The sequence below is a fragment of the Desulfobacter sp. genome (assembly GCA_028768525.1).
GTDB lineage: Bacteria > Desulfobacterota > Desulfobacteria > Desulfobacterales > Desulfobacteraceae > Desulfobacter.
This window is the reverse complement of the sequence record CP054837.1, coordinates 2,553,358-2,611,028: the sequence shown is the minus strand read 5'-3', so window position 1 is coordinate 2,611,028 and position 57,671 is coordinate 2,553,358. Positions and strand designations below refer to the sequence as shown.

53 protein-coding genes and 1 riboswitch (2 of these 54 only partly in view) are annotated in these 57,671 nt (G+C 55.4%); of the genes, 19 read left to right on the top strand and 34 right to left on the bottom strand.

The window, feature by feature from the left end; translation table 11 throughout:
• Together HUN04_11975 and HUN04_11970 are read right to left on the bottom strand one after the other, a co-directional pair.
• A protein-coding gene (locus HUN04_11975) for a hypothetical protein (protein ID WDP90376.1) crosses the window boundary here: on the bottom strand, positions 1-175 show its beginning. 716 nt of this gene lie to the left of the window's left edge; 175 of the gene's 891 nt are visible here — the first part of the coding sequence; the start codon lies at positions 173-175; the stop codon falls past the left edge of the window.
• A gap of 89 nt (positions 176-264) precedes the next feature.
• Positions 265-1,086, bottom strand: a complete 822-nt coding sequence (locus tag HUN04_11970; GenBank protein WDP90375.1) for a nitroreductase family protein — start codon at positions 1,084-1,086, stop codon at positions 265-267.
• Between the two features lie 360 nt (positions 1,087-1,446).
• Between HUN04_11970 and HUN04_11965 the strand changes: the two genes are divergently transcribed.
• From HUN04_11965 to HUN04_11950, 4 genes are all read left to right on the top strand, one after another.
• On the top strand, positions 1,447-5,067 hold the full coding sequence (locus tag HUN04_11965; protein WDP90374.1) for a PAS domain S-box protein: 3,621 nt from the start codon (positions 1,447-1,449) through the stop codon (positions 5,065-5,067).
• Complete coding sequence (locus HUN04_11960) at positions 5,064-5,675, top strand: response regulator transcription factor (protein ID WDP90373.1); 612 nt, start codon at positions 5,064-5,066, stop codon at positions 5,673-5,675. The genes HUN04_11965 and HUN04_11960 overlap by 4 nt, the downstream gene beginning before the upstream one ends.
• A gap of 196 nt (positions 5,676-5,871) precedes the next feature.
• Positions 5,872-7,797: an FAD-dependent oxidoreductase gene (locus HUN04_11955; GenBank protein ID WDP90372.1), complete on the top strand. Its 1,926-nt coding sequence runs from the start codon at positions 5,872-5,874 to the stop codon at positions 7,795-7,797.
• Positions 7,798-7,827: 30 nt separating this feature from the next.
• A complete protein-coding gene (locus HUN04_11950) occupies positions 7,828-8,841 on the top strand; it encodes an alpha-hydroxy-acid oxidizing protein (GenBank protein WDP90371.1) in 1,014 nt (337 codons plus the stop codon).
• Here HUN04_11950 and HUN04_11945 read toward each other — a convergent pair.
• Positions 8,838-9,647: a MerR family transcriptional regulator gene (locus HUN04_11945; protein ID WDP90370.1), complete on the bottom strand. Its 810-nt coding sequence runs from the start codon at positions 9,645-9,647 to the stop codon at positions 8,838-8,840. The genes HUN04_11950 and HUN04_11945 overlap by 4 nt on opposite strands.
• Positions 9,648-9,863: 216 nt before the next feature.
• On the opposite strand from HUN04_11945, the gene HUN04_11940 reads away from it, so the two are divergent.
• The 4 genes from HUN04_11940 (at position 9,864) to HUN04_11925 (ending at position 16,844) form a co-directional block, all read left to right on the top strand.
• Complete coding sequence (locus tag HUN04_11940; protein ID WDP90369.1) at positions 9,864-11,033, top strand: efflux RND transporter periplasmic adaptor subunit; 1,170 nt, start codon at positions 9,864-9,866, stop codon at positions 11,031-11,033.
• A gap of 12 nt (positions 11,034-11,045) precedes the next feature.
• A complete protein-coding gene (locus HUN04_11935; protein ID WDP90368.1) occupies positions 11,046-14,171 on the top strand; it encodes a multidrug efflux RND transporter permease subunit in 3,126 nt (1,041 codons plus the stop codon).
• An 86-nt stretch (positions 14,172-14,257) separates the two neighbouring features.
• The gene (locus HUN04_11930; GenBank protein ID WDP90367.1) at positions 14,258-15,550 is read left to right on the top strand and encodes an NCS2 family permease; all 1,293 of its coding nucleotides are present in this window, start codon (positions 14,258-14,260) and stop codon (positions 15,548-15,550) included.
• An 88-nt stretch (positions 15,551-15,638) separates the two neighbouring features.
• Positions 15,639-16,844 (top strand): multidrug effflux MFS transporter, encoded by a 1,206-nt coding sequence (locus HUN04_11925; GenBank protein WDP90366.1) that lies wholly within the window; start codon positions 15,639-15,641, stop codon positions 16,842-16,844.
• Here HUN04_11925 and HUN04_11920 read toward each other — a convergent pair whose 3' ends face one another.
• Together HUN04_11920 and HUN04_11915 are read right to left on the bottom strand one after the other, a co-directional pair.
• The gene (locus tag HUN04_11920; protein ID WDP90365.1) at positions 16,845-17,282 is read right to left on the bottom strand and encodes a PACE efflux transporter; all 438 of its coding nucleotides are present in this window, start codon (positions 17,280-17,282) and stop codon (positions 16,845-16,847) included.
• 147 nt (positions 17,283-17,429) lie between these two features.
• On the bottom strand, positions 17,430-18,632 hold the full coding sequence (locus tag HUN04_11915; protein ID WDP90364.1) for a 4Fe-4S dicluster domain-containing protein: 1,203 nt from the start codon (positions 18,630-18,632) through the stop codon (positions 17,430-17,432).
• Positions 18,633-18,696: 64 nt separating this feature from the next.
• On the opposite strand from HUN04_11915, the gene HUN04_11910 reads away from it, so the two are divergent.
• Positions 18,697-19,401 carry an aspartate/glutamate racemase family protein gene (locus HUN04_11910; protein ID WDP90363.1) on the top strand — a complete coding sequence of 235 codons (705 nt, stop codon included), beginning with the start codon at positions 18,697-18,699 and terminating at the stop codon, positions 19,399-19,401.
• On the opposite strand, the gene HUN04_11905 is transcribed toward HUN04_11910, so the two are convergent.
• The 6 genes from HUN04_11905 to HUN04_11880 form a co-directional block, all read right to left on the bottom strand.
• Positions 19,398-20,003: a PEP-CTERM sorting domain-containing protein gene (locus HUN04_11905; protein ID WDP90362.1), complete on the bottom strand. Its 606-nt coding sequence runs from the start codon at positions 20,001-20,003 to the stop codon at positions 19,398-19,400. The genes HUN04_11910 and HUN04_11905 overlap by 4 nt on opposite strands.
• 27 nt (positions 20,004-20,030) lie before the next feature.
• Positions 20,031-22,166: a VWA domain-containing protein gene (locus HUN04_11900; protein ID WDP90361.1), complete on the bottom strand. Its 2,136-nt coding sequence runs from the start codon at positions 22,164-22,166 to the stop codon at positions 20,031-20,033.
• A gap of 234 nt (positions 22,167-22,400) precedes the next feature.
• Positions 22,401-23,246 (bottom strand): DUF3380 domain-containing protein, encoded by an 846-nt coding sequence (locus HUN04_11895; protein ID WDP90360.1) that lies wholly within the window; start codon positions 23,244-23,246, stop codon positions 22,401-22,403.
• Positions 23,247-23,282: 36 nt separating this feature from the next.
• Positions 23,283-23,498 carry a hypothetical protein gene (locus HUN04_11890; GenBank protein ID WDP90359.1) on the bottom strand — a complete coding sequence of 72 codons (216 nt, stop codon included), beginning with the start codon at positions 23,496-23,498 and terminating at the stop codon, positions 23,283-23,285.
• A 13-nt stretch (positions 23,499-23,511) separates the two neighbouring features.
• Entirely contained in the window at positions 23,512-24,582 is a 1,071-nt protein-coding gene (locus tag HUN04_11885; protein ID WDP90358.1) for a hypothetical protein, read from the bottom strand.
• On the bottom strand, positions 24,555-24,941 hold the full coding sequence (locus tag HUN04_11880; protein WDP90357.1) for a hypothetical protein: 387 nt from the start codon (positions 24,939-24,941) through the stop codon (positions 24,555-24,557). The genes HUN04_11885 and HUN04_11880 overlap by 28 nt, the downstream gene beginning before the upstream one ends.
• 214 nt (positions 24,942-25,155) lie before the next feature.
• Positions 25,156-25,343: riboswitch (cobalamin riboswitch) on the top strand.
• A 116-nt stretch (positions 25,344-25,459) separates the two neighbouring features.
• On the opposite strand from HUN04_11880, the gene cobO reads away from it, so the two are divergent.
• Complete coding sequence (gene cobO / locus HUN04_11875) at positions 25,460-25,984, top strand: cob(I)yrinic acid a,c-diamide adenosyltransferase (GenBank protein ID WDP90356.1); 525 nt, start codon at positions 25,460-25,462, stop codon at positions 25,982-25,984.
• A 17-nt stretch (positions 25,985-26,001) separates the two neighbouring features.
• On the opposite strand, the gene HUN04_11870 is transcribed toward cobO, so the two are convergent.
• Positions 26,002-27,933 (bottom strand): hypothetical protein, encoded by a 1,932-nt coding sequence (locus HUN04_11870; GenBank protein ID WDP90355.1) that lies wholly within the window; start codon positions 27,931-27,933, stop codon positions 26,002-26,004.
• A gap of 152 nt (positions 27,934-28,085) precedes the next feature.
• On the opposite strand from HUN04_11870, the gene HUN04_11865 reads away from it, so the two are divergent.
• Positions 28,086-28,718 (top strand): LysE family translocator, encoded by a 633-nt coding sequence (locus tag HUN04_11865; GenBank protein ID WDP90354.1) that lies wholly within the window; start codon positions 28,086-28,088, stop codon positions 28,716-28,718.
• Here the strand turns inward: HUN04_11865 and HUN04_11860 are convergent.
• Positions 28,671-29,366: an HAD family hydrolase gene (locus HUN04_11860; protein ID WDP90353.1), complete on the bottom strand. Its 696-nt coding sequence runs from the start codon at positions 29,364-29,366 to the stop codon at positions 28,671-28,673. The genes HUN04_11865 and HUN04_11860 overlap by 48 nt on opposite strands.
• 71 nt (positions 29,367-29,437) lie before the next feature.
• A complete protein-coding gene (locus HUN04_11855; protein WDP90352.1) occupies positions 29,438-30,265 on the bottom strand; it encodes a MerR family transcriptional regulator in 828 nt (275 codons plus the stop codon).
• A gap of 188 nt (positions 30,266-30,453) precedes the next feature.
• On the opposite strand from HUN04_11855, the gene HUN04_11850 reads away from it, so the two are divergent.
• Together HUN04_11850 and HUN04_11845 are read left to right on the top strand one after the other, a co-directional pair.
• Complete coding sequence (locus tag HUN04_11850) at positions 30,454-31,392, top strand: glycyl-radical enzyme activating protein (GenBank protein ID WDP90351.1); 939 nt, start codon at positions 30,454-30,456, stop codon at positions 31,390-31,392.
• Between the two features lie 18 nt (positions 31,393-31,410).
• Entirely contained in the window at positions 31,411-34,359 is a 2,949-nt protein-coding gene (locus HUN04_11845; protein WDP90350.1) for a formate acetyltransferase, read from the top strand.
• 9 nt (positions 34,360-34,368) lie between these two features.
• On the opposite strand, the gene HUN04_11840 is transcribed toward HUN04_11845, so the two are convergent.
• A complete protein-coding gene (locus HUN04_11840; GenBank protein ID WDP90349.1) occupies positions 34,369-35,547 on the bottom strand; it encodes a M20 family metallopeptidase in 1,179 nt (392 codons plus the stop codon).
• 285 nt (positions 35,548-35,832) lie between these two features.
• Between HUN04_11840 and HUN04_11835 the strand changes: the two genes are divergently transcribed.
• Positions 35,833-36,384: a hypothetical protein gene (locus HUN04_11835; protein WDP90348.1), complete on the top strand. Its 552-nt coding sequence runs from the start codon at positions 35,833-35,835 to the stop codon at positions 36,382-36,384.
• Positions 36,385-37,232: 848 nt separating this feature from the next.
• Here the strand turns inward: HUN04_11835 and HUN04_11830 are convergent.
• From HUN04_11830 to HUN04_11820, 3 genes are all read right to left on the bottom strand, one after another.
• Positions 37,233-37,646: a hypothetical protein gene (locus HUN04_11830; GenBank protein ID WDP90347.1), complete on the bottom strand. Its 414-nt coding sequence runs from the start codon at positions 37,644-37,646 to the stop codon at positions 37,233-37,235.
• Between the two features lie 363 nt (positions 37,647-38,009).
• The gene (locus tag HUN04_11825; GenBank protein ID WDP90346.1) at positions 38,010-38,405 is read right to left on the bottom strand and encodes a hypothetical protein; all 396 of its coding nucleotides are present in this window, start codon (positions 38,403-38,405) and stop codon (positions 38,010-38,012) included.
• 314 nt (positions 38,406-38,719) lie between these two features.
• Positions 38,720-39,766 (bottom strand): zinc-dependent alcohol dehydrogenase family protein, encoded by a 1,047-nt coding sequence (locus HUN04_11820; GenBank protein ID WDP93265.1) that lies wholly within the window; start codon positions 39,764-39,766, stop codon positions 38,720-38,722.
• 144 nt (positions 39,767-39,910) lie between these two features.
• Between HUN04_11820 and HUN04_11815 the strand changes: the two genes are divergently transcribed.
• From HUN04_11815 to HUN04_11795, 5 genes are all read left to right on the top strand, one after another.
• Positions 39,911-40,372 carry an Lrp/AsnC family transcriptional regulator gene (locus HUN04_11815; GenBank protein WDP90345.1) on the top strand — a complete coding sequence of 154 codons (462 nt, stop codon included), beginning with the start codon at positions 39,911-39,913 and terminating at the stop codon, positions 40,370-40,372.
• 724 nt (positions 40,373-41,096) lie between these two features.
• The gene (locus HUN04_11810) at positions 41,097-41,519 is read left to right on the top strand and encodes a hypothetical protein (protein WDP90344.1); all 423 of its coding nucleotides are present in this window, start codon (positions 41,097-41,099) and stop codon (positions 41,517-41,519) included.
• A gap of 45 nt (positions 41,520-41,564) precedes the next feature.
• Positions 41,565-44,060 (top strand): hypothetical protein, encoded by a 2,496-nt coding sequence (locus HUN04_11805; protein WDP90343.1) that lies wholly within the window; start codon positions 41,565-41,567, stop codon positions 44,058-44,060.
• A gap of 10 nt (positions 44,061-44,070) precedes the next feature.
• Positions 44,071-44,478 (top strand): hypothetical protein, encoded by a 408-nt coding sequence (locus HUN04_11800; GenBank protein ID WDP90342.1) that lies wholly within the window; start codon positions 44,071-44,073, stop codon positions 44,476-44,478.
• A 20-nt stretch (positions 44,479-44,498) separates the two neighbouring features.
• Entirely contained in the window at positions 44,499-45,593 is a 1,095-nt protein-coding gene (locus HUN04_11795; protein ID WDP90341.1) for a hypothetical protein, read from the top strand.
• Positions 45,594-45,956: 363 nt separating this feature from the next.
• On the opposite strand, the gene HUN04_11790 is transcribed toward HUN04_11795, so the two are convergent.
• The 16 genes from HUN04_11790 to eutC all read right to left on the bottom strand — a co-directional run.
• Positions 45,957-48,023 carry a methyl-accepting chemotaxis protein gene (locus tag HUN04_11790; GenBank protein WDP90340.1) on the bottom strand — a complete coding sequence of 689 codons (2,067 nt, stop codon included), beginning with the start codon at positions 48,021-48,023 and terminating at the stop codon, positions 45,957-45,959.
• Between the two features lie 84 nt (positions 48,024-48,107).
• Positions 48,108-48,533 (bottom strand): EutP/PduV family microcompartment system protein, encoded by a 426-nt coding sequence (gene eutP / locus HUN04_11785; GenBank protein ID WDP90339.1) that lies wholly within the window; start codon positions 48,531-48,533, stop codon positions 48,108-48,110.
• The gene (locus HUN04_11780) at positions 48,533-49,087 is read right to left on the bottom strand and encodes a BMC domain-containing protein (protein ID WDP90338.1); all 555 of its coding nucleotides are present in this window, start codon (positions 49,085-49,087) and stop codon (positions 48,533-48,535) included. Before HUN04_11780 ends, eutP begins: the two co-directional genes overlap by 1 nt.
• A gap of 82 nt (positions 49,088-49,169) precedes the next feature.
• The gene (locus HUN04_11775; protein ID WDP90337.1) at positions 49,170-50,477 is read right to left on the bottom strand and encodes a 4Fe-4S dicluster domain-containing protein; all 1,308 of its coding nucleotides are present in this window, start codon (positions 50,475-50,477) and stop codon (positions 49,170-49,172) included.
• Positions 50,478-50,490: 13 nt separating this feature from the next.
• Entirely contained in the window at positions 50,491-50,952 is a 462-nt protein-coding gene (locus HUN04_11770; GenBank protein WDP90336.1) for a DUF861 domain-containing protein, read from the bottom strand.
• Between the two features lie 59 nt (positions 50,953-51,011).
• Positions 51,012-51,362, bottom strand: a complete 351-nt coding sequence (locus HUN04_11765) for a hypothetical protein (protein WDP90335.1) — start codon at positions 51,360-51,362, stop codon at positions 51,012-51,014.
• 22 nt (positions 51,363-51,384) lie between these two features.
• The gene (locus tag HUN04_11760) at positions 51,385-51,939 is read right to left on the bottom strand and encodes a BMC domain-containing protein (GenBank protein WDP90334.1); all 555 of its coding nucleotides are present in this window, start codon (positions 51,937-51,939) and stop codon (positions 51,385-51,387) included.
• Between the two features lie 7 nt (positions 51,940-51,946).
• On the bottom strand, positions 51,947-52,240 hold the full coding sequence (locus HUN04_11755) for a EutN/CcmL family microcompartment protein (GenBank protein ID WDP90333.1): 294 nt from the start codon (positions 52,238-52,240) through the stop codon (positions 51,947-51,949).
• A 14-nt stretch (positions 52,241-52,254) separates the two neighbouring features.
• On the bottom strand, positions 52,255-52,887 hold the full coding sequence (locus tag HUN04_11750) for a hypothetical protein (GenBank protein ID WDP90332.1): 633 nt from the start codon (positions 52,885-52,887) through the stop codon (positions 52,255-52,257).
• On the bottom strand, positions 52,865-53,560 hold the full coding sequence (locus tag HUN04_11745) for a phosphate propanoyltransferase (GenBank protein ID WDP90331.1): 696 nt from the start codon (positions 53,558-53,560) through the stop codon (positions 52,865-52,867). The genes HUN04_11750 and HUN04_11745 overlap by 23 nt, the downstream gene beginning before the upstream one ends.
• Positions 53,553-54,368, bottom strand: a complete 816-nt coding sequence (locus HUN04_11740; protein WDP90330.1) for an ATP-binding protein — start codon at positions 54,366-54,368, stop codon at positions 53,553-53,555. Before HUN04_11740 ends, HUN04_11745 begins: the two co-directional genes overlap by 8 nt.
• 6 nt (positions 54,369-54,374) lie before the next feature.
• Positions 54,375-54,659, bottom strand: a complete 285-nt coding sequence (locus HUN04_11735) for a BMC domain-containing protein (GenBank protein WDP90329.1) — start codon at positions 54,657-54,659, stop codon at positions 54,375-54,377.
• Positions 54,660-54,742: 83 nt separating this feature from the next.
• Positions 54,743-56,200 (bottom strand): acetaldehyde dehydrogenase (acetylating), encoded by a 1,458-nt coding sequence (locus HUN04_11730; GenBank protein ID WDP90328.1) that lies wholly within the window; start codon positions 56,198-56,200, stop codon positions 54,743-54,745.
• Between the two features lie 40 nt (positions 56,201-56,240).
• Entirely contained in the window at positions 56,241-56,771 is a 531-nt protein-coding gene (locus tag HUN04_11725) for a BMC domain-containing protein (GenBank protein ID WDP90327.1), read from the bottom strand.
• The gene (eutL, locus tag HUN04_11720; GenBank protein WDP90326.1) at positions 56,771-57,424 is read right to left on the bottom strand and encodes an ethanolamine utilization microcompartment protein EutL; all 654 of its coding nucleotides are present in this window, start codon (positions 57,422-57,424) and stop codon (positions 56,771-56,773) included. Before eutL ends, HUN04_11725 begins: the two co-directional genes overlap by 1 nt.
• Before the next feature lie 10 nt (positions 57,425-57,434).
• On the bottom strand, positions 57,435-57,671 hold the 3' end of the coding sequence (eutC, locus tag HUN04_11715) for an ethanolamine ammonia-lyase subunit EutC (protein ID WDP90325.1). It continues 669 nt past the right edge of the window; only the last 237 of its 906 coding nucleotides appear in the window; its start codon lies beyond the right edge, outside the window; it ends in the stop codon at positions 57,435-57,437.

Genomic DNA, 57,671 nt, shown 5'->3' with positions numbered 1-57,671 from the left:
GGATGACAATCCCATCCTTATACGCTTCTTTCACTATACTGTTGTCATGGTCTGACCGGCCTGAATCCAGAGGGGCGGCATTTAAATTCTGTAATGGCAGCAGGAGGAGGAAGGCCGATGCGGCAAGGTGTTTAATTCTTCGATAATGGTTGTGATCTGGCAATGTTTTGTTCATTTTTCCGGCTGGTATTTTTTAATTTGGCGGACAAAAATACCGGTTTCGGGATGGGATTGCAAATGATTTTAGCATTTGAACCTCATGGGTCAACGCCAGATGATTCTGGGCGGCCGGCGTAAAGGCAGACGGTGGTAATTGAATTTGGGGTAGCCCACCATAACGGCCCCGAAGCTTGTGTGTCCCTCAGGCAGCGCCAGGGCCTCCATCATGGGCGGAAAGGCGTTGGCCGCCCTGTTGAAGTAGCCTGCCCAGCAGGATCCGAGTCCCATGCCGGTGGCGGCCAGTTCAAGATAGGCCAGGGCAAGGTTGCAGGAAGTGGGGGCCCTGTGATTATCCTTTTCCGCGTGGGTGACGATGAGCGCCGGCGCATCCCGGAAAATGATATCGATCCCGTTTTCCCACCGCTGTATGGCTCTTCCCAGGTGCATGGACGATGCGAGGTCCGGCTGGTTGGCGATCACCCAGCGCATCCAGTCGACAGCAATCCCGGCCAGTTTGCGCAGCCCATCCCTGTTCTCCAGAACCAACCATTCCGCATCCTGGGAATTTCGACCGGAGGGCGCATACCGGGCCATCTCGATTAATCTCTGGAGGTCATTCCTGGGAACGGCCTTGTTTTTGTATACCCGTATGGAACGGCGGCTTCTTAAAAAATGCTCGCAATGGCCGGCCGACAGATGGAGGTCCTTTTGTACGGGCGGGCAGTGTTCCACCGGTATCTCCCGGTGGGTCAGGCTGGCAGTGGGGCAGACGGCCACGCAATGGCCGCATTTTATGCACGCCTTCTCTGCCCCGGCAATGGGGACGGGTAACCGGCCTTTCCGGAAATCTATGATTTTGGCAGGGCAGACAGCCGCGCATATGCCGTCTTTGTTGCAGGTCTGCTGGTCGATTTCAAATAAGTTCATTTTCAGCGTCTCGATTAAGTTCGTTGATGTATCGGCAAACATAACACAGGCCCTCCCAGGGCAACAGGTTTTTCCCAAGGAGGGCCCCTTTCGTCCCTGACTATTGCGGTGACTGCCGCTGAATATTTACTGCGCCTTGCATATCCAGTGGGCGTGCCGGCGGAGTTGGCCCCCCCTATGGCCCCTGGGTAACAATCTGTTGACGTAACCGGTGCGCTTGACGTATCATTCTCCGTAATGTCCCTGGGTGGTTGGTGCGCCATATAAATTCCACAACAGGCCGCTCCAATATCCCCCCCGACGATACCCCTTAGGGCAGAGTTTTTTTATAAGCCATTTTTGTAAAAACAGGATGTTGCAATGACGAAACAGGTCTCCACAACGGAGAATAATCCTTCGGATTTCGCACGGTATCTTTCCGCTGCCAGGGTGGTTATCGTTGCCATTGATGACAAGGGGCTTATTTCATATATCAATCCATACGGGTTGGATATCCTGGGATACAGTGAAGAAGAATTAATGGGCAAAAACTGGTTTGAGACCTGCCTGCCCAAGGCCGACATCGAGGATGGCCTTAAGGGGTATCACCAATTGATGGCAGGCACCATTGCCCCGGCGGAATATTATGAAAGCCGGGTGATCACCAAGTCGGGGGAGGAACGCGCCATTGAATGGCGGAATGCCATTTTGAGGGATTCCAATGGCCGAATTACAGGCTCATTGAGTTCAGGTAGCGATATCCCCCCGCTTAAGAAATCCCAGGCCCGGCTGGGACAGGTCCGGGATATCAGCAAGTATAAAAGATCCGAAAAAATTCTGGCCCAGAGTGAAAGCCGTTTTCGCGATATTTCCATGAGCATGGCCGACTGGATCTGGGAGATGGACCACCTGGGACGGTATACCTTTACGGCCGGGAATCTGAAACAGGTGCTTGGATACGATGATGAAGAGGTGCTGGGGAAAACCCCCTTTGATTTCATGCCCGCAGATAGGGTCCGGGACGTTCGAGATGCCTTTGCCCGGATCATGGACAAAAAAGCCCCCATCGTCGATTTGAAAAACTGGAACCTGAGAAAGGACGGCACCCGGGTCTGCCTGCTGACCAACGGGGTGCCGGTTCTTGATGCCTCGGGCAATCTGCTGGGCTACCGCGGCGTGGATAAGGACATTACCCGGACCCTTGAAATAGAAGATAAGCTTAAAAAGGCCCTTGAGACCACAGAAAAAATAATTGAAAACATCCCCATCGGTATGATGATCGTGGATGATAAAAAAGTCATCCGCCGGGTCAACAAGGCGGCCTTGGCCATGACCGGTTTTGGTGAAAAATCAGACCTGGTGGGCCATATCTGTCATGACAGCATCTGTCCGGCCCAGAGGGGGAAATGCCCCATCACCGATCTGCGGCAGAAGGTGGACCAGTCTGAAAAGGAGGTGATCCGCCGGGATGGAGAAAAAATCCCGGTATACAAAACCGCCCTATCCATTGAACTCGAGGATGAAAAGGTGATTATCGAGGCCTTCATGGATATCAGCCGGCTGAAAGCGGCCGAGGCAGCCCTGCACGAAAGTGAAGACAGCCGGCACACCGTCATGGAAACCATTGTGGATCCCCTGGTGGTTTACGATGTCAACGGGCGGGTAACCTACCTCAACCCCGGCTTCACAAGGGTTTTTGGCTGGACACTGGCGGAATTGAAAGGGCAGAAGATTGATTTTGTTCCTCCCGAGGACCGCCCCGACACCATAGAGGCAGTCAAACGGGTATTGAACGGAGAAAAGGTGTCCGGGTTTGAAACCCGGCGATATACCAAGGATCATACCATCATCGATGTGCGTATCGGTGCCGGCCTTCTTTTGAGTGCCAAGGGACGGCCCATGGGCATGGTGACCAACTTCCAGGATATCACAAGGGAAAAAAAGTCCCGGCATGAGTTGAACATGATCAACCGGGAACTTGAAAAAGCCATTGCCACGGCCAACCAGATGGCCCTGCAGGCAGAAATTGCCAATATGGCCAAAAGCGAATTCCTTGCCAATATGAGCCATGAGATCAGAACCCCGCTCAACGGTGTCATCGGGATGACAGGACTGCTGCTCGACACCGGACTGACCCGGGAACAGCGGCATTACGCCGGCAACATCCAAAGCTGCGGCGAATCCCTGCTGAGCATTATTAGCGATGTCCTTGATTTTTCGAAAATTGAGGCCGGCATGCTGGAAATCGAGACCATCGATTTTGATTTAAGGGTATTGCTGGACGATGTGGGGACCATGATGTCCCATCGCGTCCAGGAAAAAGATCTGGAATTTATCTGCGCGGCGGCCCCTGAAGTGCCGGCCCTATTACAGGGAGACCCGGCCCGTCTTCGCCAGATCCTGGTGAATCTGGTGGGCAATGCCGTAAAATTCACCCAGAAGGGGGAAATCAGTGTGTTGGCCCATCTGGAAAAAGAGACGGAAACCCAGGTGGAGTTATTGTTTTCTGTAAAAGATACCGGGATTGGCATTTCCCCGGAAAAACACCTGATGTTGTTCGACAGCTTTACCCAGGCAGACAGTTCCACTACGAGGGAATTCGGCGGGACAGGGCTTGGGTTGAGTATTTCAAAAAAGCTGTGCGAGATGATGGGGGGTAAAATCGGTGTAAAGAGCCAGGAAGGTGACGGGGCGGAATTCTGGTTCACCGTCTGTTTCAAAAAGCAGGATGAGGCCTTTTCCGGTTTAAAACGGCGGACCTTGGCCGACCTGAAGGGAACCCATATCCTGATCGTGGATGACAATAAAACCAACCGGGAAATTCTTCAGGGCCAGCTGGCTTCATGGGGGTGCCGGGTCTCGGAAGCGGCGGGCGGTCCCGAGGCACTGCACCTTCTCCATGGGGCGTTGGCGGATGGGGACCCCTTTAAAATAGCCATCCTGGATATGCAGATGCCGGTGATGGACGGCCTTTCTTTGGGTAAGATTATCAAGTCGGATGATAAAACGAAGTCTCTGCAGTTGATCATGATGACCTCCATGGGCCAGGCCGGCGATGCCAAACGGTTTGAAGCGGTCGGCTTCTCGGCCTATCTGATAAAACCTGTGGGCTTCTCGGAGCTGTATAGCTGCCTGTCTGCTATCTTGGCCGGCCCGTTTAATACCGGAAAAAAACAGTCCATCGTGACCCGCCATACTGTACCGTCGCTTTACCGCAAAAATACCCGGATATTGATCGCAGAGGATAATGAGGTGAATCGCCAGGTGGCCATCGGTATTCTTAAAAAGCTGGATCTTACCAATGTGGATACGGCGGTAAATGGGGTCAAAGCGGTGGAAGCCTTTAAGGCGGGCCGATATGACCTTGTCCTCATGGATGTGCAGATGCCCGAAATGGACGGGCTGTCCGCCACCCGTGCCATCCGGGAGTTCGAAGAAACGGATCAACGGCGCAGAACCCCGGTGATTGCCATGACCGCCCATGCCATGAAAAAGGATAAGGACAGATGCCTCTTGGCCGGTATGGATGATTACATCAGCAAACCGGTAACTGCGGATGTCATGGTAACCGCCTTTGAACGGTGGCTCCCTGAAACGGGTGACATCGTCTCCAAGGGCCAACCGGATGTGGAAGAAAAAAACGGTGAAAAACCGGAGCATTGCGATTTGCCCGTGTTTTGCATGGACGAATTGTCCGATCGCCTGATGGGGGATCCGGACCTGGTAAAAACAGTGATTGACAGTTTTTTGGCCGATATGCCCCGGCAGATAAGCCGGCTTGAAGAACTGATCCAACAGCAGGCGGTTGAGGAGGCCGGCAATCAGGGCCATCAGATCAAAGGCGCTGCCGGAAACCTCAGCGCCATGGCCCTCAGCGATATTGGCGCCCGCATCGAAGAAGCGGGGAAAAAGGGGGACCTGGACCGGATTCAATCTATCCTGCCCATGCTGGACCGGGCATTTTCCATATTAAAAAAAGAACTGGAGCATTTATTTATATGAAAATATTAATTGCCGAAGATGATATGACGACCCTCCTGATTCTTGAAGGCTGCTTTAAAAAATGGGGATTTGACACCCTGAGCGCAAGGGACGGCAACGCCGCGTTGAGTATTCTGGAAAAAGAGGATTCGCCTAAAATCGCACTTTTGGACTGGATGATGCCCGGAATGGACGGGATAGAGGTCTGCCGCAGGATTAAACAAAGAACGGTGCAGCATGTCCAGGCGTATATCATCATGGTGACCGCCCGCAACAGTAAGGACGATATTGTCAAAGGCTTTGACGCCGGTGCCGACGATTACATCACCAAGCCCTTTGATCAAAATGAACTCCAGGCCCGTATCTTTGTCGCCAAACGGCTGGTGAATACACAAATGCTGCTGGCACAGAAGGTGGCGGAACTCAAGGAGGCGCTTTTGCATGTGAAAACCCTCCAGGGCATTATCCCCATCTGCATGTACTGCCACAAGATTCGAAATGACGCCGATGCCTGGGATCGCCTGGAAACCTATATGACAAAATATTCCAATGCGGAATTCAGCCACGGCATATGCCCCGATTGTGCCCGGGAACGATTTCCGGAATTGGACATTGGCGATGTGGATTGAGCCCGGTTGCCTGTTGTAATAATGCCGGCCTCTGCCCTTGTCCCGGCGAAGATTCCCCTGCCAACGCCGGCCTGCCTGTATTGTTGAGGCCCTTCGCGGGTGCCGTCCTGAGAAAAAACTTGTAACTCCCTACCAAGTCTGGTTATAACTTTTGGGTCAGGTCAATTCAACCATTGCTGAAAAGGGGAGTCCGCTTATGCTGTCTGAGCTCTTCAGTCCCATCCGGGTCGGAAATATGGATGTCAAAAACCGTCTGCTCATGTCTGCCATGAGTATTAATTTTGGTGTGGATGACCAATGCCATGTCACGGATCAGCTCATTGAGTATTTTGTGGCAAGGGCCAGGGGGGGCATCGGCATGATGCTGGTGGGGGGCGGCTCGGTCCACCCCGGCGGCCAGGAGCTTCCCGATCTGCCCCAGATGTATGATGATTCCTGTATTCCCTCCCTCAGGGGAATGGTGGATCGGGTGAAAAAATACGATGTGAAATTCGGTGTCCAGCTCATGCACGGCGGCCGCCAGTCCTACCTGCCGGAAAAGGTGGCGCCCTCGGCCATCCCGGCCCCGGCCGTGGTCAAGGGGGAGGTGAGGGCCCTTGAAAAAGAGGAAATCAAGGAATTGGTGGACTGTTTTGCCCAGTCGGCCCGGCGGTGCCGGGAGGCAGGGTTCGACTTTATTGAAATCCACGGGGCCCACGGCTATCTCATCAACCAGTTTCTGGCCCCCAATTCCAATATCCGCACCGACGAATACGGGGGAAGCTTTGAAAACCGGACCCGGTTCCTGTTTGAGATTATGGCGGCCATTAGAAAAACGGCCGGGGAAGACTATCCCGTGGGCATCCGGATCAACGGCAACGATTATATCGAAAACGGCTGGGAGCTGAAGGACACCCTGCGCATCGCGCCGCTGCTCCAGGCGGCGGGCGCTGCATATCTGCATATTTCCGGCGGGGTCTACGGGTCCACCGAGCTGACCATTCCGTCCATGTATACCCCCCACGGCTGTTTCGTCCACCTGGCCGAGGCGGTGAAAAAGGTGGTGGATATCCCGGTGATTACCGTGGGAAGGATCAAGGATCCGGTCATGGCCGATGCCATTGTCAAGGAGGGCCGTGCCGATATGGTGGCACTGGGCCGGTCTGTTATTGCCGACCCCGAATATCCCAATAAGGCGGAATCCGGCCGGATTTCCAATATCCGGCCCTGTGTGGGCTGCTGCCTGGGTTGCATCCATGCGGTGCTGGCAAAGGAGCCCGGCTCCTGCGTGGTCAACCCCGATGTGGGGCGGGAGTACAAGTTGGCCGGGGAAGAGGCCCCTAAAGAAAAATTAAAAATCCTGGTAGCCGGGGCCGGCCCCTCGGGGCTGGCGGCCGCCCGGATGTTCGCCATGCGGGGCCATGAGGTCATGGTCTGTGAAAAGGGGGAAGGTCAGGGCGGGCTGCTGGCCCTGGCCGCCAACGCCCCGGGCCGGGGGGAACTGGGGGATATCTTAAGGTTTTTCCGGGAGGAACTGGTCCGTCTGAGTGTGGATATCCAGTATAACACCCCCCTGTCCAAATCGGTGCTGGACGAGTTCGGGCCGGACCATGTGATCCTGGCCACAGGGTCCATGCCGGATATGCCCGTGATCAAGGGCCTGTTCAAAAGCAGGATGGAACTGCTCACCAATGTGGATGTGTTCAGCGGGGAAGAAATAGACGGAAAAAGGGTCATTGTACTGGGCGGGGGCATGACCGGGCTCATCACCGCCGACACCCTGGCTGAACAGGGGCATGAGGTGGTGGTGCTCAACCGCAAAAAGAGTTTTGCCGAGGAAATGTCATCCAATGACCGGTACTATCTGCGGGAGCGCTTGAAAAAAGGAAAGGTTCTGCTTTATAAAAATGTGGCTGTACAGGCATTCACCGATGACGGGGCCGAATTCACGGCCAATGGGGAGGCCGTTCGCCTGACCGGATTTGACGCCGTTGTCATATCTGAAAAACACCAACCGGTGCGGGAGGCCAAAGCGCTTGAAAAACAGACCAAAGCCGCCTTCCACATCATCGGGGATGCCAAACTCCCCCGCCACCTCATGTTCTGCATAGCAGAGGCGGAAGAGGCCGGACGGGAGGCCTGAAACCAGTAAAATGAACAGGAGAGAATAAGGATGCAAGAGGTTTACGATAATGCAAAAAAACTGATGAAGGGCTATTGCCGGGTCTGCCCGGAGTGCGACGGAAAGGCCTGCCGGGGAGAGGTTCCGGGAATGGGCGGTCTTGGCACGGCCTCGGCGTTCAAGGACAATCTGAACGCACTCAAGGAGTACCGGTTCAATATGCGCCTGGTACACGATGTGGTTGAGCCGGATACTTCGGTGACCATCCTGGGCCAGGACCTGGACCTGCCGGTGCTGGCAGCACCCATCGGCGGGGTCTCCTTTAATATGGGCGGGAAGATCAGCGAAGACGCCTATGTCAATGCCATCATCCAGGGGTGCCTGGAAAAGGGGATACTGGGCTGCACAGGGGACGGGGTGCCCGATTTTATCCATGAAACCGCCCTGGCTGAAATCAAGTCTGCCGGGGGGCAGGGGATTCCCTTTATCAAGCCCTGGGAGGACAAGGAACTCTTTGAAAAATTCGACAAGGTCCGGGCCGCGGGTGCCGCCGTCATCGGCATGGACATCGATGCCGCAGGCCTTGTGACCCTGAGGCAGATGGGACGGCCGGTTTCCCCCAAGGGCGTGGACAAGCTGGGGGAGATTATTAAAAAGGCAGACATGCCATTTATCCTCAAAGGGGTGATGACCGTTGAGGATGCTGTGGCCGCCGCCGATGCCGGGGCCGATGCCATTGTGGTCTCCAACCACGGGGGGAGAGTCCTGGACTTCACGCCGGGTGCCGCCCGGGTACTGCCGGCGATCGCAGCGGCCGTGGGGGACCGCATCACCGTGCTGGCCGACGGCGGGGTGCGGACCGGCGGAGATGTGTTAAAACTCCTGGCGCTGGGGGCGGATGCCGTGATGATCGGCCGGCCCTTTTCCGTGGCGGCCGTGGGCGGCCTTAAAGAGGGGGTGGCAGCCTACATTGACAAGATAAAAATGGAGTTGATCCAGGCCATGGTGCTTACCGGCACTGAGCGGGCCGATGATGTGCCGGATGCCATCATATTCAAGCCCTAACCCGTCTTTTGTCTTTGTTCAACGGGTATCTGGATCTCCACCAAAAAATCCTTTTCGTGGAGGACGGCCAGTTTGGAGAGCAGTACCCGTTCCAGGGCCGGGCCGGTGGCCCGGTGCCCCGAGTCCCTTATAAAGTCCCTCAGCTCCGCCCGGGATGCTGCCAGGGCCTCATAGGGCCCTTTGTGGAAAAAATAGGCATAATGTCCCGGGGGCAACTCATCATTGGCCCTGTCCTTTGACGGCAGGGCCACTTTTTTAAAAATCTCCCGGCCGCCGGGCCCCTGTTCCACTTCGACCAGGAAATCATGGATATCGACATCAAAGGCCTCCCTGGCCGCTCTGAACATCTTTTTAAAACAGAGTTCCATGGCATATAGGTCTCCGGGCGGGGGCACTTCCATGCTGGACAGGGGCCGTTTTTCCATCCACTTGATTCCTTTCTCGTAGGGAGTGACGGCAAGACTGGCCTTGAGGGACTGGACCATGGTATCCAGCTGCCGCCTGGCCCTGAGGATCTGGTCCAGTTTTTTTTCTATGGTACGGCCCTGGGATTCCAGCAGCCTGATCCGGTCCCGGATGGAATCCTGGTTCCGGTAGGTTTTGATTTCCCGGAGTGTCATGCCCAGGCTTTTGAGAAATAAAATAATGTCCAGGTCCTCGCACTGGTCCGGATGGTAATACCGGTAACCGGTGGCAGAATCCACCTCCCTGGGCCTGAACAGGCCGATTTTATCGTAATAGATCAGGGTCTGCTTAGAGATTTGGTGCATCTGGGCCATTTCGCCGGCCTGAAACCTTATTTTCATCTTTTTTCCTCTTACCCGTATTGCGCAACGGTTTCATTTTGTAACAAAAATATACAACCCAGGGGTTGACTCTATAGTTACTATATACCTTATCTTCCCCTCTTTCGAAAGGATCTGAACACCGGAGCATTCATAAAGGGGGGATTTCACCCCAACTACTGGAAAATGATTCGGCCCTCAACCGGTGTTGAACTTTTATATTCAAGGAGTGAATTGATGAAAATGAAACAGATCGCGGCTATGATGCTGCTGTTATGCCTGACGGCAATGGGCTGCCTGGAACAGAAAGAACCGGCCGGGGCGGCCCAGGCCGCGGAATCCAAGGCGGCTCCCCCGCCGGCCGTGGATATCCTCACCGTGGAAACCCGGCCCTTTACGGAAACCGCGGACCTGCCCGGCCGCATCGCTGCGGTTCGGTCCGCCAAGGTCTGCGCCCGGGTGGCCGGCATTGTCCTGGCCCGGGAGTTTGAGGAAGGCAGCGATGTGGAAAAGGGGCAGATTCTTTTCCGCATTGATCCCGCCCCGTTTCAGGCCGCCCTGGCCGGTGCCGAGGCTCAACTTGCCCGGGCCCAGGCGGACCTTTTTGATGCCGCCGCCACATTTGACAGGTACAGGGCATTGATCAAAACCGGGGCCGTGTCAAAACAGGCCTTTGATTCCGCCCAGGCCAATATGAAAAAGGGGAAAGCCGCTGTACAGGCCGCCAAGGCAGAGATCAAAACCGCCCGCCTCAACCTGGGATATGCCACGGTGCGTGCCCCCATCTCCGGCCGCATCGGCCGGGCCATGGTCACCGAGGGGGCCCTGGTGGGCCAGGGCCAGGCAACCGTCATGGCCGAGATCCGGCAGCTGGATCCCATTTACGCCGATTTTAACCAGCCGGTGTCTGCCTATCTGCGGCTGAAAACCAGCCTGACTGAAAACGCCGCCATTACCAAAGAAGGGGGGCAGGTCACCCTGACCCTGGAAGAGGTGGGCAGCACCCGCAACGGCCGCCTGCTTTTTGCCGATGCCCGGGTCGACCAGCGGACCGGGCAGGTTTCATTAAGGGCGGAATTCCCCAACAAAGACGGCCTGCTGCTGCCGGGGATGTTTGTCCGGATCAGGACCCCCCAGGCAAAAATGCCTGAGGCTGTTTTTGTGCCCCAGCGGGCCATACTCCGGGGAACGGACGGAAAGGCCCGGGTCATGGTGATCAATGAAAAAGGGGAAGCCCAGCTAAGAGAGGTCGCCACCGGTGCCATGGTGGACGGAAACTGGCTGATCACCCGGGGGCTTGTCCCGGGAGAGAAAATTGTTACCACCGGAGCGGACAAGGTCCGTCCGGGCATGGCATTGGCCATGGCTGATGCCGAAGCCTCCGCCGCAAAAACAGCGGTGAATTAACAAGGAGTACCCATGTCGGAGTTTTTTATCAACCGCCCTAATTTTGCCTGGGTGGTGGCCATATTCATATGCCTGGCCGGGGCCCTGGCCATCCCCTCCCTGCCTGTGGAGAAATACCCCCAGGTGGCCCCGCCCCAGATCACGATCCAGGCCGTCTATCCCGGCGCCTCGGCCACGGTGCTCAACGATTCGGTGATCAGCCTCATTGAAGAGGAACTCAACGGTGCCAAAGGGCTGCTTTACTATGAGTCAACCTCCAGTTCCAACGGCCTGGGGGACATCACCGTGACCTTCCAGCCCGGTACGGACCCGGCCCTGGCCCAGGTGGACGTACAGAACCGGATCAAAAAAGCCGAATCCCGTCTGCCGGAGGCCGTAAAGCAGCAGGGCCTCCAGGTGGAACAGGCCAATGCCGGATTTCTTGTCATCTACTGCATATCCTACAAGGATAAAAATACAGATAAGGATCCCCAGGCCCTGGCCGATTTCATGGCCCGGAATATTAACAATGAGATCCGCCGGGTGCCCGGGGTGGGGAAGGTTCAGTTTTTTGCCTCGGAAAGCGCCATGCGGGTCTGGGTGAATCCAGAAAAGCTGTTGAAGTACGACCTTTCCCTGGCCGATGTAAATGCCGCCATTTCCACCCAGAATGTCCAGGTGCCGGCCGGCAGTTTCGGAGACCGCCCCGGTACGGGCACCCAGGAAATCATGGCCTCCTTTGCCCTCCAGGGCACCCTCACCACCCCTGAGGAATTCGGACGTATTGTTCTGCGGGCCGATGAAAACGGCGCCATCGTCAGGCTTTCCGATGTTTCCCGCATTGAAATCGGTTCCCAGTCCTATAATTTTGATTCCCGGATCAACGGGGTGCCGGGATCCTGTGCCGCAGTGCAGCTGGCCCCCGGGGCCAATGCCCTGGATACGGTGAAAGGGGTGAAACAGCGCCTTGAAGAACTCTCCGCCACCCTGCCGGCGGATATGGAAATCTCAGTGCCCTACGACACCTCCAAGTTTGTGGCCGTGGCCATTGAAAAAGTGCTTCATACCCTGGCCGAGGCCGTGGTGCTGGTCTTTATTGTGATCCTGCTCTTCCTCCAGAATTTCAGGTATACCCTCATTCCCACCATTGTGGTGCCGGTCTGCCTGCTGGGCACCTTTGCCATGATGTGGGCCCTGGGGTTTTCCGTGAACATGATGACCATGTTTGCCATGGTGCTTGCCATCGGCATTCTGGTGGACGACGCCATCGTTGTGGTGGAAAATGTGGAGCGGACCATGGCCGAAGAGGGGCTTTCCCCCAAAGCGGCCACCCGGAAAAGCATGAAGCAGATTTCCGGCGCCGTTGTGGGCATCACCCTGGTATTGTCCGCGGTGTTTTTCCCCCTGGCGTTCATGGACGGGTCCGTGGGCATCATTTACCGTCAGTTTTCCATGGTTATGGCCATTTCCATCATCATATCCGGCTTCCTGGCCCTGACCATGACCCCGGCTCTCTGTGCCACCATGCTCAAGCCTGTCTCCCGGGGACAAAGCCATACCAAAAGCGGTTTTTTCGGCGTTTTCAACCGGGTTTTCAACACACTTACCGGCCGATATGCCAAACTGGCCACAGGCCTTGTGGGCCGGAGCTGGCGGGTGATGTTCATTTATGCCGCCCTGGCCGGCTTCCTGGGATATACCTACCTTGGCCTTCCCCAGTCCTTTGTGCCGGCCGAGGACCAGGGCACCCTGCTGGTCAATGTGCAGCTGCCCCCCAATGCCGCCTACGGCCGGACCCTTGAGGTCACCCAAAAGATGGAAGACTATCTTATGTCCCGGCCGGCCATGGAATCGGTGATATCGGTGATCGGGTTCAGTTTTTCCGGCATGGGCCAGAACGCGGCCCTGGCGTTTCCCTCCCTTAAAGACTGGTCCCAGCGGGGCCAGGGGCAGTCCGCCGCGGATGAGGCCCTGGCCGCCAACATATTTCTTCACGGCAACAAGGACGGGGTGGCCTTTGCCGTGAATCCGCCCCCGGTGGACGGGCTGGGCAATGCCGGCGGTTTTTCCCTGCGGCTACAGGACAGGATCGGCCTGGGCCGGGAAAAATTGTCCCAGGCCCTGAACCAGGTCCTGGGACAGGCCAACCAGAACCCGGCCATTGCCTATGCCATGGTGGAGGGGCTGCCCGATGCGCCCCAGTTGAGGCTGGCGGTTGACCGCCAGAAAGCCGAGGCCCTGGGAGTCAGTTTCTCCGCCGTCAGCACCGTGGTGTCCACGGCCTTCGGCTCCGCCATGATCAATGATTATGTGAACCGCGGCCGGGTTCAGAAGGTGGTGGTCCAGGCCGATGCAGACAGCCGGCTGACACCGGAGAGTGTGGACCAGATCTATGTACCCAACACCAGGGGCGAGCAGGTTCCCCTGTCAGCCTTTACAAGGGTTTCCTGGGAACGCGGCCCGGTTCAGGTGGTCCGGTACAACGGATTTCCCTGTTTCAGGATTGCCGGCGACGCCGCCCCGGGCTATAGCACGGGCCAGGCCATGGCCGAGATGGAAAAGATCGTTTCAAATCTGCCCGCCGGCATCGGGTATGAGTGGACCGGGCTCTCCTTTCAGGAGAAATTTGCCGGTGCCCAGGCCCCCAAACTTTTCGGCCTGGCACTGCTGGTGGTATTTCTCCTGCTGGTGGCCCTGTACGAGTCCTGGTCCATTCCTTTTTCCGTCATGCTCATCGTGCCCATCGGGGCCCTGGGCGCGGTCCTGGCCACAAAGCACATGGGCATGGCCAATGATGTCTACTTCAAGGTGGGCCTGATCACCATCATCGGGCTTTCCGCCAAGAACGCCATCCTGATAGCAGAATTTGCAAAGGAATTGGTTGAACAGGGCCATAGCCTGGCCCAGGCTGCCGTTATGAGCGCAAAGACCCGGTTCCGCCCCATTATCATGACCTCCATGGCCTTTGTCCTGGGCGTGGTACCCCTGGCCACGGCCACAGGGGCCGGGGCTGCCAGCCAGCGGGCCATCGGCACCGGGGTCATCGGCGGCATGCTGGCGGCCACCCTGCTGGGTGTTCTTTTTGCACCGGTGTTTTTTGTCTGGGTGCTCTCCTTTTTCCGGCGCCGCAGTGAAAAGAAAATTTCCATAACCACCTAATATGTGCTATAAAAAGCGCGCTGCCGATGGGGTGAAAACCGTGTCGGCAGCCGTTTTTTTAATAACCTTCGAAAAGGCTGATACATATGCTGGACAAATTTTTTAAACTCAAAGAATACAACACCGATACCAGGACGGAGATCATTGCCGGCCTGACCACCTTTATGACCATGGCCTATATCCTGGCCGTGAATCCGGATATCATGAGCGCCACAGGCATGGACAAGGCAGCCCTGTTCACGGCAACGGCCCTTTCAGCCCTGGTGGCCACCCTGGTCATGGCCCTGGTGGCCCGGCTGCCCTTTGCCCTGGCCCCGGGCATGGGCCTCAACGCCTTTTTTGCCTTTACCGTGGTCCTGGGCATGGGATACCCCTGGGAAATGGCCCTGACCGCCGTTTTTCTGGAAGGCCTGATATTTATTGCCCTCACCTTTCTCAATGTTCGGGAGGCCATCATCAACGCCATTCCCCTGTCCATTAAAAATGCCGTTTCCGTAGGCATCGGCCTTTTTATCGCCTTCATCGGCCTCAAGGGGGCGGGGGTGATCGTTAAAAGCGAGGCCACCCTGGTCACCCTGGGGAACATGGGAAACCATTCGGTCTGGGTGGCCTTTATCGGCATCATTGTTTCCGCGGTGATGCTGGCACTGAACAAAAAAGGGGCCCTGCTGGCCGGCATTCTTGCCGCCACCCTGGCGGGCATTCCCCTGGGGGTCACCCATGTGGAGAACCTGAAGTTCTTTTCAGCACCGCCGTCGCTGTCCCCCATTCTTTTTCAGTTTGATTTTTCAAAAATTTTTACGGCGGACATGGCCGTGGTGCTGTTCACCTTTTTGTTCATCGATATGTTTGACACCGTGGGGACCCTTGTGGGGGTCGGTGCCAAGGCCGGCCTCCTGGATAACAAAGGCCGGCTGCCCCGGGCCAAGCAGGCCCTGCTGGCCGATGCCGTGGGCACCACCTTCGGGGCCATGATCGGTACCTCCACCGTGACCACCTTTGTGGAAAGCGCCGCCGGCGTGGCCGAAGGGGGCCGTACCGGTCTGACCTCCCTCACCGTTGCGGGATTGTTTTTTCTTTCCCTGTTTCTGTCACCCCTGTTTTTGATGATTCCTTCGGCGGCCACGGCCCCGGCCCTGGTCATGGTGGGCTTTTTCATGCTCTCCCCCATCCGGAATATCGACCTGGAAGACACCACCGAGGCCCTGCCGGCATTTGTCACTTTTCTGATGATGCCCCTGACTTACAGCATTTCCGAAGGCATCGTCTTCGGTATGCTTACCTATGTGGTGGTGAAGGTCCTTTCCGGGAAACCTAAGGATGTCTCCCCGGTCATGGCCGTCATCTCAATTATTTTTGTTTTGAAGTTTATCATCTAACCACGGGTTCCCTTCCTTCCCCCTCTGTTTAATGGGGAAAAGAAGGGAACCCTTTATCACTAAAATAAGAAATGAAAAGAAACGATTGATGAAAACCGGCCCGGGATACAGAGAATTTATCACCCTGATGGCGGTCATTATCTCCATCACCGCCCTGGCCATCGATGTGATGCTGCCGGCCCTGCCGGACATCGGCAGGGATCTCGGGGTGGGCCATGCCAACGATGTTCAGCTGGTGATTTCCGTGCTCATACTGGGCCTGGGAGTCGGGCAACTCTTCTGGGGGCCGCTGTCGGACCGGTTTGGACGGAAGCCCATTATTCTGATTGGATTTATTATTTTTGTAGCCGGCTGTCTTCTGTCTATATTTGCTTCCCGGTTTGACACCATGCTGGCCGGACGGTTCGTTCAGGGGGTGGGGGCTGCAGGCCCCCGTACGGCCATTGTCGCCCTGATCCGGGACCAGTATGACGGCCGGGCCATGGCCCGGATCATGTCGGCCATCATGGCGATTTTCATCTTTGTTCCCGCCATTGCCCCGGCACTGGGCCAGGTGGTGATGCTGACGGCGGGCTGGCGTACTATTTTCTTTGTATTGATGCTCCAGGGGATGGTTGCCGCCACATGGTTCTGCCTGCGCCAGCCCGAAACCCTGCCCGCCGGACACCGGGTGCTTTTTTCGGCCAGGCGTATTCTCAGGGGCCTTGTTGAGGTCTGTACCACCCGCATCTCCCTGGGCTACACCCTGGCCGCCGGATTTATGTCCGGAGCGCTGCTTTCGTATCTGAACTGCGCCCAGCCAATTTTCCAGGATATCTACAAGCTGGGGCGGCTATTCCCCCTTTACATGGCCTGTATCGCGCTGTCCCTGGGCGGCGCCTCTTTTTTGAATTCCCGCATCGTCATGCGGTTCGGCATGCGGGTCCTCTCCTACCGGGCGGTTTTCTTTTTTACCCTTTTGATGGCTGCTTACCTGGGCCTCAGCCTTTACATGGACGGCCAGCCCCCCCTGGGGGTAATGGTGGGTTTTTTCGCCCTGTCCTTTTTCTGTCTGGGGATTCTGTTCGGTAATCTCAATGCCGTCGCCATGGATCCCCTGGGGCATATTGCAGGGATAGGCGCCTCGGTCATCGGCTCCCTGACCAGCCTGATTTCATCTCCCTTATCCGCTTTTATCGGCGGTTATTACGATGGCACGACAATTCCCCTGGCGCTGGGATTTGTTACTCTCGGGGGGCTTACCTACCTGGCCATGCGATGGGGAGATGGGTTTGCCGACAAAAAGGAGCAATGACTATCCTTCGGCGCGGCACGCCATGGCTTTGGGGGGAAATACAATGTCAAACAGCCAGTTGAACCCCAGGGCGTAGAGGGGAACAAAGCAGGCCATGGAAACATCCAGGGCCAGGGCCCGGTAAAAGGAAAGGTCCAGCCACCACATGATCAGCGGCAGGCTGAAGAAGAGCAGGAAGACTTCGAAGAGTATCGAATGAAAGGATCTCAATGCCAGGGACCTGGGGTAGAGGGGGCGTTTCAGAAGCAGCAGCACCCGGTCAAAAACATAATTATACACCCCGTTGCAGACCATGGCGGTGAGGCTCAGTCCCAGGCTCATCATCCCGGCATGGGACATGCTTTTATTGAAAAGAATTGAAATCAGAGGCATGCAGATGCCCAGCAGTACCAGTTCAAACAGCAGCGTGTGCATCACTCTTTCCCTAAAATTCCTCATTTATTCTTCCTGGGCCGTGGCATTTTATCCATTGTTTACCGGCAATCTTGCCGGATTCAGGATGATATTTATACACCTGTATCGGATATAAGACAAATGGGAATCCGTCTGATGAATTGACTCTCCGCCTTATTCCGTTGCAGGCGGTCAGTTCCCCGGTTTCAGCAGGCGCAAGTCTCTTTTGGAAACCATGCCCTTGGCAAGCTTCCCAATCACTTTCACCTGGGCCAGGGGATGCTTTTTGTTTTCCAGCAGGAGCCGGTTCAGGGTATGCCGGTCCTCCGGGGGAGGGGCCTGCCCCGGCCGGGGTATAAGTGTGATGGCATTGGGCTTGCAAACAGCGGCGCAATGGCCGCAGCCAATGCACCGGCCGGGGTCGATGACCGGTAGCTTTTGTTTTTTGCCGCCGGCCGGGGCCATGGAAAGGGCATCTGTACAGCATGTATCGGCGCACTTGCCGCAACCGGCGCATTTTTCCTTATCCAACACTGCCGTAAACCCGCTTTCCCAGAAATCCAGGGGCCTGGGCAGTTCTTTATGCAGGCCCAGCATGGAACAGCAGCAGCCGCAGCAGGAACACAAAAAGTCGATTTTCCGGGTATTGGAGGGCTGGAGCACCAGGCCTTCCTCCTGGTTCTGCCGGATAATCTTAATGGCATCGGCCCTGGGGATTTCACGGCCCACCTCCATTTTGATCAGGGTGTGGGCCATGGGCCCCATGGCCATGCAGGTGTCAACCCGTTGGGTCTGCCGGCAGGGTTCCCCCTGGCTGTCTTTTTTTTTCCTGCAGATACAGGGCAGTACCACAAAGGGGGCTTCGGCGGTTTCCAGAAGACGAAGTATCTGGTCGTAGTCCGCGGCCGGAAGATCCGGAGTGATGCTTTTATGAATGGGCACGGTGCGCATCTGTGACCGTTTGGTGGAAAGAAAGGAGATGCCGTAGCGCTTCTCCGAGGTATAGGCCTTGAAATCCCGGATGAATCCGGGGGTGAGGCGGTTGACCTGGAGTTCGTATATGCCCACCACCAGGGGGGCATTGGCGTAAAGATCCCGCCCTCTTTCCCGGCGCAGTTCCAGCCCGCCTTTTTTTACCATGGCCGTGAGATGGTCCTCCAGTATCGATTCCGAGGCAACGAGGCCGTCGGCCCGGCTGAAAATTTCCTCCAAAGACCGGGGTTCATGGCTGAGACAGGTGGCGATTTTAGCCTCCAGGGGGGTGAAAATATGTTTGAGCAGCCGAATGTCAGCACCGCTGGCCGACGGCGGAAAGCCTACGGGTTGGCGGTTCAGGTGCTGCTGCAGCTTTCTGTAGGGGACATGGGTATGGGAGCTGCGGGCTGTATTTTTCATTCTTATGTGATAGGGTAATTCGGGTGTACCGTCAATTGCAAAGAGGAAAAACAGCGGAGGAAGAATGCGGACCATCGGACTATTGGGGGGGATGAGCTGGGAAAGCACCCTGGAATACTACAGGCTTATCAACCAGGGAATAAAGGAAAAGCTGGGCGGGCTCCACTCGGCCAAGATCGTCATGGTCAGCGTGGATTTCGATCCCATTGAAAAACTCCAGCATGCCGGGGACTGGGCGGGCACGGCTGACATCCTTTCCAGGGCGGCCCGGGACATTGAGTCGGCCGAGGCGGATTTTTTCCTGATCTGCACCAATACCATGCACAAGGTCGCCCCCCAGGTGCAGTCCCGGGTGAACATCCCCCTGGTCCACATTGCCGATGCCACGGCCGAGGCCGTCCGGAAAAGGGGAATGAAAACCGTTGGCCTGCTGGGCACGGCCTTTACCATGGAGCAGGACTTTTACAAGGGCCGGCTGGAGAGCAATTTCGGCCTAAAGGTATTAACCCCCGAAAAACCGGACAGAGACATTGTCCACAATGTGATTTATAGGGAACTTTGCTTGGGGAAGATCAATCCGGACTCAAAGGCCGAATATATCCGGATCATCGACGGCCTGGCGGCCCGGGGAGCAGAAGCCGTTATCCTGGGCTGCACCGAGATCGGCCTGCTGGTGGGGAAAAAAGATACCGCAGTGCCACTGCTGGACACCACGGCCATCCATGCAGCCAGGGCGGTTGCCCTGGCTGTTGAGTCGTGTATTGATTAAGTAAGAGATCTTTTTCTTCTAAGGCCCAATAGTCCGATCAGGCCGGTGCCCAGAAGGATAAACGCTGTGGGTACCGGCACGGGGGTGGCACCCTGAACACCGGCGAGCATTGCTTCTTTGAACAGCTTATAACCAGTTTCTGTGGGGCCTTCCAGATTATATTCATGATAAAAGGCTGTACTAATTCCTAAATTACCTCCGAAATAAAATCCCCATACAAGGCTGGACCCCAGGCCCAGATCCTTTGTTAGTGTATTTTCTCCCTCTTGATACGTGTAGGTTGCTGTCCAATTACCCGATACAAATGCAAACGTGAGTGTACCGGAATCAATGGAACCATTTAAGAGAGACATATAAGAATTCGGTTCATTACTCCCGTTCATATCCCCCAGTTTAAAAATCCCGAATTCTTCATTACCTGTGATTTCATCGTTGATAATTGCAGTGTTTAGCCCTTCATCCCAGATTCTTACTTCGCCCCCCTCTTCAATTAATGTCCAGGCCTGTTCATAAGGGGTTAGAACCAAGGCCGCTGAAACCTGGTAGACTCCTGTCAGAAGGCAGCAGAGGGTTAAGCCGATGGTGATGGCAAGTTTTTTCATTGTATATCTCCCCGATTAATTAAACGGTTATATTTCATTTCCGGTTGCATCAAATGTTTTAATCGTGCCGTCTCCAATGTCAACGCTCATGTTAACTGCAATCACGGTGGCATCTCCGGAGGTGAAAGTGTTTCCGGTCTGGTTCCATGCCCCACCTTCAAGTGTCACGGTGTCTCCATCACCGCCGCCTGAAATCATCAATGTGTCCGCGTCCGGTGTCATTCCTAAGACTTCGTTCACCGTTAATGAGATGGTCTGGCTTTCGCCATCAGAACTTAACTGAATGCTTTCCATGTTGTCAATGGACAGTCCTGTAAAATCCAGTGATGCATCATCCACAAGAAGGGTGTCGAACCCCTCGCCGCCGTCAATGGTATCGTTTCCGGTGCCGCCGTTAATTGTATCATCCCCAGCCCCGCCGTTAATTATATCATTCCCAGAGCCGCCGTTGATGGTATCATCTCCTGCCCCGCCGTCAATGATATCGATGCCTTCCTGGCCGTAGATGGTATCATTCCCGTCACCGCCGTCAATGATATCGTTGCCGCCTTCACGCCCCTCGCCCCCCCGGGTGGTTTCGGCAGCAAGTTCTTCATGGTTGTCACGGATATAGTTCAGTGTATCGTCCCTGTCCCAGTTGTCGCCGGCTTCCAGTCTTTCAAATACTTCCCAGCCGGATCCGTCGGGCAGATCTATCCCTTGGGCATCAGCCAGGGCATCTGTATTTAAAACATCTCCAAAGATGATATCGTCGCCGTCACCGCCATTGATCGCATCATTACCGGCGGGATATATCCTGGCCTGGGAGATGATATCGGGGACGGTGGCACTCAGATCCCCTGAATCACTGTTAACGGCATCTCCTGTTGAATCGATATAATTTAAGTAGGTCTGCCGGAAAGACGTGTCCCCTTCAGGTACGTCTACCCCTACCGCACGGAGGCTGCCGCCGTAGATGGCCAGGTTATATTGTATCTGGGGGACCATGCCAATAAAGCCCAGGTGGTTGAAGTCAAATTCTCCGTCAGAAATAAACAGAACCTGAGTCTCTCTGCCTTCCAGCACCCCATTGATTTCAGAGAAGGCTGCTGTATAATTTGTCATGGCGCTATCTGAAGCCGTTAGGTTTTCGATTTCCTGGATAATGGTTTGCCAGCTTTGTTCTGAACTTAATGTCCATGAGGCAGTGTCAGTGCCGTCTGCAAACGTTATCAGCGTGATATCCACAGCACTGCCGGGATTGGCAAGGACCTGCTCATAAAGATCATTAACGGCTGCCTTGGCAGCGTTTTGTAGATCGGTAAATTTTTGCTGTTCATCCATGGAGCCGGAGATATCCATCACCAGGACATAATGAACGTCCATACTGTTGCCGCCGACATCCCCCACAAGGATATCCGCACCTTCACCCCCGTTAATGGCCCCTTGGACCACTCCGGCGGGATTCTCAGTATGGGAAGGCTGCTGGTCAGCGGGGAGCGGCAGCGGGGTCATGTCATTATCATAGCTGTACAGACCGGTTTCACTTGGCGGTATGGGGCCGTCATATCCCTCCCTCTCGTATTCGTATTGGTATTCGTCATAGGGCTCTACTTGGAACGGGATCGGATCGGACCCGAGGATGAACACGGATTCCGGTTCCGAGGTTTCCGGGGTTTCGACGGGTTCGGTTTCCACGGTGCTGCTCCGGGCAAGGATGATGTCTTCGGATTCCGGGGGGGCATCAATGCCCAGTCCCCTGGGATCGACATCGCCGGCGCTCTGGTCGCCGCCGTAATAATCGGGGTTTTCTCCCTGGAAGGGGTCCAAGCCGGCTTCGGTGGGATCTTCGGGGAGTTCATCCCCTGTCGCCGTGGGGTCTTCGGGCACTGGTTCACCCTGTTCAAGGGCGGCCTGCATGGCGGCGGCTTCCCTCACCGTTGCATCTTCTGGATCGGTGATGCCGGCGACGGTTTCGTCCACAAGGAGGCTGGCATCCGGGCCAAGGGCGGCAAGTTCATGGCCCTGGGCATCAACAAGGGTGCAGCTGACATCGCCTTCGGTCAAAAGGGTTTCATTGACATATACTTCGTCCCCTTCCTTGAGCGTCCGCTGTCCGCCGGGGCCGATTGCAATGATGGTTCCGCTTCCTTTAACGGATTGGATGATTCCTGCTGTGGCCATGTTTTTCTCCTTTATCTCACACTGTCCGGTCTGTCGGTTTGGTTACCTTCTATTTATATGGTTATATGAATAGCCCTTATTTTTCAAAAAAACATCGTACCAAGGTACAATTTTTCATAATTTGAGTGTTTTTTGGAATGGCAATCCGACCCTTTGGCGGTTCCGGGCATAATTTATCGGGGGCGGACATCTTTGTCCCCCGGGCACCATCAGTGCCGCTGCGGCATTGCAATCTTATCCGTTTGGAGACAGCAGTTTTCTGCGCATATGGTACGCGGCCTGGACCGCTGCCCTGACCGGGGCGTCAAAGGCACCCGTTACGGGCAGGCGGGCAAACCGCTGGAAGGCTTCAATGGCTGACCGGGTGTCCGGGCCCATCTTGTTGTCGATAATACCCGGGGAGATGCCCAGATCGTCCAATGCCGTCTGCAGGTCCCCCACGGATGATATCCTGAATTCAGAGGGCGTTTCCGGGACCGGACTGCCGGGATCGGCCGGGGCCTGGCTGGCGTATTTTTCATATGCCTGGGCTATTTTGACATGATAGTTGTTTTTTCGGTAGGCGGGACCATTGTATCCCCTGGCGAATCTGGCCCAGTCCAGGGCACGCAGGTGCCGGTCCAGATGATTGGCTTCCACAAATCCCACAAATGCTTCAAGGTGGCTGTTTTCGGATTCGACCATGGCCGCGACAAAGGCCTCGATATCATTGAATCCGCAGACCTGGTGGTTGAATCCCATGATCTGGAATTTCCCCCAAGAAGCGGAGAGCAGGGCTGCTTCACGGTCAAGCGCCATGGCCTGCTCAAGCCGCTCGTACTCTTTTGCCCCCCCGCTGTAGTTGCCCGGAGGACCGCTGATTTCCGGGTGGCTGCCGTTGTACCTGCCCCGTGTGATGTTCCGGAATTTATGCCGTTCGAACAATATTTTGGGGCGGCCGTCATCCAGAAAACCGTCTCCCCTGGATTCCACTTCTGCTACAGCCTTGATGGCGGCAATGTCGCAGGCCAGGTCCTCTGCGGCATGGGCAAATGCATCTTCCGTGATGGGCTGATCCGCTTTTTTGCTTTTGAAATCCATGGATAATTCTCCTGTTCGAAAATTGGGGTGGCAACTCTATTTGACTGCCATGACGATGTATTCCAGGCCGGCATCAAAATCGATATCAAGCAGTCTTTTGTTGGACTCCAGCAGGTACTCCCGGGTATGAATTACCGAAATCCGGGAATAGCCCTGGGCGATTTTTTCTCCTGCGTATTCCCCGGCAGCGTCTAAATTGTCAAATAGCGCAATCCGTGTCTTTCGCGCCTGCACATGCTGAATATCAGACATGATAACCTCCCTATTATTCTTTGCTTAAGATGTCCAGATGGCCGGCCAGATCCTGGGCTGTAAATGATGAGCCAAGCAGGTAGCTGCGCAGGTTTGCGCTGCCGGCAAAAATTTTATCGTATAGATCCGTATTGGTTTCATCCGGATCGAGGATTTTTCTGTATTCCGTTTCTTTAGCCGTATCCTTTTCATTGCCAGGAAAGATGATGGCCATGATGCTATCTGCGAGTTCCCCTTTCCGGGGGGCATTTTTAATGCCCTGGTCCAGACTATGGTCGAATTCGGAGATGAGCCTGAACTCTTTGGGCGTGCCGCCGGTGATGCCTGCTCCCTGGGCGGCCCAGATCTGGGCGGCCACCCCTGTGGCAAAGGACTGCATCACCCCGCCTTTGAAAGAGGCCTTTGCATTGGGGCTGTCCTGGCCGGCGGCGGTTGCCGTGCCCGTATTGATGGTGGCGTCGGAACTGGCCCCTGTCTGGCCGCTGAATGTCCCGAATACGGAATATGCATCTGTTTTTTCAATGCCTTTTTCCCTGGCAACATACTTGGCATCCTTGGTGAACCGGGCAATTAACGCGGTCTTTTGGGACTCCACCCGGATGAAATCCTTTATCAATGCCCTTTTTTCCGCTTTTTTGCCCGGGTCACTCTCTTTAACCAGAAGGGCTAACTCCTTGTCCATGCTGAGGAGAACGGGAGAGGGCGCGTCCCCATCCCTGTAGAAATTGAGGGCGCTTTTAACCAGGCTTGCCGCATTTTTATCGCCGGCATCACTGGCCTGTCCGAGGCTTTTGTCTGCCCGCTCAAGAATGCCTGCAATAAAGGGATCCTTATTGCTGACATATTTTTCGGCATTGGCAATATACAGGGGGACCACGGCACCCTCCTGGCGGTTGTATCCCACTTCAACGGTCGGGCGCTGGTAGGCGTCCGCACCGATCTTCACCCCCACCTGGGTATTGGTCACAAAAAAGATGGCATCATGGTGCTTGGGGGCTGCGCAGCCCGTTGCCAGGCACAGGGCCGCCACCGCCGCCGAAAAAAACAGGGCCGGTTTCAGTCTGAAACGCTTTTGATCACCCATAGGTTTGCCTCCTTTTGTCTGGTGATGAATTCATATAATCGGTCAAATTGTTCCTGGGTTGCCACCTGGATATAAAATGCATTATCCGGCGGGAGTTTCACCTGCTTATGCGCTGAATAGCCGAGGGCCAGTCCGTTCGGACCTCCGGATATCCCCCAGTTTTCAATCTCTTTGACTTCAAAGGTCTGTCCGCCGGGGGCGATTGTTCTGGGCAGGCTTATCCGGGTATAGCCGATACAATGCCGGGTCTGGCTGCTGTCTCCATTTTCAGTGGTCCAGCTCAGGCAGCCGGCCAGCCACAGGCATGAAAAAAGTATCAGGCTAAGCGCCGGGGAGATTTTCCTGGTCACGGATAACATGGCATCACTCCCTTGGTCTGACTGGGGCGGATGAGGTTTTTAATGGGCCGGCGGCTAAGCTGGATTGGAATAGAAAGAATATGAAAATTCGCCGGGTCAAATACCTAGGTGAAAATAATTGTCCAGAGTGTCACATACTCCGGACAAGGGTGTCAATAATGAATCCGTTTTTGTCTGTACAATAATATCTTGACATTCCCTCCGGGTTTAATAAGCTGCGGATAAGCGTCCAGGTGCCGGAAGGCATAAAGGGAACCCTGTGCAATTCAGGGACGGGCCCGCCGCTGTAAGTGGGGACGAAGGCTTTAATCGGCCACTGCAGGGGGAAGACCCCTGTGGGAAGGCAAAGCCTTTTTGGAAGATCCACAAGTCAGAAGACCTGCCTGGAACGGACGGATTCCCCTGCGAGGCGCCTGGGGCTGCCGGGTAGTTCGGGATGAAGAAAAGGGATACCCCGGATCGATGAACGCATCGGTCCGGGGTTTTTGTTTATATGGAGCAGAGACGGGAAGAATGGAATGAAAAAAGGTCTATTGATGGTATATACGGGAAACGGCAAGGGAAAAACCACCTCCGCCCTGGGCATGGCCATGCGCAGTGCCGGCCACGGGCTGAAGGTTTGCATTGTCCAGTTCATAAAGGCAGAAGGGCGTTACGGGGAGCTTGAGGCCTGCAAACGCTTTGCAGATGAAATCGACCTGCACGTCATGGGGCGGGGCTTTACCTTTAAGTCCGATGACCTTGAGAAAGACAGGGCAAAGGCCAGGGAGGCCTGGGAATACGCCCAGGGGGCCATGGCCGGGGGGGACTACCATCTGGTTATACTGGATGAGTTTACCTATCTGCTCAACTACGGAATGATTGATATGGACAATGTATTGAGCGTGTTCTCCCATAAACCAGATGACCTCCACGTGGCCATCACCGGGCGGGACGCCCCTCGCCCCATCATCGACGCCGCAGATCTGGTCACGGAAATGCGGGAGGTCAAGCATCCCTATAAAGATGCAGGGGTCATGGGCCAGAAAGGAATTGAATTTTAGATGATGGGATCAGCGCGTCAGATTATCTGACCCTTGAACACGGAACCGATCTCCTGGTAGATCCGGCCGGGGGCGGATTCGTATCGTTTGGAAAAATGAAAGGGCAGGAGCCTGCCGACATTGGCTGCCCGGGCAATTTCTCCGCAGGCCGCTGCGGTGAGGTGGCCGGAACTGCCCGCCTTGTCCCGGTGTGATTGGGTAAATGAGGCTTCGCAGCACAGGGTGTGGGCCTTTCTGGCGAACCGGACCAGGCGGTTCCGGTTACCGGGGGTGTCGGCAAAATCCGTTGCATAGACCAGGGCCCGGGCCGGGCTGACCCGGATGAGGTCCCGGGCCAGGCTGCCGGCGGATACAGGACTGCCGAGGGGGAGATGAACCGGGGTCTGCGGCATCCCCTTGGCCACTGCCTGTTTGAGCTGCCCCAGCCAGGGACCAGGGGGGAGGCCTTTGCGGGTCAGGGCCTGTCTTTTTATATTCAGAACCGGCTGCAGTTCTATTTTGTAGGCCATGACCGGGGTGCCGTGATCCAGCTGGATCGCCCGGACATTGAATGCGGCGGACTGCAGGATGATCTGGTTTCTGAGCCTTTGCCCGCCGGCCGGGGTGGGGGTACTGCTGCCTGCATGGATATCTGAAGCGTGCATCTCATCCCCGTGAATTTCGTACACCCGGAACCGGGTATTGATCCGTTCGGCCCGGTCCCAGAGCACGCCGTTGACCATGCCCTGGATATGGGAGACCATGCCGGGCGGGCCGAAGATATTTAATTGGGGGAGATTGCCGATTCTTGCACGCAGCAGAGGGAAAAATCCGCTGATATGGTCCATGTGGGCATGGGTGATAAATACATCGGTCAATTGATGGGCCAGTTTTGCGGGCAGCCGTTCACCGCCGCCCAGGTCGAAGAGCATGCTCTGTTTCAGGTTCATGATGCGCAGGTGGATCAGGGGATCGCCGAAAACCCCGTTCATGAGGTGGGCGGAAAGGCCGCCCATCCGTATGGTGATTCCGGGTGATGGATCGTTTTCTGGGGCCTTGGCCTTGGCCCGGGAAGGGGAACCCTGGGGGCCGGCGGCTGCCTGGAGGGGAACGGCCGTTTCAAGTTCGCCGGATTTGCCGCGCAGGGCATCCCTGATTAACAGGCCGTCACAGGGGGGCAGGCCCGGCGGTGCCAGTAGCCGGAGCCATCCCTTATCCAGGCCCAGCACTTCCCCCATGGCCAGAAAGGTTTTCCCATTCATGAGGGCAACCTGCCGCCCTTTCCAGGCCCAGGGGGCGTCAACGGGCGGAGGCGTCCCGGTGAAAGACAGGGATTCGGTTTTCAGTTCCAAGGGGCGGGCCCCGTGCAGGCTGGTATCCCAGAGCCGGGTCCTAAGTTGCCGTCTCCGGCGGTTCCCCGGCCGCCGGGCCAGGGGCGAGGGGGCCACCCGAAAGATTCTGGCAGGTGTGGCAGCCAGTTCATGGGAATACGGGATTTTCCTTTTTTCGCCGCAGAGCAGGAGGATGGCCTCTATGGACAACTCCGTGACCAGGCCGGTGAGGAGTTCCGCCCCGGCCACCCCCCTGGTGATCCCCGGGGTGTCCACCAGAAGGGTGGCATTGTCCGCCAGGGCTGCAAGGCGCCTTGCCGCCGAGACCAGTGGGAGGCGGAATCGTCCCGCATTTAGGCTGCAAAGGGGAAACATGGATACGGGCTGCCAGCCGCAGCCCTGCCACCTGGCCAGGTTGACGGCCCCCGGCACCCCGAATGCGGGTGAGCCGGGGTCGGTTCCCAGGCAGAAGACCGGGGATCCGGATGTGTCAATTATCCGGCCCAGCGCTTCTGCCAGGGTGGATTTCCCTTTACCGGTTTCCCCGAACAGGAGAATGCGGCTGCTGCCCTTGACAGCCTCCTGTGCAACGGATGCGGGTGCTGCGGCACTGAGGACCGGATCGTCAAATATACCCACGCGTTCACCTTTCTTGGGTTGCAAAACTCACTTTGGTGTACTCTTTTTTCTCCGCGCCTGCAACCGTGACATCCGTCGGATGTCCTGACAAACCACTTTCAATTTTCCCAGCGGTTCTATATACTCTCCCCTTATTTTTATATTCAATGGCGGTGTTTGAGATGATAGATACTTCTGTTTTAACCCTGTTTATACCCACATTCTTCTTTGTATCCCTGACCCCCGGCCTGTGCATGACCCTTGCCATGACCATGGGCATGACCATCGGGGTGAGAAGAACCTTTTATATGATGTGGGGCGAATTGGCCGGCGTGGCCGTGGTCTCCGTGGCCTCGGTGACAGGGGTGGCCGCAGTGATGCTGAATCACCCGGCCATGTTTACCCTGCTCAAATATGCCGGGGGCAGTTATCTGGTCTATCTGGGCGTACAGATGATCCGGGCAAGGGGGAAAATGCCCTCACAGGCCGGCCGGGGCGGGCGTATCAATGCGGGCAGAAAAGCCCTGGCGGCCCAGGGATTTGTCACGGCCATCGCCAACCCCAAGGGCTGGGCCTTTATGATTTCCCTGCTGCCCCCATTCATCAACCCGGATAAGGCCATGGCCCCCCAGCTTTTTGTCCTGGTGGGGATTATCCTGTCCACGGAATTTATCTGCATGGTGCTCTATTCCAACGGCGGGCGGAGCCTGAGCCGTTTTCTCGACAAAAAGGGAAACCTGACCCTGCTCAATTGTATTTCAGGGTTGCTGATGGTTGGGGTGGGCTGCTGGCTGGCTTTGGGCTGAGGGCCGGGTAAGGGCCTCGGCCAGGTCTGCCGGACGGTCAAAGACCATGTCCGGATGTGCTGACTGGATTTCATCGGCACTGCCGTATCCGTAGGTCACTGCCGCCGTGGCCACCCCATTCTTTTTCCCGCCCAGGATATCATAGATCCGGTCCCCGACCATGAGGGTTTCCCCGGGATCCAGGGATTCCGATGCCAGAATATGGGCGATGAGCTCTCCTTTATCCACCAGGCTGCCGTCCAGGCCGGCCCCGTATATCCCGGTGAAAAAATGGGCCAGCCCGAAATGTTCCAGAATTTTTTCTGCAAAGACCCGGGGCTTTGAGGTGGCCAGCAATAGCTTCAAGCCCGCCGCCCTGATCTGTTCCAGGCATGGGGGGATCTGGGGATAGACATGGTTTTCGTACATGCCTTTTTCCGAGAACCGTTTTCGGTAAAGGGCCAAAGCCCGGTCAAGGGTGGGGCCGTCCTCCGTATCCAGCAGTTTTGCAAAGGAGTCCCTCAGGGGCGGGCCGATGCACCATGTCAGTTCATCGGCACCGGGGAGGGCGGCACCTGAGTGCTCAAGGGAAAAGCGGATGCACCGGGTGATGCCTGTTTTGGGGTCGGTGAGGGTGCCGTCCAGGTCAAATAGGATGTTTTTTATCATTTTTTCAATTCCGGTTTCAACGTTGGGGGCCGCGATCCGCCGGGGCCGCAGAACACGGGGGGAGACCACCTCTATCCCCTTGAGGCGCTGAGCATGACTTCGGTGACATATTTACCGCTGTCCCGGGTGGTCCAGTAATCTGTGACGTAGCGTTCGTAGGAGGCCTCGCCCAGCACATAGCTGTGGCCGTCTGCCCAGCGCCGGATTTTTTCATATGTCTCCGCCAGGTTTTCATGGGCGCCGATGTGGTAGCAGGAGGCCATCATTTCCCCGCCAAATACCATTTTTTCACGGGATTTACAGGGGATGATGGTTTTCTGCATGATTTTCATGGGCTGGGAGGTGTTTTTCATCCGGTCCCTGTATGAGGAGAATTTGATCATCACCGGGCCGGTTATTTCGTTGTTCACCGCTTCCACATAATTGGTGAATTCTATATTGATGATGGAGTCCCAGAGGTCGTTGTCAAACACCTGGTCGAGGAAAAGATAATCCGAGGCTTCAATATATTTGATGGAGACTTCGCAGCTATTGTTGTCGATGACGGTTTCCGCCTCATTTATCAGGTCCCGCCAGTCTTTTACGGATACGAATTTCCTGCGGGTGGCCTCCTGGGTTTCCTGAAGCTCGTCGATTTTTGATTCAAAGGACCGCTTGATGGCCCGGTAGGAATTGCCTTCGATGTGATCCCTCATTTCGTCCAGGGTGAATCCCATCTGTTTGTAGTACTTGATAACCGGCACCGCTAGAAGTGAATCCTTGGTGTAATACCTGTAATTATTGGTGTATGCCCGTTCAGAGTGGATCAGGCCGATTTTATCGTAATAGCGAAGGGCCTTGGTTGAAATGTTGCAGATTTTACTGACCTCGCCGATGGTATATCTTTCTTTATACTTCATAACCCTTTTCCCCGCAGTATCAATCCTTTTTTTCGTCGGGAATGGTACGATAAAAGGCGGTTTCAGTCAACTCCCGGCCATTTTAAACCAAATGAAAGGGGTTTGTATTTTTCGCGGGGATTGATATAAGGAAAACAGTCGGCATTTGTTCATGTGGATAACCATTACCGAGGCGGGTCGGAGACCAGATGGCGAATACACCCCTCATCCTCGATATCAAAGGCAATAGCCTGGATGACGGACCGGGCATCCGTTCCGTGGTCTTTTTCAAGGGCTGCCCCCTTTCCTGCGCCTGGTGCCATAACCCTGAGAGCAAAATTGCTGGGCCCCAGATTTCCTTTGATCCGGAGCGTTGCGTGGGGTGCGGCACCTGCATGAAGGTCTGCGGTGAAAATGCCCTGGCCAGTGACAATCCTTTTTTCGTGGACCGGGAAAAATGCACGCTCTGCTTTGATTGCGCCGGGGCCTGCCCCGCCAGGGCCCTGGAACGGGTGGGGCGGCCCATGACGGTGGACCAGGTTGTATCCCAGGCGGTACGTGACAAGGTTTTTTTCGAGGTCTCCGGGGGGGGAGTGACGTTTTCCGGGGGGGAACCGGCATTGTTTCCGGAGTTTTTAGGCAGGGCGGCAGAGGCGTTGAAAGAAAGAGGGATCCATGTGCTGGTGGAAACCTGCGGCCTGTTCGACATGGATCAGTTTGAGGCCAGGGTCTATCCCCATCTGGATCTTATCTATTTTGACATTAAGCTCATGGCCCCGGAGGCCCACAGGCAATACTGCGGGCGGTCCAACAGGCTTATCCTGGAAAATTTCCAAATCCTTTACCGCAGATATCTGAACGGCGGGGTGCCGGTGGTCCCCCGGACCCCTTTGATTCCGGGAATCACCGATACCCGGGAGAATCTGTCGGCCATCCTTGATTTTTACAGGTCCCAGAAGGTGAGAGCGGCCCGGCTGCTGCCCTACCATCCCCTGTGGCGGGAGAAACACACCAAGCTGGGCATTGAACCGGGGGAAGGGGAGACGCTGCCGGACCGGTGGATGGGCAGGGAAGAGATGGCGGAATGGGAGGCGGCCTTTGCCCGCCAGGGGATTTCAACCCGCCCCGGGGGAATAACACCGGAATAACGATATCAGGAGGCATTCATGGCCCTTTACAATCTGGCCACTGCCTTGGCGCTCAGGGGGATGGCGGTGGCATTCAACCGTCTGCCCGGGCTCCGGGGCCATTTGAAAAACAGCGAGGGGTGGATTAATTTTTCAGTGGGGATCTGCACCGGCGACGGCAAAGTCTCCCAGACCATCTCGTTCCGTGAGGGACGGGTAAGGGTCTGCAGGGGCATTCACCGGGATGCCTCGGTGGTGCTCCGGGCCCGGGACCACGCCGTTCTCAGGGAAATGGCATCGGCCCCGCCCAACGACATCCTGATCATGATGCTGCGCAACCGGATCACCCTTAAAGGGAACATGAGCTATCTCCAGCTCTTCAATTACTACCTGTCCCTGCTCATCGGGGGCCGGCAGCAGCGGATGCTGGACCGGCGCCACCGGAGTGACAGGGCGGCCAGACGGCGGGAATACGGCATCCATGACCCGGAATTGTCCGGGGCGCTCAAGGCCCGGCAACGGGAGGGACTGAACGCCGACAATCATTCGGATCCCTGTGTTGCCGTGCTGGCGGATCCCTATCTTTCGGAAATGGCACTGCAGGATTTTCCCCGGCTGGCCCGGTTGCTGGAACGCCATCGGGATACCCGGCCGGAGCTCTGCGCCGAACGGCCCGCCATATTAACGGCCTGGTTCCGGGAAAACGGATTTGAAAGGGATAACCGGGGCCGGCCCTGGCATCCGGTGCTGCGCCAGGGGCGGGCCCTGGCCCACCTCATGGCCAGCAAGGCCCCGGTAATTGCCGCCGACCAGCTTCTGGCCGGGACCACCACGGCCAGCGACATCTGCGGGGTGGTTGTCTATCCCGATGCCCAGGGCACCATGGCCTGGGGGGAGCTGGGATCCATAGACAAGCGCCATCTCAATCCTTACGACATCAGTGATGATACCCGGAAGGTGCTCAGCGATATCTTTCCCTTCTGGGCCCGGCGCAATTTCCGGGAGCTGGCCCGGGAAAAGTTCAATACCCCCCTGGGGCTGGAGATTGATGAACGCTTTGTGGCCTATTTCTGCTGGAAGTCCGTGGGGATCTCCCATACGGCCCCGGATTTTAAGGCGGTATTGGAGAAGGGGACCGAAGGCATCAGAGCGGAGATAGAAGTCCGGCTTAGGAAAGAGGACCTGGCGCCCGATGCCCGGGACTCCCTGAAGGGGATGGCCCATGGGCTGATGGGGCTTGAGGCTTACGCCGCCAATCTGGCCCGGCAGGCCCGGCAGATGGCCCATGGGAAAGCCGACGGCCGGCGACGCCGGGAACTGATGGATATGGCGGCGGCCTGCGACAGGGTCCCCCGCCGGCCGCCGGAGAGCCTGGCCCAGGCTTTCCAGAGCATCTGGATTACCTGGATCGGCCTGCATATGGAAAATACCAATACCGGTCTTTCCATCGGCCGCATGGACCAATGGCTCCAGCCCTATTTCCTGGCCGATGTGGAAAAATGCCTTACCCCGGAGGCGGTGGCAGCCTATGTCCGGGACGCCGTGGAGCTGACGGCCTGTTTTTTTCTCCGGCTCACCGACCACATGCCCCTTTCCCCGGATATCGGCAATTACCTGTTCGGAGGATCTCCGGCGGACCAGGCCATCACCCTGGGCGGGATGACCCCCGAGGGGAAAGACGGGGTGAACGACATGACCTATATCTGCCTCAAGGTCACCGAGATGCTCTGTCTCCATGATCCCAACGTCAATGCCCGGATCAGCCCCTCCCTCAATTCAGACACCTATGTCCGCAGGCTGTGCGAAGTGAACTATACCACATCGGCCACCCCCTCCATGCACAATGACGACGCCGTTTTCGCCTCCCTGTCCGGCCATGGCTACCCCGAGGAGGACCTCAGGGACTGGTGCGCCATCGGCTGTGTGGAGCAGACCATTGCCGGCCGGCACTGCGGCCATACGGGCAGCATCCTCATGAACATGGTGGCTGCCCTGGAAATGGCCCTGAACAACGGCCGCCATCCCCTGATGGAATGGGATCTGGGACCGGAGACCGGAACGGAGTTTCCCGATTTTGAAGCATTTTTTGAGGCCTATGCCGCCCAGCAGCGTTTCCTCATCGGCCAGGCCGTGGCCCTGAATAATATCTATGCCGAGATCCATGCCCAATACCGGCCCACCCCTCTGCTTTCCGCCCTGACCCGGGGATGTATTGAACAGGGGCGGGACCTGACCCGGGGCGGGGCCCTTTACAACACCTCGGGGGCTTCCAATATCGGGCTGGCAGATGTCACCGACAGCCTCATGGCCGTGAAAACCCTGGTGTTCGACCGCAGGGAAATTACCTTTGCCGAACTCAAGGCGGCCGTTGACAATAATTTCGAGGGGTTCGAAAAAATCCACGCCCTGGTCCGGAACCGGGTGCCCCTCTTCGGCTCGGGCAGCCCCGAGGCCCTGGCCATGGCCGACCGGGTCACCGGCCTCATCCACGGCATATATGCCGGCCACCGGAATTTCCGCGGGGGACCCTACACCTCCGGGTTCTGGTCCATGTCCCAGCATGTGGCCTACGGGAACCTGTCCGGTGCCCTGCCCTCGGGCCGCCGGGCCGGAAAGGCGTTCACCCCCGGCCTTACTCCCCAGCCCCATGCCTCCAGGAATTATCTGGATTTCATTTCCGATGTGGCCGGCCTGACCCCGGACCATATGGACAACAACATCGCCTTTAACGTAAAACTGGTGCCCGGGGACGGGGAGAGGGAAGGGATCATCGATGCCATGGCCGGTTATGTGAAGGCCTATTGCGCCAAGGGCGGTATGCAGATCCAGTTCAACATGGTGGATTCCAGGGTGCTCAAGGATGCCATGGCCAATCCCGAGAATTACCGGAATCTGCTGGTGCGCATTTCAGGGTACAATGCCTATTTTGTCAGCCTGAACCGGGAGCAGCAGATTGAACTTATCGAACGGGCCGAGTACGGGGTCTGATCCAGGGGGTTAATTCCCGCCGGTGTCCTGAAGGAAATCCGCCTTCACCTGTTTTTGAAAAGCTGTGTCGGTCATGAACCGGTATCCGATCTGGGCCAGGATTATGCTGGTTTTTTCCATCTGGGCGAGGCCGAACTTTGAACCGGCACATTGGGTGAACTCCTTGGAGTGGAGGACGATGCCATGCTCTCCCCGGGTGATGTTGAAATAGACGTGGAGTCCGGGCACCTCGTGGGTGACGTTGCCGAAATCCGATGAGCCCCGTCCCGGGCCAAGCCACTGGGGGGCCATGCCGGCGGCCCCGGCCAGGTCCATAAAGGTTTGGTTCAGGGTATGGAAGGGGCGGGCGGGCTTGTAGGTGTGGGGGATTTTCTTGATTTCCATCCGGGTGGCAGTCATGAGGGCCGCCCCTCTGGCCATATCTTTAAACCGCTCTTCCATGGATTCCAGGTAGTCCATGTCAAAACTTCTCAGATAAAAATCCACCGAGGCCTTTCCCGGAATGATGTTGGGCGCCGTGCCGCCCTGGGTGATGATGCCGTGGACCCGGCAGGTTTCGGGCAGCTGCTGGCGCCAGCAGTCCACCCCGCTGAAGAGAAGGCGGGCGGCATCCAGGGCATTTGCCCCCATTTCCGGGCAGTCGGCGGCGTGGGCCTCCCGGCCCTGAAAATGGACTTCAAACTGGATGATGCCCGAGGAGCCCCTGGACTGGGCCGTGGGGTGGTCCGAGGGGTGGGCCATGAGCACCAGATCCACATCGTCCAGGGCGCCGGCCTGGATCAGGTCCACCTTGCAGCCCCGTTTTTCCTCGGCCGGGGTGCCCATGACGGTGAGGCGGGCGGCCAGGTTTTCTTTTTCCAGGATCTCTTTGAGGAGAATCCCGGCACCCAGGGCCGTGCCGGCAATGAGGTTATGGCCGCAGCCGTGGCCGATGCCGGGCAGGGCGTCATATTCGGACATGAGGCAGACATGGGGGCCTTTATTGCCCCAGGTGGCGGCAAAGGCCGTGGGCAGCCCTTTGTATTGCTTCTGGAGGCTGAATCCCCATCTCTCAAGGAGCTTCTCCTGACTTTGGCAGGCCCGAAATTCTTCTTCTGAGAGTTCCGGATGGGCGTGAATATCCAGGCTGATCTCTTCAACGGCAGCGCGGTATCGGTCAAAAATATTTTGAAGGATTTCAGATTCCATGGGCGTATTCTCCTGGTTCGGCCGGTTTGTATAAAAAATTATGCATAACAGTAAAAGGTTGGGGTGTAAAGTGTTTGACAGGATGTTCGCCCCAATTACTTGCATTGGATTTGTTTGGGGGACCATCATGGCTTGACATCGTTTGGTCTCCTTAATATTCTCCCCTGATTCAAGTTGACTGCATAATGGAGATACTATGAAAAAATTGGTGGCTGAATGGAATTGCCTCTGTATCCTGTGTTCTGCCGGGGCAAGTTGGGCCGGGCGTGACGAATTTCCGGGAAAATGGCGGACCAATACCCTGTCTCCGTTTTTCAGAAGCCATGGAGCGCACAGGGTGATTCGCCGGTATACCAGATGAATATGCGCCATTTTCCCGTTCTTCTCTGCCTGTTGGCAGGGGTAATTATTGTTCTCCCCCGGCCAGCCTGGCCGGAAACCGATACAGAACAGGGGCTGATGGCGGTTGACTGCCCGGGCCGGTTGATTTTCAACAAGGAATCCTTGAGCCGTTCCGGGATCTGCATCCGGCTGGACCGCGCCGGGGAGCGCTGCCGGATAAAAGGGCGCGTGGGCGGGGAGCATATTTCCTATGTGGGTATCAAGGGGCGGCCGGGGGGACGGTACAAAATAAGGTTTACCCCGGTGATGGGCAAGCCGGATTACAGTGTCCGCTGGCCGGCCGGGGTGGGGATTGCGCCCGGATCCAGGCTGAATATTAAAATTCTGACACCGCCGGCTGAATCCGGGGTCATACTCTCCCTTTCTGCCCACCCCTTTGGCGAATATGAACTTTTGGTTGAACGTCTGACCATGACGGAGTCCAGCTCTCCATGAGTTTCTGGATATCCATAATCCACATCTGAAATTTACCTCTTTTTTTCAATGGGTCGATTTTGGGTGCAACCAACCGCGCACTGGGATTCCTGTACTATTGATCGCCATCATCCTGATGGGCAAATTGTCTGCGAAGCGCTCAATGGGCGGGTGAAAATATCTTACGTATTTTCAAAATGCATGCGCCCTGAAATCCGCTCAGGGTTAAGGCATTTAAAAATCGGAACAAAAGAAGGGATAGGAAGACCTAAGCGCCGGCCTTGAACGGGGAGGGGACGACGCTTTATCTGCGCGGCTTGTCGTGAGCCGCTCCGAAGCTTTCGGACCGGCCCTTTGCCGTCCAGTTTCTGCCCTTCAGGGGATGGCAGTCCGCTCCTCAAAAGCCGCTTGATTTTAGCCCCCCTGCTCAGAATAGGCCTGCATACCATATGTTGCGGTCGGGGATCAGAACCAAAAGCGACAGTTTATACCATTAGTCCACTCCTTGTTATTACTCATTTTGATCAACGATATTCATCCGAATATATGATGATTGGGCTCAGCAATTTTGATGCAATAATCCTTCACCCTGACTGATTTTGGAGGGTAAAGAGCTTAAATGTATAAACCTTCACCTAAAACTGAAGAAACGATCACTTGATTATAATCGCTGCGATTGAAAACCTGAACATAAATGACTATTTTTTCGTTTTTAGAATCAATCTTCAATATCATTAGTTACAGCCTCTGAAATTTATGCACTCATAGCTCTATAAATAAATTGAACATTTCGATGGTGTTTTGAGGTTAAATAACCAGGTCTATGCGAAACTGCTTAGCCTTTGGCTTTTATCCAGTGTAGAATAATTTTAGAATTCTGAAATATCATAACCAATGGACTTTGCCTTTTTAAGGGCATCTTTCATGGTTTTGAAATGCTCAACTTCAGTCCAAATAGCACTCTTAAAAACTTCCTTCAATACTCCGTCCTTCAATAAAGAATCACCTACAACATGCATTAAATGATTGGCCTTGGGTTCAGGCCCTTCCCCTCCCATAAATTTCATCATTTCTTCTATACCATCAGGTGTTGGTAATACATCGTTTACAAATTCGACAATCTGGCACCATTTATTATCTTTAAAGTACTTATCGGTAAGATATAGATAATCTTGGTATTGCCTCTTTACAACGTCAGCATCCCATGAAGCAGTTATCTGAATATACAGTATATTTTCATAAACGAACAATGAATAAAAGTTCGTTTCAATTTTCGTAATCATGACTCATTTCTCTTAAATCTATAAAACACAAGTTTTCTTGCAAGAATAATAAATATATCACAATCAAGAAAGGTTTTGTAGTGAATGAATAAAAACGGTAGACTTTTAAATCCATGAACTAACAGTCAAGATTGTTGGAAAATATCTTGACTGGCACCTTGAAGGCATGAAAGATTATCAGTTATAGAATTTAGATTTTTCGTGGCGTTACTTAGATCTGTTATTGCATTGGGCGTTTGATCTTCACATTCTCCAGTTAAATACCCTAAATACACGCTTTGGTATTACTCATTTCGTTCAATGAAATATGTCAACGCAAGTCCATTCTCGGGAAAATAATTTAATCCCTCTGTTTCAACCATCTTATGAAATGTTAAGACCAAAATTCTTAAACCATTGCAAAGCTTCTTTCTCACTATGAAAAACTTGAGCAGGAAAACGTTCCTTTCCTTTGTTTATTGCAACCATGGTTAATTCTTTTATGGAGGAATCCATAATCAGTGCACGGGCAATCTGCCCATTTTCTTTTGCCCAATCACCAACAACCTCAAAAAAGTCAATCGCCTCCGGGGTTCCTCCTTCAAATGGTCTGAGATCACTCAACACACCATAATTTTTAAAATTATGCTGTTTAACGCATTCTTTATACTTCGTAAAAAAAAATTTAGCGCCTTCTAAATTCCATTTATGGCAAAATTTTATAATGAAGACTTCTCCTTTGACAGTGATTTCAAAATCACCATGCGCTTCAAATTTCATATTGACTATCTCTTTTACAATCTTGATGCAATGGCATACATTTAGGCATGTTGTTAATCTTACAGGACATTATCCTATCTGCCTTCTGGATGGCAAGCAAGAATTTGAACTCCGGGATTTTAATTTTTATATGACGATACTTAGAACTATTATACGTAGGGCCTTTAATCCTCTAACAAGCCCCTTTAATACCATTATCATTTTGCTGTTATTTCCTTACTTGATACCGGAATTGATTTTTTAAGGTAGAATCCACCATAAAAATAAAGAACAGTGGATTCTGCCAAAGCCAAATAAATAACAAGAGATAGAAATCAGTTCAAAGCCGGATCAATGATGGTTATGCCTTGGTTTTCATAACGGTCCATAGTCATTAATGCTGGAATGGCTTCTTTCAAAGAAATGGTTTTTCCTAACAGCATTTCCGGCTTCACTTTCCGAGTCTTTATCATTTCCCAAATCGCATCATACCTATGGGCCTGTATCCCATGACTTCCATAAATTTCAAGCTCATTGGCAACGATCTGGCTCATGGGAACTTTGGGCGAGCTGCTGTCTCCTGCCATAAGTCCAATCTGGATATGTTTTCCCCTTTTTCTAAGATTGGCAACAGAATTGTAGCAGGTTTCAGGATGCCCCAGTGCATCTATGGAAACATGTACGCCTCTCAAGGATATATCTCGCACGGCTTCGACCGGATCTGACAACGTTTTACTGTTTATCGTATGGGTGGCCCCCATTTTTTTGGCCAGTCCAAGTTTGTCGTCGGCTATGTCTATGGCTATAACGTTTGCACCCAGCGCGGTTGCGATCATGATGGCTGACAGGCCAACACCACCACAGCCGTAGACGGCAACCCACTGGCCCGCAGAGACACGCCCCTGGTCTACGACCCCCCGAAAAGAGGTGACAAACCTACACCCGAGACTTGCTGTTACATCATAGCCAAGTTCCTCAGGCAGTTGAACAAGGTTGATATCTGCGTAATGAATCTCCACATATTCGGCAAAAGAGCCCCAATGAGTAAAGCCGGGCTGAAATTGATGATCGCAGACCTGATGATTCCCGGAATGACATTCAGGACATCCACCGCACCCGCCGACAAATGGAACTGTAACTCGGTCACCCACTTTCCATTGAGAAACATTCTTACCTACTGCTACAATATCACCTGCCAGTTCGTGGCCGGGTACATGGGGCAGTTGAATGTCAGGATCATGGCCTACCCAGCCATGCCAGTCGCTGAGGCACAAACCTGTGGCTTTCACCTTAACGACGACACTATCGATTCCCGGTTCCGGGTCGGGTAGAGTTACCAATTCTGGAGTTCCCCTAAACGCTTCATACATTATCGCCTTCATCATTCCTCCTTCTTTAATTTTACTAACCGACTGATAATAATATATAATATTCAAGTTGAAATGTGCTTGCTTTTTCAAATCTTTTTTGTGAATAAATAGAAAGAAAATTTCAATATAGAGACAAAATGATAGGAATTATTGCCCATGGATAACCTTGATGGATTTGATATCAAAATATTAAGTGCCTTACAGCAAGATGGTAGAATTTCAAATGTTAAATTAGCCAAACAGCTTTCAATAAGTGAAGCACCCTGCTGGAGACGACTAAAACGACTGAAAGAAAGTGGGATTATTGAAGGATACCAAGCCATATTAAACAGAAGAAAGCTTGGATTTGGGGTTATGTCTTTTATCCAGCTCAAATTTGTTCAGCATGATAAAGAGCTAACACAACTTTTTGAAGATACGATTAACGAATGCCCGGAAGTGATGGCCTGTCACAACACCTCAGGGGCAGCTGATTTTTTATTAATTGTTGTGGCAAGAGATTTAGATGCTTATGTTGAATTTATCGACCATAAATTACGAAAAATACCTGGAATAACAGACATCACATCAAACATTTCTTTGCGGGAATTAAAGTCTTCTTTTAAACTCCCATTATAAAATAAAATAATGAAAATAAATATTTCATTTGGATCTCAAGAATCAAAACAAAGTCGTATTCAATCGGTTTACTCTATAAAAAATTTAGATGTAAACAAGCGTTGATTTTGTCTATGATTGACCACTTTCTTTAAAATTTCCTCGACCACAAGATATAGGGGTGCCTATTGAAAAGGAAAGAATATACCGGATGAAGTTTATTCTGGGTAAATCAAGAATATTGGAGACTATCTCGATCTGCACCCGGAATAGGAAAGGTATTACCTTGGAAATCTGACAACTGGTTAAGGTTTGTCTGGGTGACTAGGCCGTGGTGCGGGGGAACGATGGAGTGGTGTATGGACTGCCGGCTGCCAGGACGGCGGAGGCGGCAGTTCATTCACTGCCTTCCCGGTCAGGACGACCGGGAAGGCTAAAACGGAAGCGTTCCCCCGTGCCGCGGCCGGGTTCTGCCCGTTTATCAAAAAAAAGCGGTTCAACCGGGCCTTAATTTTTCTCATCGTGTTTAAATGCGCAGGCCCTGAAACCCGCTGAATTTGGGCTTGCCGCCAAAACCGTTTTTGTATTATAGTAAATTCAGCCGGCCGGATTCTGATTTCCGGTGCCGTGGGAACACAGCCTCCATTCTTTTTGCAGCATATTGAAATTCTTCTGATTCTCATTTCTCCCAACGGCCGTGCCCCATCTGTTTGTCGAACCTTGATCTTGTTTAAGGAGACCCGCCATGATGCCCTTAACGGACAGAAACAGGACCCTGAGCCCAGTTCTTGTTTTTTTGCTGGTTATTATCCCCCTTTTTATCGGCCTTTATTATTGGACCGTTCCCTCCAAACCCGGGGTATTGATTCGGATGAACAATGGACAGGCCGTGGTTCATTTTGTCAGCACATCCAAAACCATCGACGATACGGTTTTCCTGGCAAGGGACCAGGCCCTGGTCATGAACGGGTGCAAACTGATCTTCAGGGGAATCCGGGACGGGGAAATACGCATTGACCTGATTCAGCTTGAGCTGGATCCGGAGTCTGTCTATCCACAGTATCTATCCATAAAAAAGGCCGAGTCCGGGTTCCGGCTGGCCGATAGCCGGTTTTCTCTTCTCTCCGGGAATAAGAGCCGGTTGAAATTGAAAATTCAACCCGACTAGACATTTTTTAAACAGGATTTATCTATTGCTCCAAGGAGGTTACGCATGAGCCATTCAAACAGCTCCGCAAAGGTGTCCTTTACGGACATTTCACTGGCGGAATATACCCTTGACACCCTGCCCCTTCTCAAACAGCTCAGGCTGGGGCTGCTCGCCGAGAAGCCGGAGGTCTGCATAGAAAGGGCCAGACATTATACCAAATCCCTTGAAAGCGCACCGGAGGACCAATCCAGTGAACTTCGGTACGCCAATGCCGCCAAATATTTTCTTTCCAGAAAAACCCCTCTTTTTTTCGATGATAACCGCCTGGCCGGGACCACCGGTTCCAAACCCTTTTGCGCCCCTGTTTATCCCGAATGGACCGGTTTGACCATATGGCCTGAACTGGATACCATCAGCAACCGGGAGAAAAACCCACTGAAACTGACCCGGGAGGCGGCCGATGAACTGAATTTTAAGATCTATCCCTATTGGATGGATAGAAATATTCTTGAATACACCAGAAAGAAGCACGGCAACCCGAAATCCATGAGGATATTCGAGCGCATTGTCTTTTTCCTGGCCACCAAGGCCGGGTGTATTTCCCACACCATTCCCTGCTACACCCTGGCCCTGGAAAAGGGGGTGGAATATATTATTGAAGACGCGGCGTCAAAGGAGGCGGCCCTCATAAATTCGGGGGACAGGGATGGGGAAACCCTGAAGAAAATCGATTTTTATAAAGCCGTGCAGATTGCCATGGAAGGCGTCATCGCCTATGCCCAGAACCTGAGCCGGGAGGCCTCCAGACTTGCCGACCGGGAGACGGACCCCGACCGGGCAGAAAACTACCGCCAGATGGCCGAGGTCTGCGGGCAGGTCCCGGCAAAACCGGCCAGGACATTCCGGGAGGCGGTCAATGCCCTCTGGCTGATCCAGGTGGCCATCCATGCTGAAAATATCAACATGGCCATGAGTCCGGGCCGGCTGGACCAGATCCTCTACCGGTACTACAGGGCGGATATGGACAGGGGTGACCTCACCGTGGAGGCGGCAATGGAACTGGTGGGCTGCCTCTGGCTCAAGCTCAACGACAACACCAACCTCGTGCCGGAGACGGCGGAGGAGCTGTTCGGGGGCGCGGGCACGGTTCCCGCGGTCACCGTGGGCGGCGTCGACGAAGAGGGGGAGGATGCGGTCAACGACCTGACCTATATCATGCTCAGGGTCACGGAACTGCTGAAAACCCGTGACCCCAGCCTCAACGCCCGTTTTCACTACGAAAAAAATTCAGTGGAATACCGGGACCGTATTGCCCAGGTCATTGTCAACACCAAGGCGGTGCCGGCCTATCTCAACGATGTAACCAATATCCAGGTCCTTAAAGAACAGGGGACAGAGGAGAAAGATGCCCGGGACTATGCCGTCATCGGATGCGTGGAACTGGGGGTGCCCGGGAGAAGTTACGATGCCTCCAGTTCCATCATGCTCAACCTGGTCTCTGTGCTGGAGTTGGCCCTGAACAACGGCAAACGGCCGGTGACCGGCGACGAGCAGATCGGCCCGGTGACCGGTGAACCGGTCAATTTTGAGACCTATGACCAGTTCTGGGGCGCCTTTAAAACCCAATTTACCTGGCTGGCGGGAAAGGCGGTTGAACTCAACGAACTTTTCGGGCGGGCCTACCAGGAAATCCTGCCGTCGCCCCTGCTGTCCTCCTTTTTTGAGGGGCCCATGGAAACGGGCAGGGATCTCATTTCAGGGGGTGCCCGCTACAATTCCTCCGGGGCCACCCATATCGGCTTTGCCGACACCGTGGACTCCCTGAATGCCATCCAGCAGGCGGTATTCGTTGACAAAAAATGCACCTTTGCCGAGCTCAAGGCCGCCCTTGAGGCTGATTTCAAGGGATATGAGGCCCTCCATGCCTATCTGGTAAAGCGGGCGCCCAAGTACGGGACGGATAATGACATCGCCAAAGAAAACTCCCAGAAGGTCATCCGGTTCCTCTATGATTTTTACCAGCGCCATGTGAACTATAGGGGCGGGAAATACAGGCCCGGATACTGGACCATGACCAACCATGCCGGCCAGGGAAAGCTGGCCGGGGCACTTCCCAACGGGAGAAAGGCCCATCAGGTATTTGCCAGCGGCATCACCCCCGTCTCCCAGGCCGCTGAAGCGCTGACCACCTCCCTGAGGATGATCGCCGAGCTTGAGAGTAAATGCATTGCCAGCGGAGAAGCGCTTAATTACAAATTCCCGTCGGTGCCCGATCGGGAGGAGGTGGCGGCCCTGGGCCAGGTCGTTGAAGCCTATTGCCGCCAGGGGGGCCTTCATATCCAGTTCAATATCATGTCCTACGAAGATCTCATCCGGGCAAAGGAGGCGCCGGACGATTACCCCGAACTCCTTGTCAGGGTGTCTGGATACTCCGCCTATTTCAAGGATCTGAACCCGGCCATGAAGGACGAGATCATTACCCGGACCGCCTACGATATAAAGACCGGCCGGGCGGTTCCCTTTCCCGAAGCATATAAAGAGATGATGTCAAACCAATAAGGAGGCAGTCATGCTGAAAGAGATATTTGAGTCCTTTGATTCTGAAATCACCGAGGAGTTCCTGGAACTGCTTCTCAATGCCATGGGGCTTTTCTTCGTATTCAGCCGAGAATTCCGGCGGCAGATTGAGGGCTTCGAGGGACGGTATCTGTTCCGGAGCCGGGACGGCGGGATCACCATTTCGACTGTTTTTAAAGACGGAAAAATGAAGGTAAAGGAAAAAGAAATCAGCAATACGGATATTATCATCAGTTTTAAAAACGCCAAGGCCCTCAGGGATTTCATTTTTTCGCCCAAGCCCGATATCCTCGGTTCCATCCTGCGGCAGGATGTGGTGGTGGACGGCAATCTGAACTACATGTACAAATTCGCTTACATGGCCAAACGCCTTCAGCTCATGGCCACGGGCCAGGTCTAATCACCTGAAAAGGAGTTAAAATGCAGATAGATTTCCACCATGCCGTCACTTACGTGGCGGCCCGGCTGGCCGGCTTCGGCCACAGAGAAGCCGAGACCGTTGCCTATTGCGCCCAATACGTGGACGACGCCACCAACAGCGGCACCATTAAGTTCAATAACAACGCCATGTATTCCCATATCAGTTCGGCCCACAAGGCCCTGGACTATAAGAACTTCGACGCCCTGGCCAACCATTTTGTCTGGATTCCCTTTCATTTTTTACCCGGAAACGGCGGGAAACGGGCAGGAGAGAACCCCGGCGGGACCTTTGTTGAAAAAATTATCTGCCGTCCGGACAGCCCTGTGGCAAAAGAGATGGTCCGGGCCTGCATCAGGGAGAAGGATGCCCTTTACGGGCTCCACCGCCTGGGCATCACCATGCATGTATATGCGGATACCTGGGCCCACCAGGGATTTGCCGGTATCACCCACGAGGTGAACAATATCTCGGCCCTGGATGACCAGGATACCCCGGACAGGGGCGTTCTGGGAAAGCTCAAAGATTTTTTCGGCGACGCGGTTGACGATGTGGCCGGCGGATTTGTTGGCGGGGTCCTGCCCCTGGGCCACGGTGCCGCCCTCAGTTATCCGGACCGGCCCTACCTGAAATGGAAATACCGGGACAGCAAGGGGAATACGGTGGAACGGGACAATTCAGAGATTTTTTCCCAGGCCGCAAACCAGCTCTGCCGGGCCATGCAGCGGTACCGGGCCGGAGACCCGGACGCCGAGGTTCCCGGGCTGCCCGAAGATGATCACGACAAGATTTCCGGCCTGTTCAGGTCCATTCAGGATGAAGACGGGGAGACCCGCCACGGCCAATGGCTGAAGAAGATCGGCCAGGGGTATTTCAGTTTCCCCCCGGCAAAGCTGGCATACAGGGCCAAGGGGCCGGATTCCTGGAAGCACCAGGCCCTGGGAACCCGGAAAATAAAAGACAAAAAAAGCGATGTCTTTCCCTATGATCCATCTTTTCTCGGCAGTGACTGGAAGCTTTTCCACGATGCCCTGCAGACCCACCGCCTGACCGTGATCCGGGATATACTGCCCCGGTACGGGATATGTGCGGCCTGAAAGAGTTTGATTCCGTTTTAAGATCCGGAAAATGTTCGGGATTGTATTTGGGATCGGTTAGGCAGATATCAGTGACTATCGGGTAATAAATTTCCGGTTTTCAGTCGGTTTATCTTCCATTAACCTCAATTCTGGGGAAAAAGTTCCTCAACGGCCGGTGAAATCCCGGGTTTTATGACGGCTGTGCCGCAGGCGCCGGGGCTGTCCTCTTGGGTTCCGGGCTGCTGGTCACTGTCCGTATACGGCGCAGCAGCCATGAACGATCAGCAAAATGAGCATCGCTCCCACCCGATAGCTCCGGCCGCTGCACTTTGAAATTCGCATGGGGCCGGATCAATGATCCGGCCCCGTCTGCTTCAGCGGTTATATTTTAAACGTATCCACGATCTCCTTGAGGCGGGCCGCCAGGGAGGCCATCTGGCCGGCATTTTCATGCACCTGGCTGGAGGATGAGGACATTTTATCGGCCGTCCGGTTGACCGCTGCGGTCTCTTGGGATATCCCGGCAGCGGATGTGGAGTTCTGGCTGATGTTTTCATTGACCTCCTGGATGCCCTGGGAAGCCTGGGCGATATTATTGGCGATCTCATTGGTGGCGGCGGACTGCTCCTCAACCGCTGTGGCAATGGTGGCCACAATGGTGTTCACCTCTTCTATGATCCCTGATATCTCACCGATGCCCTTTACGGCATTGCCGGCCCCCCCCTGGATGGCGGTAATCCTGTTTTTAATATCCTGGGTGGCCCGGGCGGTCTGGCTGGCCAGGTCCTTGATTTCCCCCGCCACCACGGCAAACCCTTTTCCGGCCTCACCGGCCCTGGCCGCTTCGATGGTGGCATTCAATGCCAGTAGATTGGTCTGTTCTGAAATATCGCTGATGGTTTCCGTAACATTGCCGATATCTGTGGCCGCGGTACTCAGCTCCGCCATCTGTCCGGCCGTGTCTCCGGCCTGCCCCACGGCATTTTCCGTTATGGATCTGGCTGTTTCGGAATTTTTGGCGATTTCCCGGATGGTGGAGGCCATCTCGTCGGCCGAGGCCGATACCATATTGATATTGGCTGCCGCCTGTTCCATGGTGGCGGCCGCTGAAAGTGAGGCCGCAGACATTTCCTCGACGGCTGCAGAAACGGTTGACGCTTTTCCCGTGGTATCCCGGGCATTGCCCGACAGCTCTTCGGCAATGGCCAGCAGCCCCGTTGAGGCGCTGTCCACGTCTGCGGATTTTCCGGCCAGTTCTCTGATGATGCGCTGAAGTTTTTCAAGGAAGGTATTGAACCAGCCGGAGAGTTCTCCGATTTCATCCTTTGAATTCACCGGAAGGCGCAGGGTCAGGTCCCCTTCCCCCTGGGCAATGTCCTTTAGCCCGTGGATCACCCGGTTCAGGGGGCGGGTCACCAGGGCATGGGAAATGTAAAAGACGACGGAAAACAGGATGATTACCGCGGCCAGGCCGATGATGATACTTGTGTTTCTCAGGGATTTGGCATTTTCCATGATGGTGTCCATGGGAATGCTCACCCCCATGCTCCATGGGGTGTCGGTATCTCCCACAAGGATGGGCACCATGAGCTGAAGGGAGGCATCTTTGCCGGCGATGGCGGTTCGGGTGCCGGAGTAGATTTTTCCGGATTTGATCGCCGTCATCATGGCTGAAGCCGTTTCCGGTTCAACGATGTCCTGTAATTTTTTCCCGGCCACCTCCTTTGCCGGATGGGCCACGATATACCCGTCATTGGCCACGATGAATCCGTACCCGGTACCGAAGGGCCTTACCTCTTCATTCATTTTGGCGAAAATTTCCAGGGAAAGGTCAATGGCGGTCATGCCCAGAAATTTCCCCTGGGGTTTGATGGGGGCGACGATGGTTGCCATGAGGACATCCTTGCCGCCGACGGGATAGAGATAGGGATCCGTCAACACCTCTTTTCCGGTATCCCGGGGGACGGTGTACCAGGGTTCGCTGTCGAAATTCAGCAGGGGCTCCACCTCAATGGGGCCGTTGCCCCGGTGCCAATAGGGGACGAAGCGGCCGGTCTTGTCATGCCCTGCGGCATTTTTAAATTCATCGTCCCTGCCGTCCAGGGCATTGGGTTCCCAGCAGGTGTCGATGGCGATAATGCCGGGATTCCGTTTCAGGGTCTGCTTGAGAATTTCATTCATATCGTCCCGGGACGGGGCGTTTGTGCTGTTTTTCATCCCTTCGAACACATGGGCGACGGTCCGGTTCACATCCATGACCCTGTTCAGCTCTGCCTGGATGTGGCCGCCGTATTTCAGGGCGGTTTCATGGGCCGCTTCTTCCGCATTCCGTTTGGCCATTTCAGATGCATTCATGGTGATGTATGTGATGGTAACAGCGTAGGATACCAGAACCACCAGACAGACGGATACGAGCATTTTGGTTCTGAGGCCTGCATTTTTAAACATTGGGTTCTCCTTGATGCAATTTTTTCTGTAAAGCTTAAAGATGTCCTAATATATTTCAGTCAGGCGTCGGGATGACAGCAAAGATCAATCTGCCAGAAGTGCCATGAGTTCCGGAATGCCGGTTTTGTCCGTGGCGCTGGTGGTGAGGACGGCCGTCGCACCGGCCCGTTTCAGGAACCGCTCGGAACGTTCGGCGTCTCCTTCTGAGAGATCCGCCTTGGAGATGATGCCGATGACTTTTTTCCTGAACATGGCAGCGAATTTCGGGGGAAAAATAGAAGTTTTCCGGGTGGCGTCCTGGACCAGGCCGATGATGTCGGCCTTGAGGGCGGAGGTCATCAGGGCCGAATAAAACCTGCGGTTTTCAACGAATTCACCCGGGGTGTCCACCACAATGCCGCAGTATTTCACGGCCTGGGTTTTGACATAGGAGATCTCCTGCCCCCGCAGGGCCTGGGTGAGGGTGGTTTTCCCGCACCCGGTCTGGCCGATGAACATGATTTTTTTCATCAGATGTATTCTTTTAAAAGTTCCGGAGAGGCGGCCGGGATTACGACCCGGTTGACCAGCATGCCGGATTCTTTGATGGTTTCCACGGCTGCATCCACGGCAGCCGTAACCGATGCAGTGTCGCCGTTGGCCAGGAAAAAACCCTTGCCGCCGATGGCCATGGAAACATGGACCCTGAGCAGCTGGACATCGGCCGCTTTGACCGCGGCGTCGGCGGCTTCGATAATGGGGGTGGCGGAAAAGGTCTCCACGATCCCCAAAGACCTATGGCCGGCATTGGTGAGATCCACGTTCCCGGAAATGGCGGCAAATACCTGGGGATCCACATTGGGAATGTTCAGGTGCTCGATGAGGAAGCCGGCTGCCTGGGTTTTGCCGGCATTCAGGGCGGCATCCACGGCGGAAACACTGCCGCCGATGACGATGAGGAACTTGCCCGAGCAGATGGTCCGGGCGATGAGGGGGGTTACTTCGGCAGCCTTTATCATGGCGTCCTGGGTGTCGTACCCGGCTGCGATGCTGGATAATTCGATGATGCCTATTGCATGGGGCATGGGTAAAATCCTTGTTTTTACGCTTTATATGCAATGGGACGGCGGCGGTCCGCCGTCCCTGTTTGTTTCTGTGATGCTGTTTTTAGGGGACGATCCGGATGCAGGTGTCGTCCACATGGCTGACCTGGCCGGCTGCCGGGGAGTGGATTTCACTGCCCAGGGCCTCGCCCATGGTGGCGATTTTCTCTCCCTTTTCCACGGCGTCCCCGGCGGTGACCACCGGAGCGGCAGGACCGCCGATGTGCTGGCGCAGAGGAATGGTCAGTTCGGCCGGTGTGAACACATGGTCGGCCAATTCCCCTGAATCGGGGAAGCGGTTCAGATCCAGCATGGTCTTCAGCCTGCGTGACGGGGTTTTCCTGTACTGGGCCAGGGGGTGTCCCTCATTGGAGAGGGGCCCGTCATAGCTCAGTTTCTGTTCAATGGCCGCCTGCCGGTTGTTGATACAGACCTGGGAAGGGTACAGGCCTTCGGGGCAGGAAACAAAGGAGCAGAGGTTGCACTGGCAGCAGTAGAGGGCGTGGGTCTGAACGGTCTTTTCACCGGCATCTTCATTGTGGAAGACCAGGGAACGCATGGCACGGTGGGGCTGGATGGGATGTCCCAGAAGGTACCTGGGGCAGAGTTCCGTACAGAAGGTGCACTGGTCGCAGCCGGCCTTGCCGATCTTGTTTACCGTTTTCTCCGAGGCCATGTCCCTGTATTTTCTGATGAGTACATGGTCGCTGGGAAATACCAGCAGGGCGGCCGTGGTTTTGGTCACGGGCCGGGTGAAATCCGTCACAATGCTGCCCATCATGGGGCCGCCTTCGATCACCGTGTAATCGGCGATGGTCGGGCATGCGTAGTCCAGGATTTCCTTAAAGGAGATCCCGATGGGCACCTCAAGGGTATGCCGGTTTTCCACCTCTCCGGCTATATTGATGAACTTGGTGGTCACAGGGCGGTCCATGCCGATATTGTACAGGGACTCCACGTTGTTGACCACAATGCCCCGGGAGATGGGAAGCTGCCCGGGTTCAACAATGATCCCGGTGGTTTCCCGGATCAGGGTCAGTTCATCACCGGCCGGGTAGAAGTCATCCACGGCGCAGATCTCCACCCGGCCGGGGAGCCGGGCGGACAGGGCGTCGATGATGGCCTTGTGTTTCCGCTTAATGCCGATGATTCCCCTTTGGGCGCCAACGGCGGCCATCACCGTTTCAAGGCCTTTGAAAAAGGCATCTGCACGGTGGATGAGAATCTGCTTGTCCTTGTGGAGCAGGGGCTCGCATTCTGCGGCGTTGACCAGAACCGTATCGGCGCTGGACTTCACCTTGACATGGGTGGGGAACCCGGCACCGCCGGCACCCACCACCCCCATTTCCTTGATCCGGTTAACAGCATCCATAAAGCAGTAATCCTTATTGATCTTCCCAGTTGGCCGGGTAGGTCACATAGACGAATTTGGCGTATTCGGGAACGGAGAACTGAATGGTGGTGTTCGCCGGGATAAATACCAGTTCGCCCTTGTTGGCGGTGACTTTTTTGCCGTTGACAATGATGGTCAGGCTGCCTTCGAGAACCACGTCAACCTCGTCGTAGTTCAGGGTCCAGTCAAAGGTGGTGGCTTCCATTTCCATGAGGCCGCAGCCCAGCCGGGGGCTTTCTTCCAGGGTGAGGACGTCCTTGAGCAATACCTTGTCCCCGGGTTTGCCGGTATCGAATTTTTCAGGTTTCACGGTGGCGATCTGAACGGATTTCACGCCGGAAACCGGGTCCCGGTCGGATTTGAATTCTTCGGCGGCCTGGCCGGCAGCCCCTTCCATATGCTTGGCAACAACTTCTCTTACAATGGATTCCAGAATGTTTTTATCGATGTCCATTTTCAACTATCTCCTTTGTGTCTCTTTGTATACTAACCTTGTGAATCAAGGATGGTTATCTAGTTTGCGTCTATCTTTGACATTACAGCCAGGGTAATTTCTTTTAATACTTCGGGATCTTGAATTCCGTATTCCCTGCCCAGCAGGTCCACAATGGTCATGGCCATGCAGGTCTGGCTGCGGACCTGGTCCGGTGAACCGATGGCCCTGAGCTGTGCGTCGGGCCCGCAGGCATCCGTGGCGGCCGGGGCAGGGCAGGTCTCTTTGGTATATTCGATTCTGACGCCCCGGTTCCTGAGGATATCCTTGGCACCCGGGGTCAGGATTTTGTCCGGTCCCATTCTGAAAACCGTCTCTTCCGGTCCTAGAAACTTATCCAGGTTGTTGGGGCCGATGAGTTCTTTTTTCATATTGTTCTCTCCAGTGTTGGATTTAGATCGTTCCGGCCAGGGCTTCAGCAGCCCGGCGGTCGGGGTTGGGAATTACGGTGCTGTCCAAAAGATCCTTATCCAGATGCAGGCAGGCCGCTTCAACGGCCTCCGCCACGGCGGCCAGGTTCCCGGCAACCAGGATAAAGGATTTTCCGTTGATGCCCCGGGCCACGGCCAGCCGGACCAGGGTCACATCGGCGCGTTTCACGGCTGCATCTGCAGCGGCGATGCCTGAAGCGGACCGCCGGCTTTCGACCAGGCCCAGGGCCTGCCCCGGTTCCGGCATGGTTCTGGTTTTCAGCGCCCGGATCACCCGGGCGCTGATCCGGGAAATGATAAAGGTGTCAACTGCGGCCGGATCTTCAACCACGGCAGTTACAGCAGCCTTGACCGCATCCCTGGCCCCGGTCACCCGGATGAGGAACCGCCCGGAACAGATGGCCCCGGCCTGGAGCAGGTCAACCTCGCCCCTCTTGAGCATGATATCAAGTAGGCGGGCGCCGCTTGCAATGGTACGGGTTTCAACCAACCCCAACGTATCCAGTATTTCAGTCATAATTTCCTTATCCCAGCCGGTTTGCGGCTGGTGCACCCGGTGTGTCCACCTGGTCGATGATCCCTACAATGGCGGCATCCACAGGGGTGCCGTCGGTCTGTGGGGCCTGGCGGGCGGAACTACCTGTGGCCACAAGCACCAGGTCGCCGATGCCGGCGCCCACCTGGTCCGCGGCAACCAGGCAGTCTTTTTTTTCACCGGTCACCGGGTCCACGGGCATGACCACCATGAGTTTTAGTCCGCTTAGGGTTTCCTCTTTCCGGGTCGCCCATACATTTCCCACCACGCTTCCCACGATCATAATTATTCTCCGTTTTAAAACCGTTGAATTTCGATTCCCAGTGCGTCGGCCAGATCTTTTGCCAGGCTCGTCACAATGGTTCGTTCCGCGATCCTGGCCCGTGACACGCCCTGTTGGTGGAGCCTTTGGATCTCCTGTTCGGTCACCAGTTTTTTTTGTACCGTCAGGGCCCCCTTGGCCGGCGGTGCCAGCTGGGTCAGGCCGAATCCCTCCAGGGTCTTCCGATAGGATTCATACAGCTGCCACAGGGCCGGGGGCGCCGCCTCCCTGAAGGCGGTGTACTCGAAGTCCATCACCTTTACCTGATACCCCGACATGAGCAGTTCCAGGACATTGTGTCCCGTTTTTTCCGTTGCCCGGCCCAGGGCCAGGTCAGCCATGGCCGTCATGGACAAGGAGGGAAGAATGATTCCCTCGTACTCACGGGACGGTTGGTGTACCGGGTCCATCACCTGCAGCCCGGGGCGGTCTTCGGTAAAGACCGTGGCGGCCCCGGTGGGCAGGTGGGCGGTGAGCTTTTCCATGTCCGTGTTTTCCCTTGTCCCCAGAATCAAAAAACAGGAGGAGAAAGATTCCAGAGACGCGGATTCACGGATGCCGGCCAGGACTTTCCTGACAATCTGTTCAATTAAGGCGGCCTCGGTCATTGCCGGCCTCCTTCACGGGATCTTTTACAATCCTGCACCGGGTGCCGGGGCCGCAGCCGCAGCCGTTGGCCTCGTCCGCATCAATGTGCATGGCCAGCCGAAAGTCCTTGTGGACCCGGACCAGCACATCCCGGAATACCGCCGGGCGTCTGCCTTCCATGAGCACGGCCGTCAGTTCCCGGTCCCTGACATCCAGCCGCCGGGCATCATCCGGCGACATGTGGATATGGCGTCCGGCAACGATCACTCCCTGGTCAAGGGGCACGATGCTGCTGCCCGAGGAGAGCAGTATGCCCGGCGTCCCCTGGACATCCCCGGACTGGCGGATGGGCACGTCAAGGCCCAGGGACCTGGCGTCGGTAAGGGATATCTCCACCTGGGAAAGATCCCTGGCCGGCCCCAGCACGGCCACATTGTCCATCACCCCCTTGGGGCCGATGAGGCGGACCCGCTCCTTGCACAGGTACTGGCCCGGCTGGGACAGCTCCCGTACCGGTGTCAGGGGGGTGCCGAAAAGTGCAAGGGCATCCTTTTCAGAGAGGTGGACATGGCGGGCCGACATTTCCACGGGGATGGTGTCGTCGGCTTCGGCAGGGGTCAGGTTCCCCTCCTGAAACCGGGTCAGTTCCACCAGTACATCCCTGACAATCTCTTCAATATTCATATTATCCATATTGCTTATCCGTCACCCCGGGCTGGCCGGGGGAATAAACCCCGGCCTGTTCCCGGACCATGAGTATATAAACGGCGGAACTCATCCGGTTCAGGGCCTGGAGCAGGTCCTGGCGGCGGGTTTTGAATTCGCACCTGAAGGCATTCACTGCACAGGTTTCAACTTCCCTGACCCGGCTTCTCAGATCGTTGAGGGCCAGCAGGGTGTATCCCATGTCAACGGCGGGCATGATGTGGCCGACGCCGTAGTGTTTTTTGGGATAATGGGAGTGCTGCCGTAACTCGTCGGTGCTCAGTCCCAGGGTGCATTCCATTTCAAGGTCCGTGTCCAGGACATCGGCCTTCATGATTTCCCTTGTCCAGTCCAGAATCTGGCCCAGGTCCGCTGACAATCCCGGCAGGCCCTTTTCAATGGCGTGGGCCTGGACCAGGAGGATGGCCGACTGGAGGCTGTCCAGCTTTCCCCGGAAAACGATCCGGGGATGGTCTTTGGGGATCAGCCGGTTTCCGGCCAGGTGGGTCATGTGCTCGGGCTTGGCCTCGTACCGGCTCCCGTCCAATGCGGAAACATAGGGATAGCGTTTCTCCGCCGGTTTGGCCTCTTCGGCAGGAGGGGCCTCGTTTCCGTCTGGTGTCTGGGGCTTGGAAGCCGGCGCCGGGTCGGCACCGGCTTCCAGGATCTGAATCTTGCGTTCAGCCAGGAAGCCGGCCGCCGACGGCGTCAGGATCTGCCCTTTTTCAACCTGGAAGGTGTCAAAGGGCGCCTTCCGGAACAGGGATCTGAGGGTGGCCTCGGTGATGACCTTCATCTATGCCTAGCCTTCAAGCTTGGGCAGAATCATTTCAACATCGCCGTGGGGGCGGGGAATGACATGGACGGAAACCAGTTCCCCAACCCGTTCTGCCGCAGCGGCGCCGGCGTCGGTGGCGGCCTTTACAGCGCCCACGTCGCCGCGTACGGATACGGTCACAAGGCCGGAGCCCACCTGGGTTTTACCGATGAGGGTGACGTTGGCGGCTTTAACCATGGCATCGGCTGCTTCAACAGCGCCCACAAATCCTTTGGTTTCGATCATTCCGAGTGCGTTCAGTGTAGTCATTTTATTATTCCTTTGTTTTGTTGGCGGCCCGGCATGGGCCGCGTGTTTAATTGGCGTTTATTCTTGTTGCTAAAATTCTTAGGTTACATCTTGCTCAGCTGGGCCAGGACAAGCTCGGTTATCTGCTTGACCTGGGTATCCATATCATTGCCGGCGGAGGCGGTGCAGGATACTGAGGCCGGTTTGTCCACCGGGCATTTGCCCGTGTCGTAGGCCAGGTATCTTACGTTGAACAGGTGCATGGGCCCCACGTTGTCCGAGGTGGAGCTGCCGCCCACGGTGCCGCATCCCAGGGTAAACGAGGGGGGCAGTGCCGTGGTAATGCCCACGGCCCCCTGGGTGGAGGGGGTGTTCACCAGGAGGCGGGAGACCGGTTTTTTCATGGCAAATTCCCGGACCACTTCATCGTTTTCCGAGTGGATGGCCAGGGAGTGGCCGATACCGCCGTTCTTCAGCAGTTTGTGGCAAAGGTCACAGGCGGCCTGCCAGTCCGCCACGGTGTAATATCCGATGAGGGCGGTGAGCTTTTCCTTGGAAAAGGGAAATTCAGGCCCCACACCTTTTTCCCGGTAGGCCAGCACACGGGTACCGGCCGGGATCTTGATGCCGGCCAGGTCGGCGATGTACTGGGCGTTTCTGCCGACAATGGCCGGGTTCATGCTGCCGCCTGCCCGCTCCATCACGGGTTTGACACGGGCCACTTCCTCCTCTGAAAGAAAGTAGCCGCCCTGGGCGGCAAACTCTTCGGCCACATCATCGTCGATGATGTTTTCGGTGACAATGGCCTGTTCAGAGGCGCAGACGGTTCCGTTGTCAAAGGTCTTGGAGGCCATGATCCGAGATACGGCTTTGGTGATGTCGGCGCTTCTTTCAATAAAGGCCGGGACATTGCCGGCGCCCACGCCCAGGGCCGGGGTGCCGGAGCTGTAGGCCGCCTTGACCATGCCGGGGCCGCCGGTGGCCAGGATGAGGTCGGCCTGCTTCATCAGCTCTGCGGTACCCTGGATGGTGGGGATGCTCATCATGGTCACCAGGTCCACCGGCGCCCCCTGGGAGGCAAGGGCCTCCTGGATGACCTCGACGGTTTTGCGGATGCATCCGGCCGCCGAGGGATGGGGGCTGAAGACCACCGCGTTTCCGGCCTTCAGGGAAATCATGGCCTTGTAAAAGGTGGTGGACGTGGGATTGGTTGAAGGGATCAGGGCCGCAATCACACCGGCCGGCGAGGCAATTTCAAGGATTTTCTTATCCCTGTCCTCGTTGATGATCCCCATGGTTTTCATGGGGGCGATGTGGGCGTAAAGATCCCGGGTGGCCAGGATGTTCTTGGCCTTTTTATCTTCCCATTTGCCGAACCCGGTCTCTTCCATGGCCATTTTTGCCAGTTCCTCGGCATTGGCCTGACCCTTCTCGGCAATGGCGTTTACCATGGCGTCCACCCGTTCCTGGGAGAGGCCGGCCAGGAATTCCTGGGCCTTTCTGGCCCCCCGGACAAGGGAGCGGGCTTCCTGAAGGGAGAGTAAGTCTTTATCTACTACCATATTTATCCTTATATATAGGTGCCTGGATTTTTACGGCGCCCTATTGTTTGCTTCTGTATTCGGTTATCTTTGCGATGAGTTCCTCTTTCCTGGCAAATTTTATCTTTTTCCGGGACAGGGGAAATCCTTTCAATGACCGGGCCAGCTGCCTGAGCTGGGTGACCTTCATGCCTGCCAGCTCCTCTTCAGCTGGTGGGGCTGGCGGCTGGGCCTCCTCAAGGGGCTCTGCGGCTTTTTTTTGCACTGCCGGCGCCGGCGCGGGTTTGTTCTGAACCGGTCTGGCCGCCGGTTCAGGTGCCGGCCCGTCCAGGATCTGGGACAGGCCTTCCCCCGTCCGGGCGATCACGGTGTGGAACCGGACCTCGCCCAGGCGGGCGGCGGCGGTCCGGGCGGATTCCATGGCCGCGTTCACAGCGGAGACATCCCCCCTGAATTTGACGGTGACAAGGCCGGCACCGATGCGCTCAAGGCCGGTGAGTTCCACCTCAGCGGTTTTTACGGCGGCGTCGGCCCCTTCAATGGCCGGTATCAGCCCAAAGGTTTCCAAAAGTCCCAATGCCCGGGAATCCATTAGTACCTCAACGGATTGTCGGCAATGGAGATCACCGCATCGGCAAAGGCGTCACAGGCCGCCTTGCAGGCGGACTGGCTGCCGGTGAGAAGGCCGCCGCCGAAGTTGGTTTCCGAGGGGGGCTCGAAAAAAGACGCCATGGTGACGTCGGCCGCTTTCATGGCCGCGTCCAGTGCAAAAATGGACTCAATGGGGGGCGCAATGAGGTAGGCCAGTGCCTCGCCTTCCCGGATCCCTGCGGTTTCGGAGAGATAGGAGCCGGTCCGGGAAATACAATGGGCAAAATAGGCAATGGAGTCGTCTTCATTGGCCGAGTAAAAACAGGCGTCGTTTTCAACATAATCGATGGCGGCCTCCACCCCGGCTTTGACCTCGGCCGGGTTGGGCCCGGAGAGGATGCCGATGAATTCACCGGCCAGCTTGGTGTTGGCGTTATCCGCACCGCCGTAGAATGATTTGGCATAGGCCACTGATACAACGGCCTTTTTGGTGGCCTCGTCCAGGGCGGCATATCCCACGTCGTCGCAGTCGGTGGTAATCATGCCCACGCTTCTGTGGCCGTCGGGCAGCTTCAGTTCCTTGATCAGGGCCGAATCCACATTGGGAATCATGCGGATGGCCAGCACCTCTGTGCGTAATGCATCACCTTTCATGGGAGTTCTCCTATAGTTTGAGATCCAGGCCCGAGGCCTTCTGATCCAGCATTTTTTTGATGACACCGGCAATGTGGGCCCCTGCCTCAACGGCCGGGGTCCCGCCTTTGTGGATGTTTGAAATCACTGTTCTGTTGGCTTCGGGCATGGTGGTGGATGCCTTGTAGGCCATATAGCAGGACATGCTCTCTCCGGTGGCCAGGCCCGGCCGTTCGCCGATGAGCAATACGGTCACCTCCGGGGTGAT

Coding starts and splice junctions, on each gene's coding strand:
- HUN04_11970 (WDP90375.1), bottom strand. CDS start 1,086: ATGAACTTATTTGAAATCGACCAGCAGACCTGCAACAAAGACGGCATA.
- HUN04_11965 (WDP90374.1), top strand. CDS start 1,447: ATGACGAAACAGGTCTCCACAACGGAGAATAATCCTTCGGATTTCGCA.
- HUN04_11960 (WDP90373.1), top strand. CDS start 5,064: ATGAAAATATTAATTGCCGAAGATGATATGACGACCCTCCTGATTCTT.
- HUN04_11955 (WDP90372.1), top strand. CDS start 5,872: ATGCTGTCTGAGCTCTTCAGTCCCATCCGGGTCGGAAATATGGATGTC.
- HUN04_11950 (WDP90371.1), top strand. CDS start 7,828: ATGCAAGAGGTTTACGATAATGCAAAAAAACTGATGAAGGGCTATTGC.
- HUN04_11945 (WDP90370.1), bottom strand. CDS start 9,647: ATGAAAATAAGGTTTCAGGCCGGCGAAATGGCCCAGATGCACCAAATC.
- HUN04_11940 (WDP90369.1), top strand. CDS start 9,864: ATGAAAATGAAACAGATCGCGGCTATGATGCTGCTGTTATGCCTGACG.
- HUN04_11935 (WDP90368.1), top strand. CDS start 11,046: ATGTCGGAGTTTTTTATCAACCGCCCTAATTTTGCCTGGGTGGTGGCC.
- HUN04_11930 (WDP90367.1), top strand. CDS start 14,258: ATGCTGGACAAATTTTTTAAACTCAAAGAATACAACACCGATACCAGG.
- HUN04_11925 (WDP90366.1), top strand. CDS start 15,639: ATGAAAACCGGCCCGGGATACAGAGAATTTATCACCCTGATGGCGGTC.
- HUN04_11920 (WDP90365.1), bottom strand. CDS start 17,282: ATGAGGAATTTTAGGGAAAGAGTGATGCACACGCTGCTGTTTGAACTG.
- HUN04_11915 (WDP90364.1), bottom strand. CDS start 18,632: ATGAAAAATACAGCCCGCAGCTCCCATACCCATGTCCCCTACAGAAAG.
- HUN04_11910 (WDP90363.1), top strand. CDS start 18,697: ATGCGGACCATCGGACTATTGGGGGGGATGAGCTGGGAAAGCACCCTG.
- HUN04_11905 (WDP90362.1), bottom strand. CDS start 20,003: ATGAAAAAACTTGCCATCACCATCGGCTTAACCCTCTGCTGCCTTCTG.
- HUN04_11900 (WDP90361.1), bottom strand. CDS start 22,166: ATGGCCACAGCAGGAATCATCCAATCCGTTAAAGGAAGCGGAACCATC.
- HUN04_11895 (WDP90360.1), bottom strand. CDS start 23,246: ATGGATTTCAAAAGCAAAAAAGCGGATCAGCCCATCACGGAAGATGCA.
- HUN04_11890 (WDP90359.1), bottom strand. CDS start 23,498: ATGTCTGATATTCAGCATGTGCAGGCGCGAAAGACACGGATTGCGCTA.
- HUN04_11885 (WDP90358.1), bottom strand. CDS start 24,582: ATGGGTGATCAAAAGCGTTTCAGACTGAAACCGGCCCTGTTTTTTTCG.
- HUN04_11880 (WDP90357.1), bottom strand. CDS start 24,941: ATGTTATCCGTGACCAGGAAAATCTCCCCGGCGCTTAGCCTGATACTT.
- cobO (WDP90356.1), top strand. CDS start 25,460: ATGAAAAAAGGTCTATTGATGGTATATACGGGAAACGGCAAGGGAAAA.
- HUN04_11860 (WDP90353.1), bottom strand. CDS start 29,366: ATGATAAAAAACATCCTATTTGACCTGGACGGCACCCTCACCGACCCC.
- HUN04_11855 (WDP90352.1), bottom strand. CDS start 30,265: ATGAAGTATAAAGAAAGATATACCATCGGCGAGGTCAGTAAAATCTGC.
- HUN04_11850 (WDP90351.1), top strand. CDS start 30,454: ATGGCGAATACACCCCTCATCCTCGATATCAAAGGCAATAGCCTGGAT.
- HUN04_11845 (WDP90350.1), top strand. CDS start 31,411: ATGGCCCTTTACAATCTGGCCACTGCCTTGGCGCTCAGGGGGATGGCG.
- HUN04_11840 (WDP90349.1), bottom strand. CDS start 35,547: ATGGAATCTGAAATCCTTCAAAATATTTTTGACCGATACCGCGCTGCC.
- HUN04_11835 (WDP90348.1), top strand. CDS start 35,833: ATGGCGGACCAATACCCTGTCTCCGTTTTTCAGAAGCCATGGAGCGCA.
- HUN04_11830 (WDP90347.1), bottom strand. CDS start 37,646: ATGATTACGAAAATTGAAACGAACTTTTATTCATTGTTCGTTTATGAA.
- HUN04_11825 (WDP90346.1), bottom strand. CDS start 38,405: ATGAAATTTGAAGCGCATGGTGATTTTGAAATCACTGTCAAAGGAGAA.
- HUN04_11820 (WDP93265.1), bottom strand. CDS start 39,766: ATGAAGGCGATAATGTATGAAGCGTTTAGGGGAACTCCAGAATTGGTA.
- HUN04_11815 (WDP90345.1), top strand. CDS start 39,911: ATGGATAACCTTGATGGATTTGATATCAAAATATTAAGTGCCTTACAG.
- HUN04_11810 (WDP90344.1), top strand. CDS start 41,097: ATGATGCCCTTAACGGACAGAAACAGGACCCTGAGCCCAGTTCTTGTT.
- HUN04_11805 (WDP90343.1), top strand. CDS start 41,565: ATGAGCCATTCAAACAGCTCCGCAAAGGTGTCCTTTACGGACATTTCA.
- HUN04_11800 (WDP90342.1), top strand. CDS start 44,071: ATGCTGAAAGAGATATTTGAGTCCTTTGATTCTGAAATCACCGAGGAG.
- HUN04_11795 (WDP90341.1), top strand. CDS start 44,499: ATGCAGATAGATTTCCACCATGCCGTCACTTACGTGGCGGCCCGGCTG.
- HUN04_11790 (WDP90340.1), bottom strand. CDS start 48,023: ATGTTTAAAAATGCAGGCCTCAGAACCAAAATGCTCGTATCCGTCTGT.
- eutP (WDP90339.1), bottom strand. CDS start 48,533: ATGAAAAAAATCATGTTCATCGGCCAGACCGGGTGCGGGAAAACCACC.
- HUN04_11780 (WDP90338.1), bottom strand. CDS start 49,087: ATGCCCCATGCAATAGGCATCATCGAATTATCCAGCATCGCAGCCGGG.
- HUN04_11775 (WDP90337.1), bottom strand. CDS start 50,477: ATGGATGCTGTTAACCGGATCAAGGAAATGGGGGTGGTGGGTGCCGGC.
- HUN04_11770 (WDP90336.1), bottom strand. CDS start 50,952: ATGGACATCGATAAAAACATTCTGGAATCCATTGTAAGAGAAGTTGTT.
- HUN04_11765 (WDP90335.1), bottom strand. CDS start 51,362: ATGAAAAAAGAACTCATCGGCCCCAACAACCTGGATAAGTTTCTAGGA.
- HUN04_11760 (WDP90334.1), bottom strand. CDS start 51,939: ATGACTGAAATACTGGATACGTTGGGGTTGGTTGAAACCCGTACCATT.
- HUN04_11755 (WDP90333.1), bottom strand. CDS start 52,240: ATGATCGTGGGAAGCGTGGTGGGAAATGTATGGGCGACCCGGAAAGAG.
- HUN04_11750 (WDP90332.1), bottom strand. CDS start 52,887: ATGACCGAGGCCGCCTTAATTGAACAGATTGTCAGGAAAGTCCTGGCC.
- HUN04_11745 (WDP90331.1), bottom strand. CDS start 53,560: ATGGATAATATGAATATTGAAGAGATTGTCAGGGATGTACTGGTGGAA.
- HUN04_11740 (WDP90330.1), bottom strand. CDS start 54,368: ATGAAGGTCATCACCGAGGCCACCCTCAGATCCCTGTTCCGGAAGGCG.
- HUN04_11735 (WDP90329.1), bottom strand. CDS start 54,659: ATGACTACACTGAACGCACTCGGAATGATCGAAACCAAAGGATTTGTG.
- HUN04_11730 (WDP90328.1), bottom strand. CDS start 56,200: ATGGTAGTAGATAAAGACTTACTCTCCCTTCAGGAAGCCCGCTCCCTT.
- HUN04_11725 (WDP90327.1), bottom strand. CDS start 56,771: ATGGATTCCCGGGCATTGGGACTTTTGGAAACCTTTGGGCTGATACCG.
- eutL (WDP90326.1), bottom strand. CDS start 57,424: ATGAAAGGTGATGCATTACGCACAGAGGTGCTGGCCATCCGCATGATT.